Consider the following 54,997-nt stretch of genomic DNA (forward strand, 5'->3'; position numbering starts at 1 on the left):
GGAAAATGGTTCGGGAAAATCAACATTACTGGAAGCCATTGCAGATCGGTGCGATTTTAATACGGCAGGTGGTGGCCGCCAAAATCTGTATGAAGTACATAAGGCAGAATCTTCACTGGGTGAATATATCCGTCTGTCGTGGATGCCGAAAATTTCAAATGGTTTTTTTCTTCGATCCGAAACATTTTATCAATTTGCCAGTCATATTGATTTGATAGAAGATCCAAGGAGATATAATGCTTTTGGTGGAAAATCTCTACATCACCAATCCCACGGGGAGTCTTTTCTTGCTTTATTTATGAATCGCTTTAAAGGTAGAGCCATTTATTTATTGGATGAGCCTGAGGCAGCATTGTCTCCAACAAGGCAGTTAAGCTTGTTAAAAATTATGAAGGACCTTGAGCATGAGGCACAATTTATTATTGCTACACATTCGCCTATTTTACTCGGTTATCCAAATGCAACGATTTATAGCTTTGACAATGGAGAAATTGAAACGATCCGCTATAAGGATTCCATTCATTACATTGTCACCAAGCGGTTTTTAGATGCACCACAAACTATTTTAAGTGAGTTATTTGATGAGGAGAGGGAATCATGAATCAACGAAAAGGCTTAGTCATGCGAGAAATTCGATTGGATGAAATGGCACAATCCATTGATTTATTGAATTATGTCTTTCAAATGTCGATGTCTATTCATAAGGACCGTCGTTTTGTGAATGCAAAAAGTAGACAATTTAATGAGGGACATGCTATCGGATGGTTTGATGGCTCACATTTAGTATCGCAAATATTAAGTTTGCCTTTTGAGGTCAATGTCCATGGGAAGATTTATGAAATGGGGGGGATTACTGCAGTTGGCACCTACCCAGAGTATTCGGGCCATGGCTTGATGGAGAGCTTGATTATTGAAAGCCTACAAAGTATGCGCAACGAGGGACAATGCATATCCTATTTATTCCCATATTCGATTCCTTATTACCGAAAAAAGGGATGGGAAATTATGAGTGATATCGTAGAATTTCAGGTGAAGGATACACAGCTTCCGCATTATTCCGGACTCAATGGAAAAATTCGTCGTGTCGATCCGAAACATCAGGATGTTGTCGATATCTACGCCCGATATGCCGAAAAAACACATGGTGTAATGGTGCGAAATAGTATTGCCTGGAATGAGAAATTCCAGGAGGATTTCTGGGAAGAGAAATTTATTGACAGTGATGTTAACCTTCAGGCTGCCGTCTACTACGATGAAGGAGATGTGGCGCAGGGCTACATGTTTTATCGTATTATGGAGGAAAATTATTATATTGATGAAATCGTCTATTTACAGGAGGAAGCACGTAAAGGGTTATGGAATTTTGTCTCTGCCCATAGTTCCATGATTTATAATGTCTATGGGAAAACGACAGGTAATGAAGCAGTAGCGTTTCTATTAGAGGATAGTGAGATTATTCAAAAGGTCTCTCCTTATTTTATGGCGAGAATTGTTGATGTGAAAGAGTTTTTATTACGCTATCCATTTGTCAGTCAAAACTTTGAGCTTCAGCTAGCCGTAACGGATCGGATTGTCGCTTGGAATAATGGTACATTCATCATCAAAATGGTAGATGGTAAGCTGTCTGTCCATAAGGTGAGCGAGACATTAAATGATAATGCTGTCCATTTAACGGTGCAAACCTTGGCCACTATGCTGCTAGGCTATAAACGCCCAAGGTATTTAGAGAAAATTGAACGGTTACAGGGACGTGCGGAGGAAATTGCCTTACTAGAGGACCTATTACCCGTTGGCATACCGACATTCATTGATTATTTCTAAACAGGTGGAAACGGTTATGGAGCTGAACTAATTTTTACATTAGTTCAGCTTTTAATTATCATCAGGCACTGCACATTTAAACAAGGATGTAACTTTATATACATAGACAAACATGGATATAGAAGGGGGAATAGAAATGGATTTATTTGTCGGAATAGCTATTGTACTCATTGTGTTTTTCTCTTCAAGTATAATGGAAAAAAGATTGAAATCTATTGAAAAACAAAACAATCGTGTCATCGAAATACTGGAAGAAATAAGAGATAAAAAATAAAGGGATTTTTCAAGGAAAGAGTAGAACCTATTGGAATGGAGCTTATATAACATGGATATATATATTGAAAGATTACAAGTGACAGATGCCGAAGGATTGTATAAATTTGAACTTGAAAACAGAGCATTTTTCGAAGAGACGGTGCCTACTCGTGGAGATGAATACTATAACCCTGAGATTTTTAAAAAAAGACACGAAGCTTTACTTGAAGAACAAGCTCAAGGAAGGTCATATTTTTATTTAATTAAAGATCAAGATAGTTCTATTCTAGGAAGAATAAACTTAGTAGATATTGATAGATTTTTTAAGATCGGTCATCTCGGTTATAGGGTGGGTCAAGAACATGCTGGAAAAGGAATTGCTAATAAAGCATTGGAAATATTAATCGAAACAATAACTGATGAAGACATAAAACAGATTAAAGCGGAAACAACAACAAATAACATAGCTTCTCAAAGAGTTTTAGAGAAAAATGGTTTTGAGAAAATAACGACTAGTAGTGAAAAATTCGAAATGAACGGTCAGAAATTAAGTTTCGTTTATTATGCTTTGACTATCTCGCCTTGTTAAACTAACTGTGTGCCTTATTAAAGATGAAAGAGCTGTTTAGACAGCTCTTTTTTATATATTGAACAATGAAGCGGCTTAGCTTAAGAACGATTAGTTATGGAATAAACTTAGGATATGGTAATAAATTACTGTAGATGTGTAATGTTAAAACAAACAATGCTATAATTCAATTAAATTTGTATGGATGATAAAAAACTTGTGATAAATCGATATCCCCCAGATTTATCCGCTAGATGAAAGGAGTCAAAGTTTCATGAATAGTCCAATCTAATATTCCCCGTTTAAGCCAAAATTCGAATGTAATATCGGGGGATATAAAATGAAATTGAATAGAAATTTTTCTTTATTACTATTAGGTCAATCACTCGCTAATATAGGCGATGTATTATATATAGTCAGTGTTATAAGTACGATTTTCTTGTTGACGGATTCTGCAATTGCAGCATCGTTTGTACCATTTACGATTGCTTCCTCTATGTTCATATCCAGTATGCTGACACCTCTTTTAGTGGAGAAGCTAAATCTTAAATGGTTACTTGCTGGGTCACAAATCGCAAAAACCATGTTACTCTTTATTCTAGGATTTCTGGTAATGGGATTATCAGCAGCTAATTATTATTTTATCTTTTTAATCATAGGGTTAATTGCTTTTTTTGATGGATGTGCAAATCCAATAAGACAGACATTGACTCCACACTACGTTAAACCTGAACAGCTACTTCAAGCTAATGGGATTTCCGAAACTATTACGCAGGTCATTCAAGCAGGTATGTGGTTCGTAGGAAGTTCATTATTACTGATTATGAGCTCTCAACAACTGATTTGGTTAGTTGGATGTTTATTTGTATGGGCAAGCCTATTACTTAGCCTTTTAGAAAATGTAAACAGTCATGAATCGACGGAGACAAAAGGGAAACTAGAAAAGATGAAAGAGGGTTGGCAAACTTTATCAAATACGCCAGTTTTAAAAAGGATTGCTTGGATAGAATTTTTAGATACCATTGCTGCAACAGTTTGGATAGCCGCTATTTTATATGTGTTTGTCAACGACGCTTTGAACGTTGATGAAAAGTGGTGGGGATTTATAAATGGAGCCAACTTTTTAGGTCTGATTTTAGGAAGTGCTTATTGTATAAAATTTTCTTCTGTTGTAGAAAAGAAAATAGGCACCTATATTTTTGTCGGCTCCTTTGCAAGTTTCATATTGACAATAGTATTTAGCATAAACAGCATTCCGATGATTTCCTTACTTTTATCATTTTGTGTAGGGCTTTTTGGACAAATTAAACAAATACCTCAACAAACAGTGATACAAACCAGTGTATCAAAAGAACAGTTGTCAACTGTTTATACCTCATTAGGTGCTATCGGAACTGGAATTTTCGGCATTGGCTCTCTTGTAATGGGGATAATAGCAGATTTAGTAGGAGTTAGAATGGTTTTCGTGATTTCGGGGCTCTTACTGGCGATAGTCAGTGTAATCGCACACAAAAATAAGCAATTGTTTGTTAGAAATGTTTTGAAACCATAAAATTCAAGAAGAAAAAGGACCATCAAAATGGATGGTCCTTTTTATTGAACGCAATGTACGAACGAGGTGCTATTTATAAGGACCATGCTTTTTTAAGCAGTTGGACACCTAATTTAATTTCTTCCATTGTTAATTTACTAAAGCCTAGCTGTAGCATCGGTTCTATACTGGCTTGATGGAGAAAAAACGGGCTGGTTGGATAAACTTTTACCCCATGGGACTCGGCTTGTTGGATTAGCTGTTGTTCCGAGAGGGATGACTTTATTTTCACCAAAATATAGAGTCCTGATTGTTCACCTAAAACCGTGATTTGCTCCCCAAATTGTTGTTGTAGCTCCTGCACAAGGCAATGCATTTTTTGTTTATAGGTTAGGCGCATTCTTTTAATATGGCGGGTCCATTCGCCTTGGGCCATAAAGTGGGCCATTGTGCGTTGATGTAGAGTGGATGCATTTTGTTCAAAATGAGCAAATTTTTCTTTATAAGGCTGCATAAGGGCAGTTGGTAACACCATATAGCTTATTCGTATGCCTGGTAAAAAGGATTTCGAAAATGTGCCTAAATAAATGACCCGAGAGGGATCGATAGAGGCAAGGGCAGGGAATGGCTGTTGTGTATAACGAAATTCACCATCATAATCATCCTCAAGGATATAGCCATTCACTTTTTGAGCCCATTGTATAAGTGCTTGCCGCTGTTGAATGTTCATGGAGGCACCGTATGGAAAATGGTGTGATGGGGTGACATACAATAGCCGTGAGCGACAAGTTGTTAAAATATCAAGCTGTGCACCTGCTTCGAAAACAGGTAAGGCCTCAATGTCAAAGTTATGTAATTGAAATGCCTCTCGAGCCCCATCATAGCCTGGGTCCTCCAGCAATACGCTAGGGAAATTTCCCTTCAATAAAAACCCAAGATACAGAAGCATTTGCTGTGTACTACTTCCAATTATGATATTTTCATTATTGGTATATAGCCCTCTTGCCTGTAGTAAATATTGGGCAAGCTGCTCTTTTAGCATAGGTTCTCCAAACAGTTCACCATATTGATAGCAAGTGGAATCCTGTAAAACCTGATTGGCGATTTGACGCCACGTCTTGATGGGAAAGTGTTGTTGATCGACAGCCCCTGCTTTGAAGTTCACAAGGAATGCAGAAGTATCCTTTAGTGGCTTCGATCGAATGGGCTGTGGCTGCTCTTGTAAGAAAACTTGCTCCAACGCATTTACAAAATACCCTTTCCTACCTTCACCACGAATATACCCCTCAGCCACAAGCTGATCATAGGCCGTTAAGGTCGTATTGCGGCTCACCTGTAATGTTTCTGCTAGCTTCCGAATAGAAGGCAGGGAATCATTTTTTTTCAATGTACCCTCCATAATGAGAGTCTTCATTTGCTGATAGATTTGTTTATATTTGGCCTCTTTGTCGGTTAATAAAAAGATGAAATCGTCCATCATGCACCTCTTCGACATGTTGAAATGTTTGGAACTGTCACTTTTGAAATGTCAGATAATCTACTACCATCATACTAGAATGATAAATAAATTGAAATGGGGAGTGGAATATGAATATTTGTACTGTGACACAGGCAACAATTAGGGAAGTGGTCCCGTTATTTAATGCCTATCGTGAGTTTTATGGACAACCGACTGATTTAATACAAGCCGAGCAGTTTATCCAAGAACGTGTGGAAAAGGAGCAATCCATTATTTTTCTCGCATATTTGGATGGGGAAGCAGTAGGTTTTGCGCAGTTATTTCCTATCTTTTCTTCCGTAGCTATGAAAAAGGCATTTATTTTAAATGATTTATTTGTGGCTGGATATGCCAGAAAACAAGGGGTGGCCAAAGCATTAATTGACCAATGCTACGTCTATTGCCAGCAGGAGAACGCTCGTTACATGATGCTCGAAACAGCCAAGGACAATGTCAGTGCACAAAAGCTCTATGAAAAAGTAGGAATGACCATAGATGATCATGTGTATTATTACAGTATTTATTGGTGAAAAACGGCGCTGTCATTTTTGTATGAATTCTATAATTCACTTGTTGAAAGACCCCGCCATTTGAGCTAAATGGCGGGGTCTTACGGTTAGGCGTGACTCATCCAGCCAGCAAAAAGACCTGAACTGAAAAAGCGCGTAATCTGTTTAAATCCAGCCTCCTTCAATAATTCTTGAATGGCCTGATCGGATAGGAAAGAGATATTCATAATGACTTTTCCCATATCTTCGACTTTTGCTTTTTTATATCCAGCCTCTAAAAAGAAGCTTTGCCAGATTTTAATGCGATCTTGCAGTTCGTCACTATTACGATCACCGTAGGCACAAGCTAGGACAAAAGGTTTGCCGGGCTTTAATTGCGCATGAATGTTGTGCAGTAAGTTAAGTTTTTGCTGTCTATCTTCAATAAAATGCAGCACAAGGATACAGCTAGCCGCATCATAGGTGAATGGAGAGGAGGGCAAGGTATCAATGGTTCCTGAGAGAAGCTGAACTCGATTTTCAATAGCTAATTGCTGTGCTTTAAACTGAGCAATTTGCAGCATCTCTTCAGACGGGTCTATACCTGTAAATGTCCAGTTTGGATTAGATGGTCCCCATGCGGATAGCTCATTACCGCCCCCAGCTCCTACAATTAGCAGGGAAGTTTCTTGCTCACCTAAATGAGCTCGGAAATAGGCTTGTGTCATGGTGAACAGGGTGTCATAAGCTGGTACAGAGATACGAGTACTTTGCTCATAAATGCGAGCCTTCTCTAATAAATTTGTATTCATAGTCACGACCTCCAATGTATATTGCGTATATTATAGACCTTAATTGTCTGTAATTGAGTATATATGAAATTTAACCGAAGCACAACAAAGAAATCTTATCCTATTATAATTAAAGTAAAACGATTAATATTTAATATTAAAGAATAATAATTTAATGATTATCATTAAATTATTATTGAATTTAATAGCACTTTCTTCTACACTTAACGTAATGAATAGGGGGAGAAAATATGATTAATGCAATTGTGCAAGTGATGTTATTTTCAGTCATACCGTTTGTTTGGTGGAGTTTTACAGCTAAAAAGGAACAAACTTTTCTCGAATGGTTAGGATTTCATAGGCCAGTTATTATCAATAAGGGGAAATATGCCATATTGTATATGCTTGCTATTGTTGTATTAGTGGTGCCTAATTTCGCTCTCGTCTTTTTTTACATGGATAATTCCATATTAGCGTCCCATCAATTTGCTGGCCTTTGCTTATCGGGGATTATACCGGCTCTTCTGTATGCGATGATTCAGACTGGCTTATCAGAGGAGCTTTTGTTCCGTGGTTTTTTACTGAAAAGGCTGGCAAAGTCAATTGGTTTCCAGGTCGGAAATTTGCTACAAAGCCTCGTTTTTGGCTGTATCCATGGGGCTATGTTATGGACGGTATTACCATTTCCAATCATCTTGTTAGTTGTACTATCTACCGGGCTAGCAGGCTATGTGTTGGGATGGATGAATGAGCGAGTTAGCGGGGGCTCCATCATGACGAGCTGGAGTATTCATAGTTTGACTAATTTAATGACTGCTTGCTTTTCCATGTTTCAAATTCTATCTTTTTGACTTATTTGCATTTCTTTGCCGTCACTTGCATAATAGGGCAGAGAAGATTTTTCGTGAAGGGAAGTGCAAACATGACAGAATGGCCAAAGGGAGTAGCTAAACCTGCAATTCGTGCATTACAAGCAGCAGGCTATACACAATTGAAACAGCTGGAAAACGTTGACCTTTCCACTTTAGCTCATTTACATGGAATGGGACCAAAAGCACTTGCCGCGATTGAGGCGGCATTCAAAGAAAGTAGGGAGCCACGTGAATAAGCTGACATTATTTTTACTGGCAATGGTGGTCTATTATATAGTCGTTGTCTTCCTCATCAGTAAGCTTTTTATCATTCCTATCATGAAAGTAATGGCACTTGTCTTCTTTATAGGAGCGGGTTTCATCTTTTCACGTAAGATGCGCAGGAAATTGCAGTAGGAGGCATTATGAAAATTGTTCAATTAACAGTCATTTATTTAGCCATTATTTTGCTGGCTATGGTGCTATCTTTATCAGGTGTTCGGCTATCCTTTTCACTCGGAATAATCGCTGTGTTCGTGGTAGCTATTATTTATCGTCATGTACATATTTTATATCGAACAAACAATATGGAACTTGTAGATAAATGGGTGAAGCGCCGTCAAAAAGAACCAATATTTGCGGCTCTGTATGCATCCGCTTATGGGACGGTAGATGAACAGATTCGTGCTATCGATGCCATCATCCACCATTATAAACAGCCAGCCATCAAATATAATTATCTATTTACGAAAGCTATTATGGAGAAAAATCTTGGAGCGGCAAAGGCTGCTGCCCAGCAAATTAATAAGGAGCCATTGTCAAGCTATGCCCTATGCTATATTGCAGCGATGGAAGGTCGAACGGCTGCTATGAGAAGTGACAAGCTGACACAGCCCTGGATGCAACCCGCTGTAGAGGCAGTATTTGCTCATAGTCAAAAAAATCAAGAATTATTCCGCCAATGGGCTGATGCTAGCATCGAACAAGCGCGTGGTGTACAAAAATACGGTTTGATACATAATTTTAGACAAATGGAAAGAGAATTGGGTAGTGAATAACTATTTAGTATAGGGGACGAATGCCTAAGCTAGTGATGATCAATGAGCACCGACTAGTGGAAGGTGGAGAGGTCCGTCTTACAGTGATTGATACTATTATCTAAAGTCAATCGTGGTTCGGATAAGGAGATGAAATAAGCTCTTTTGAAGGTGGAACTAGAAGTAATCGTTTTGTAGAACAAAACGGTGAATGGGTTAAATCATGATCAAAGCCTAATACTATTTTTATAGAAAAACAAAACGGAACCCTTTGTCCAAAGATGAAAAATTCATCTTGGAGGAAGAACAATTGAGCAGAAAAACTGAAAATACAGCCTTTCATTGTGAACAGTGTGGGTTAGACGTGACACCATTAAACAATGGCAGTTTCCGCAATCATTGCCACATTGTTTATATTTAAAGCATCTAGATATTGTACCTGGTGATAGAGCCAATCCATGTAAAGGGTTAATGAAACCTATTACTATTGTTTATTCATCTAAAAAAGGGTATCCACTTGTACATCAATGTACAAAATGTGGTCACCTGTCACGCAATAAAGTAGCTATGGATTGCACACAAGAGGATTAACTTATGCTATTTATGCAATCTATATAGTCGTTTCATGTTTGTAAGACGTATTAAAGAGCAACTCTTTAATACGTCTTTTTTAACCCTTTTTATTCAATAAAATGCCTCGTACGATCCCCATACTGAAAATACCAAAGAGCAAGAACAGAAAAAGATATGCATGCCATTGTTGTAAAATGCGATCGCGTCCCAATGCAATCGTAAGGTCGTTGAAAAGGGAGTAAGTAAAGTACAATAAAATACTATTTTTTATGAGACAAAATGTGATGATGCCATTTTGACGCTGGCTATGGGACAGCGGCGGTTTATTTTTTCTCATCATAGGATAGGCGGCTTTTATCTCTAAATAGTGTAAAAGTAAAAATAGCATGAGTGCGATAAATGGTAAATAAAAAATAGCAATTTTTGGCCCAAACTGTGCATGGTCACTTGTAAAGCTTTGTAAAACGGGAATCGTTGCAGGAAGCTTTCGATATTGAATTAGTGTAGCTGTGAAGCCAGCTAAAAAAATGGTGGCCACGATGACCGTCAGCTGGTGACAAAAGCGTGGTGTTGGTGTTTTTTGTTGTGTTTGCATCCTTGCCCCTCATTTCCATCATCATTCAAAATTACAATCTGTTATACTGTATCATAGAATGATTGCTTTTGTGAGAGAGAAAGAAGGATATGATGGAATACTTGTTATTTTTATTCATTGGCATCATTGGGAATGTCATTGGAACGTTAGTGGGTGGCGGTGGACTCATCACCTTGCCAACGATGATGTTAATGGGGGTGCCTGTCCATTCTGCAATTGGGGCTAATAAAGTATCCAATATGGTAAGTGCATTTTCGAGCTTTTATACGATCTATAAACGTAAGGAATTAGCATGGTCAGAAATGAGACCGGTCTTATTGGTATCCCTAATTGGTGGAACATTGGGTGGACTTTTTGCTTCATTTATGAGTAGTCAAGCATTGACGTTTATCGCCATCATTTTACTAGGCTTTGCGTTAATGATGTCCTTTATGGGTGGGGCAGATTTTGGCGATAAGGAACTCTTTATGATGAATCGAAAAAATGGTCCAATCCTCCTTGGGGTTGGTTTTTATGATGGTATGTTTGGGCCTGGCAGTAGTACACTAGCCCTTTATACATATGCGCATGAGAAAATTTCTTATATTAAAGCAGTAGGACTCTCAAGGGTAGGGGTATTTGCCATGTGCTCAGGAGCAGCGATTACCTATATTGCTACGGGGAAAATTGAATGGCCATTGACGTTGATTTTAATGGTAGGTTCTACAATTGGTGCGCAAATTGGTATTGTTTTAGCAAGAAAGGTGAACGCAAATCAAGTCAAACTGCTACTTCGTATTGTAACTATAGTTTTGATCGTACAGCTTGTCTATGATTTTATCCAACAGCTATAGGAGGCGATTGTCGTGTTTGAAATTACACCGTACCCTACGTTTTCATGGTCATTATCACGTCATAAAACGCTAACAAGCTGTGCCCGTAAATATGGCTATGAATATTATTTTTCCCATAACGGGTGGCTAAGCTACAATGTGGAGCCTTATCATCAACTTGTGTATCGTTTAAAAAAACTACAACCCATGCCTATTTTATTTGGGCAAATTGTTCACCGTTTTATTGAACAGGCTATTAATGATTATTTACAAACAGGGAAGCCCCCCACATTAGAGGAGCTGATTCATTGGGCTCGAGGACAGCTAAATGCGGCTTTTATTGATTCTACTCGCCATCTTGAATCATGGAGGCAAAAACCCAATAAATATTATATGATGCAGGAAATTTACTATACTGGCAAACTTCCAACCGACTTAATACAGGACTATAAAGAACGAATTAAGCTTGTTTTTGAGCATTTTTTGATGAGTGAAACATTTCAACAAATTACGTCACAAAGAGGCTCTTTACGAATTGGGGAGCCCGAACAATTTCGCTCAATGAAAATCAATGAAATCCAAGTGTTCGTTGTAATGGATTTTCATTATTTTAATGAGCTAACAGATAAATGGGTAATTGTAGACTGGAAGACGGGGGGCGAGTCAGATGATGATCGCCAGCAATTAGCCCTCTATGCCTATTATGTCCAGCAAAAATATCGGGTACCACTTGAGCAAATCGAGGTCTATAATGAATATTTACTAACCGGAAAACGGAAGAAATATAGCTTCTCTGATTTTGATATGGACAATATTTTACATACATTTCAGTATAGTGTTTTAGAGATGAAAAAGTATCAAGCCGATATTTTTTCTAACGAGCCTGTGGAACTGGAAGATTTCGAACAAACACAAGAAAAATGGCATTGTCGAGGATGTAATTTTAGAGAATTATGTGCGCAAAAGTATGATGAAAAATAGAGCAAGTGACCAAAAAGTGACCAATTAATTTAAATCATCGAAATGGTCGCTTGCTTCATTTTTATCCTTTTTGGTTAAATGACTGTATGTGTTAATTGTCATTTTTATATCCGAGTGACCTAGTTGCTCCTGTATTATCTTAAAATTTACATTCCGACTGACCATAAATGAGGCATATGAATGTCGTAAAGCGTGAAAATTCAACTTTGGTAGGATAGTGCTAAATCGCTAGCTGAATGATCATCATTGATTAGATTGCCATTGTATAAGCTGCGTATCTCATCACCGTTTTTACTACGGAACATCTTCTGCCAAAGTGATTCATTGGATAGTTTGATTTCATCCTTTTCAAACTCAGCCAAGCGAGTCGATGGCGAAATGGCTCAAGCGAATAATCGTAGAACATGGTCCACGTTTGCAACGGCAGTCAAATTCTATCTAGAAGGCGATTATGACGGTATTGGCTTTGTATTTAGTAGGCAAGACAACTATATAGGCATTGATATAGATAAGTGTGTTGTGGAAGGTAAGCCAAACACTTTCGCAACGGAGATCATTGATACATTAGACAGCTACAGAGTTTTCTCCATCTGGTATGATCCTGTAATTCAAAATAATGTTGATTTAACATTAGAAATTTATACAGAATCTGAAAGAGAGTGGATAAAGGTAAATAATTGGAAGTTTATTTTAAATCCATTCGTGTGGGACGATTTGACAAGTGGAAGTTCTTATACTATAAAACCTGAATATCATCTCCCGATAGAAGAAAGTGTGTATCCTAAAGATTTACACAAATATACAGGAAGTAAAGAACCAATAACTAAATCAGATTAAATGGAACCATCTTATTTGAATTATAAGGATTAAATAATTGCTTGAGTTGATACATTTTTTCGAATTGAATATTTAATTTATTTTACTGACCACTCATTAAGAGAGTGGTCTATTTTTGTATGTATAAAATAAAAGAAAGACCGCCTAATTATGGCGGTCAGATGGTAACAAATGTTTTAATCTTCATTTATGAATCTGTCAATACAGCACTATTCAAGATACATTATGGAAGAGGAATTTTATTTTGTATATTTTATTGTGAGTGTAGAAAAATCTCTTCTAGGAATTATACTTAATGTATTAGGGCCATCTGCATACATATGTGCCCATCCCATTCCTTTTCCTGCATAAGCCTGTTCCTTAACTATATCAAAGTTTGCTGCACCTCCAGCAAATTGCATTAAAATTGCTGGTGCTATTGCGATTTTACTTAAAGTTATGAATCCAGTAATAAGAAAAGTCCATCCTAACGTATTTGATTGTTTGTCTACGTATTCCACATAATCTCTTAATTGTTTATTTGTTAGGTAGCCTTGTTCTTTTATGTAATATCCAGTTTGTATAGTCATAGTAGCACGTGGTTGCACGCTAAAACTTTGTAAACCGTTATTATCATGGATATACGTTTCTAACGGCAAGTAAGTTAAATTTTCTTCTTGAGAAAAGTTTTCAGTTGATGGTATCTCATTTGTTAAATCAGTATTATTCTCCGCAGCCTGTGCTGTAAATGTTGAAGCGAGTGGACTTATAGAAAGTACTAGTGCAGAAGATAGAAAAAATGGTTTTTTTAACATATGAATTACTCCTTTTGTTAATATAGTATTATACTGGTTAAGTACAAGTAATATATTACCATAATTATATTTTTTTTCAAATTAGTTTGATTCTAAATCAAAAACAGTTGGAGGTTATTGTGAATTGAAAAAGTTTATTATTCTTAATTTTTTATTTTTATTTTTAATTGGATCTGTAATTAGTTATTATGGGATTTATGTTTCTAGAGACGATTGGAGCTTCCACATTAGCTCAATAGGTGGGGCATTAATGGGATATAGTATATATGTAAGTTTAAAATTATATTTTCACGTTTATAAAAGAATGGCAAAAGAGAGTATTAAAAATTAATAATGAAACATGTGCTTAACAACATAAAAAGACCACTCCGTGATGGGTGGTCTTAATTAATTATTCATAAAAACAAGCGACTTCGAGTGACTAAAAAGTGACCCCAAATGAGTTTTAGTAACAGTTGGTGATTAATAAAGAAATACAATGATTGAAAATCGTTAATAAATAAAGCTTTTGATTTACACTGAAACTTTATGAAAGTTATAGTTAAGTATCAAGCCGATATTTTTTCTAACGAGCCTGTGGAACTGGAAGATTTCGAACAAACACAAGAAAAATGGCATTGTCGAGGATGTAATTTTAGAGAATTATGTGCGCAAAAATAGAAATGGAGCATCGCCTATTTCCATTTCTACAAGAGGAGGGAGAATATGATAAGAAATAAAGTGGCACTTGTTACGTCCATGATTCTTTTAGGAATTTGTATGTGTTTATTTTTCCCATTTCCTAATTATCAAATGGTGAATGCACGAGTTTCCTTTATGTCGTTCCCTATCCTCACTGATGAGGGCTATGTGCTGCTTGGGTTATTTGGTTCAGCTCTCTTTATCCTTGCTTTGATTTTACTTGTCAAGGGTCTGAAAAAATATCACCTCCTATCAATGGGTGTAGTGCTAATCACCTTTGCCTTATTACCGATTCTTCTGATGACCATCTATCAAGAGACTTTCGCTCGTGGCATTATGGCGATTTCCTATACTGAGAATGGCGAATGCCAATTTGATGTAGTAAGCAAAGATATATTACAAGGAGAATGTCATCTTGAATTACAAAATCGAAGTAATGAAGCGGTGTCATTTGAGCTAGAGTTTTTAGATGATCATTTAACGGGTAGTGGACAGCGTATCGAGTCTCTGATGAATGTAGCTGGCCCTTATTATGTGACGATTGAGCCTAATCGTAAAAAGTTCATTCGTATAAAGGAATTACTTGATTTATCTGACATGCCCAATCATATTCAAGGAGGCGGTTCGTCGTTTATACATATTAAAATAATCGACGGGGAGACTGCACGAATTTTATAAAAAGGTATTCAAGGAACTGAGCTTTAAAACAGTTGAAGTGTAGGTAGGAGTAGCTTATGAGTTGCATTCGCAGCTCTTTTTTTATTGAACTTCTGAACCGTTTAGTTGCATAAGATATGAGATGTTCTATGTTAAAATAATGGAAAAAAGAACCTGAAGGGGTGAAGTAATTGTGTTGAGAAAATATTTAAGTATGCTTTCATTGTTATTATTTTCTTTGTTCATTATCTTTGCTTTTATTACCCCCATTGTCGTGAATGGAACCTCTGAAATAGGGGATATTGTGGTCATTTCGTTAATAATAGCATCATTTCTAGCTGCCCTTTTTAGTCAAAAGGGGAAGCTAAAAATATTGGCTTTAATTGTTTCCTTGATTCCTGTGCTTTTACTAGTAGGGTTCATGTTACTTCCGCTATTTTACTTACTAGAGTAATGAACGGGTATATTCCTTTTATTTAGTCGAGATACAGGTTGCTTTTTCTTATTTAAATGAAAGTACTAGGTATAAAGATGTCTCTATTTTTTCCGCTAGTATAAAATCTAGTTATTAAACATATATAAGATAAGCAGCCAGTAGAGTGTACAATACCTTTTAAGAATCATAAAGGGGGATGAAAATGGATAAACAATTAACCATGTTTGAACTTTTGATAACTCCTATGAAAAAAACGCCAGATGATCGTTTGAAAAGTGTTGAAAAGCAAAATGTAGTGGCACCACGTAAGGTGGGGTATATTGTACACAGATAAGGAACTATTCACCCAACATCACATGATAGTTGTATCAGGTAACCCTAAAATGAATGGGAGAGCAGAAAACTGAATTTGCTTTTTTGATTATTTTGTATTAAATTATAATGTATTGATATTTCGAAAGGAGGCAAAAAGTTATGGAAACTGTTTTCAGAATGGCTGCAATTGAAGTAAAAACATTTTTACAATTAGCTGATTTCAATTCAACGGGACCAGTCTGTCGTTTTTTAGAAAAACTTCATATAGAATTCAGCAACCGAAAGCTTTTTGCCTTTGTATTTAATAGATAAAGAAGAACCTTTATGTTTGTTCTTTTTAAATACTGTATGCATGTTATGACGCCGGTTAGCTGGCGTCTTTTTGTGTTGTTAAAGAAGAATAATTGAAAATAAAGCTTTTGAAAGGGTGAGACGATTGCTTAAAAAGTTAAGGCAATTTAGGAATGTTTCAGTGTGCCAAGCGCTTCTAATTTAAAAAAAATTAATTAGAAGCGAGGAATTTTAGCATGCAAAAACAAAGAATTTTTACTTCAGCATTTCTTTTTTTATTTAGTAGTAACTTTTTAACTTTTATAGGGTTTGAAATGTTACTACCTATTTTACCAGCCTATTTAATTAGCATACATGCTTCTACTTTTCAGGTAGGGTTGGTGACTACAGTATTTACAATAGGCGCTATTATCATTAGACCTTTTGTAGGCTATTATTTAGTCGATAACAATAGAAAAGGTTTAGCTATTGGTGCGGGGATTGCGTTATTAATGATTACCATTATGTATCCCTTTTTGAGCACAATCTGGCTCTTCCTACTATTACGGTTTTTCCATGGAGTAACATGGGGAGTGTCAACAACTGCGAATAGTACAATGGCGGTGGATTTAATTCCAAAAACCAGATTAGGTGAAGGGATAGGCTATTTTTCTATTTCAACAACAGTGGGAGCTATCATCGCCCCTAGCTTAGGCATCCTAATCTATCATTCTTTTTCTTTCCAACTATTAATCTATTCTTCCGTCATTCTTTGCCTTTTGGCAGTGATAGCTCTTCAATTTGTGTCTTCTGCTGAACCGGTTAAGCATGAGAAGCAGCCATTTCGATTTATGGAAGCGATTTTCGAACGAGAAGTATGGTTTCAAGCATTACTGACTGTTATGACAACGCTTGGCTTTGGTGCAATTATTACCTTCCTTGTGCTATATGGCGAACAAAGAGGGTTAGATCAAATTTTTTTATTTTTCCTAATCAATGCGATTGTTTCCACTTTACTACGTCCATTTACAGGAAAATGGTTTGATAAAACAGGGCCGTGGTCAATTATCATTGTGTCAGCAGTGGTAGGGTTTTTATCGTTGATTGTGTTATCGTACGCGACAAATAATGGGATGCTTATTATCGCAGCCATCCTTTTCGGCGCGGGCTATGGAACCGTTATGCCTTGTTTACAAACATGGACTGTACAAAAAGTAAGTGAGGCAAAAAGTGGTGCAGCGAATGCCACATTTCTTTCTAGTTTTGATATTGGAGTGGGCATTAGCGCCTTCATCTTAGGGCTGCTAGCTGAATGGATTAGTTTAGAGATGATTTTCCGTGTTGTTAGTATAAGCTTTCTTCTTGTTGCTCTGTTTGTTTATAAAGATGCTAAGAGAACGAGAAAAAATAATCATATGTAGACAATAAAATTTTAAGTCGATGATAGGGATGGCAGGAAAATTTAGGCTGAAAGCAGAAGCTAAAAGAGGATCACTATTATCTTTTCATGTTTGGCAAAGGGGGCGAATGCTATAGAAATATCAAAAGGTGTAAAGGTACTGGAACTGAACTATCAAGGGTTTATTATTCATCCAACGCTTTTGTGGGACCAAGATATGGCTGTGTTAATAGACGCAGGTTTTCCTGGACAAATGGAGGAATTGCGAGAGGCGATGGCACAGGTTGGTGTTTCTTTGGACCAGCTAAGGGCGGTCATTCTCACGCATCAGGATGTGGATCATATTGGGTGCTTGCCGGAATTAATACAGACATGTGGACAGCATATACGAGTATATGCGCATACACTGGAGCAACCGTATATTCAAGGGGAGCTACCATTATTAAAAGATGCGCACTTAGAAAATCCACCAATGGGACGAGTGGATGTGACCTTGAGTGATGGTGAAGAATTACCTTTTTGTGGAGGCATTCAAATCATCCATACACCTGGACATACGCCGGGCCATCTCAGTCTTTATTTGACACAAAGTAAAATATTAATTGCCGGTGACTCCCTATACAGTGTAGAGGGCCATATTGCGGGTATCCATGAACCGTCTGTATTAGATTTAGCGAAAGCTCAGGAGTCTTTACAGAAATACCTAGACCTCGAGATCGAAACGGTTGTTTGCTATCATGGAGGAATAAGTAGAGGAGCTGTCCTTGATCAGCTTCATCAAGTATTATTATAAACAAGAGACCACTCCTAATAGGGGTGGTCGTTTTTATTATTCGGTAATTGTTTCTTCAAACGATTTTCGCCCAGGGCTTACTTTGTTAATATGAATATCGATTTTACTAATGGATTCCTTAGTTAAAGGGATTTTGCCATCCTTCTGTATTTTTTTCCATACCTTTACATTTTCGCGATAGAGATATTCTGACAATCGATAGACGTCCGCATCTATGTTTAAGCCTGCCTCAAAAGTAGCTATAATTTCTTTTTTAACTTCACTCTCTACTTTTTTTCTGACCTGGCTCGCTGTCACTTTTCCTTTAAAGCCATTCAAAATGGTGTTAAATTTTAAATACACTTCAAATTTTACTTGATTGTTTTGAACAATTGGTTTGACATTGACATCTAATTTTTTAATATCAACCGTTAAGTAGTCACGTTCCTCTGTATTGTCCAATTTTACCGTAATTTCTCCTTGCTTCGTTGCATCATTCATCCATTCAATTCCTCGTGCTGTATTGCCTTTAATAAAGCCTTTGAAGGTGTTCTTTGATAGTATACCGACACCCGCAAAAACAGTTTCAGTGCGAGATTCCTTGGCTGTTTCCCAGTCTTGATTGATGGAAATGAATGGGACCTTCATTTCATGATTCGGCTCATTTAAACCAATGACTAGCTGTCTCAAGTTCACCGGCTCTACAAATGATTCTTGTTTCGAAGTATTTTTAGGATTACTCAGCTTGGTCGCAGTCGGTGATTTTTCAAGAATAGGAGATACTAATAAAACTTCCTCGATGGGGTCTTGTGTACAATAGACCCAAATATGATATCTTGTTTCTCGAAAGCGTAGAAACGTGTCGATAATGGGAATAGCATGCTCACTTTCCATTGCTTTTTCTGAGAAAAGGAGAAAGGTCATATGTCCCCAAAAAACTTCTTGATCCATTGAACGATACAATTTATAGATAGCTTCTTCAATTGTTTTTCCTGTAGCTTTTCCGACTTCAGTTGGTGCAGCTTGTGGATTCGATTGTTCTGTTTTTGCTACATTGGCAAAGTTCATAAGTTGGATGTACGCTATATATTCATTATCCTTATAATCAACCCCAACACCTTGCACATAATACATCCGTTGGGGTTCTGTTACATCCCAACAGCCTGACATGAGAAGTGTAGTCGTAAGCATTAAAATTACAAGCATGATATTTTTTTGGCTCATATATCTCCCTACTTTTTAAAGTTCCTATTATTTATTTTGTACAACTAATAGGTGTATTATAAGTAGATATTATAAGTATGTAAGGAAAACCATTTAAGAAAGTGCTGCTCGCCATGTTTTCGCGACAGCACTTCATGCTTAATGGAAATATTTTTCGACACGTTGAACGACGTCATTAGCTGAAAGCCCATTCGCATCAATGACAGGACCTTCGATAACTGGATCACTAATCCCCATGACGTCTCGGTCTTGGCCCGTAATGATGCAGGCATCACATTTTTTGGCATCCTCTTCATTGCGAAGCTGGATGACTTCATAGCCTTTCGCTTTTAAAGCCTCTTCAATATTAGATAATGATTCTTCAACACCAATAATTCTCGACATATTTGTCCACCTCCTACAAGTAATGTGCCATTTCATGTTGCGCATTATTCATATTATTTTTTTGAAGGTGGGTAATGATTGTACAAGTAGAATGGTTGCTAATAATTCGTCTGTTAACAATTCGACAACTTTAAGCTTTGGCTGGAAATGCAAATTCTGCTTTTATTAAAGGTGCAAACTCACTTTTTACAAAAATAGGATACATTGAACTTTCTACTGTTGCATGATTTCCCTATACATAGTCTACAGACAAAGGTGGTGAAGAGGTGGGCATTGCAGAAGTATTGACTGTTGTTTTGGTTCTATTAAAGCTAATGGATGTTATTACTTGGTCATGGTGGCTTGTTTTATTACCGGCCATAGTATCATTTAGCTTGTATATAATCATAATTGTGGTGAAGCTCATCATGGTATTGGTAGCTGTACTTGTGGTAAAAAAACGAGATGCGACGAAATAAAAAGAAGCGGTGGTAAGATCAGTCGAGTAGGACTAAGACTAATCTTACCAACTGATCATTTGCTTAGCTCGTAGGTTTTTATAGCTGGAGGAACAAAGCTTTGACATTGATCTAAAAGCGCTGCCGCATTTCCATCAACGATTAACGCTTCTCGGTATTGTGCTTTTAAAAATTGTTCCTGTTGCATATGATCAAAAAATGAAATTAATAAATCAAAATACTGTTCAATATTGAAAATGGCACAAGGTTTTTGGATGAGGCCGATTTGATTCCAAGTAAACACTTCGAAAAATTCCTCTAATGTACCAGGACCACCAGGTAGGGCAATAAAGCCATCTGCTAGTTCCATCATTTTACTTTTGCGTTCATGCATCGTGTTGACAACGATCAATTCTGTTAACTGCTGATGCGCAATTTCACGCTCCTCTAATAAGGTTGGAATCACGCCAATAACTTTTCCACCTTCTTGTAGCACAGTATCGGCTACTGTTGCCATAATGCCAACGCTTGCCCCACCATAAATAAGGGTAATTTGACGTTTGGCTAGCTCTTTCCCAAGTTGAATTGCGCCTTCACGATAGGCGTCTGAAGCGCCGATGCTAGATCCGCAAAATACTGCGATACTGTTCATTGTTGATTCCTCCATATCTGATGAGATTCTTTTATAGTATAATTTAATTTGAATAGGAAAGAAATGGAGGAAGGGCAAAAATGGAATTAAATGAGTTCCAACATTGGGTGAAGGACTACTATGAAAGCCGTGGGTGGTCAGAGCTTAACATATTTACACGAATTGGCTTTTTAGCAGAAGAAACAGGCGAAGTTGCTAGAGCTATACGAGCATTAGAAATTGGCCGAGATCGACCTGATGAAATTACACAATCATATGAGGAAAATAAGCAAGAGCTGATGGAAGAGTTAGGTGATGTTATAGGGAATATTATTGTCATTGCCAATCAATATGATATACCACTTGAGGAAATTTTCGTGGCGCATCAAGACAAACTTTTGAAGCGTTATCAGGATTAGGAGGAGCCCCATATCGATACGCATATTTCAATTTTATATGAGCAGCATGATGATTTTGCGAATTTTTTAAGTGAAAAAATTCGTAGCTTTAATAATGAGCATTCTCTTCACCATCGGGAAAGTAGGCAGAAAGGAGCCGTTCGTCCTCTCCATTTGATCGTTACTGATCAACACCAGCAATGGGTTGGGGGTTTGACCGCAGAAGTGTATTGGGGATGGGTGGAAATACATAAGTTTTGGTTTCATGAAGAGTATCGAGGAAAAGGCTTGGGCAGTAAGTTGCTGGCACAGGCTGAAATAGCTGCACAGGAAATGGGTGCTAACAAGGCTTTGCTTACCACCTATTCGTTCCAAGCTCGTACGTTTTATGAGGAAAGAGGCTATCAAGTGGTGGGAGAAATAAAAGATTATCCGCCTGGCAGTAGCTATTATACAATGGTAAAACCATTTGATGCTGAAGAAGGCTGTCTATAAAAATAGGCAGCCTTTGCTAATTGATGTCACCTAAATAAATAGTTGTTTCTAGCCCTTGCACATATCGCTGAAGTTGTGGAATTAATGCTTTCGGATAAAGTTGGAACTCATGGAGCTTTGTCACTGAGACCCATTCAGTCCCAATTTGGTGACTATCTGGGTTAGAGGGTTGGTGCAATTGTTCATGGAGCTGGCATAGAAAATAATACTCTACTTGATGAACATCTGCATCAAAGGCAGCATGCTCATGATTTTTTCCAATATATTCGCGGATAAAAAGAAGTTCTCCAATATGGACAGAGGCACCAATTTCCTCGAGGCATTCTCGTTGAAGTGTCGCATGAAATGTTTCACCATGCTCCTGTCCGCCTCCTGGACAAATATAAAAATATTCCTCTGTAACTTTATTTTTAATCAGCAATATTTCACCATCCACGAGGATGATGGCTTTGACAGAGTTTCTTATCATAGGAGCCTCCCTAGGTTTGTTAATTTTTTATGATTATGACTAAAACGCTTCATGAATGTCTACCTTAATAAAAAGGGGAGATGAAGCGTGTATTCAATGTCCAATTTTAAAATACTTGTTGAAAAACAGACTGAGATTGATACAATTTATCAAAATTGTGATGATTTAATCCAATCAACGGTCACGCCGAAACTAGATGCTGAGGTCGATCAGTTTCTACAGCTCGTTGAACAACATTTGACAGAGCAAGGCTTTAACATTACGCAAACTTCAACAGGCCTAATCGCCCATTTTCATAAGGCGGTCATTAATATCGATAAACATTCTAAGCATTTGGAACAATGCTTTTTTATCAATTTAAATAGCTATGCAGAGGATCAGGTGTCAATTGTGTTAGACATCTCACCTATTATGCTGCCTAAAATTTCAAATCAGCTAGATGGCTATACGGATATTATTGAGCAAATGACGGATAAGCTAAAGCAAGCTAAAAGTCTGGAGAAAGCCTGTACGAATCCTAAATTCCTTTATAAAACACAAAGTAATAAAGTGTTTCAATCCGCACAGGAAGTGGTGGAACACTATTTTCAATAAAAGGAGAAGCCACCCTCAGCAAACAGGGTGGCATTTTTGTTTAATTAGATAAGATGCCCGCTAGCATCCATTATCGAATATATTTTTTTGTACTAATCCACATCATGATCGTTAACACCAAGAAATAAAGAGGCATCGTCAGCAAGGATTCATTGTGAAGCAAACTCATACCAGATGTGATCACACTGACAAGCAAGTAATAGCCGAGACTAAAGATGGCTCCTGCTGTCCCAATGACGTCCTGAAAGTCTACCAATGCTAGACTTAAACAATTAGGAAGGGCAATGCCCGAGCCTAGCAGCAAGATAAAAACGGTAACCATGATGCTCATGGCTAGCATACTAATAGGCAATGGTAAAGTACAGACAATCATTAAAAGGAAAGCGCCCATCAACATCACGGAACAACCTATATAAATAATTTGTTGAGGTGGATGCGTGGTGATAAGTCGCTTAGAGATCATCGCTCCTAAAATCGAGGCCAATGCTACGATGATGCCAAGAAACCCATAGAGACCAGGCGTCATCTGAAAGTGACCAATGAAAATAAAAGGTGCCTCCGCATAATAGCTAAATAGCACACCGTTAATGCCCCCAATGAGCAAACCATAGACAAGAACGGTTGGCGAAGCAAAAATGCGTTTGACGACTGGCCAAATCGCTATTCTTTGCCTAGCTGCTGGTTGCGTTGTTTCAGGTAGTCTGGCATAGGCATAGATGAACAACCCTATACTCATGACCACAAGGACAAAAAATACTGCCCGAAAGCCGAGTGCTTGATCCACCCAGCCCCCAATTAAAGGTCCAACCGCAGGAGTAAACGCAATGACTGCGGAAATTTGTGCGAACATACCATGTCGTCTATTACCGCTTACACTTTCGCGTAAAATGGTCTGCGTAATAATAGAGCCAGTAGCAGCACCGAATGCTTGAATAAAACGACTGCTTATTAGAATGGAGATAGTGTCCGCGTAAAAACATAATGCGCTCCCTATTCCATAAAAAACTAAACCGCCTAACATGGCAGGTCTACGGCCAATAATATCAGAAATCCATCCCCAGCAAAAAACACCTAATGCAAATCCAATAAAATAGATGCTTAAGGTTAATTGGACAGAGCTATTGGATACACCAAGTGTATCTGCAATGTCCGGTAGAGATGGTGTATAAATGGTTTCACTAATTTGTGGGAACGCCACAAGAACAATCATTAACAATAAAGATGGTACTGCCTGTTTTTTCAACATATTGCCCTCCTACAAGCAAATTCTACTTTGTTCGTTACAAGTAGAAAGCGTAGCTAGGGAACCGGCGGGACCATTATTAGAATACGTTCATAAGATAGCATGTTGAAATCACCTTTATATGCTTTAAGTAGGAGTGCATAGTCAGCTTTCTATTATAAACTATTTTATAATTTTTATATAGTAATAATTGCTATTTCTATTAAAATTTAAGAGAAATAACTTGTACAGAAAATGGAAATTTCATAAGATGGAATAAATATGTTTTCTCCAATAGGTAGATGAAATGGGAAAGCACATCATGACCAGTGAGCAAGACGCCATTATGCTTGATGGTTAAGGATAAGAAATGGTGAAGGGGGAAGACAGATGTTTCCAATGTTAGAAACGGATCGACTTAGGTTAAGAGAACTGACGCAGGCTGATGTAGCTGCCATTTTTCATTGCCTTTCAAATGAGGAGGTCACACGCTATTATGGGCAGGAGCCTTTTATAGAAAAACAACAGGCTGAACAGTTAATCCAACTTTTTGACAAAAACTACGAGGAAAAAAGAGGTATACGGTGGGGTATTGAGCTTAAAGAAACAGGGGAAGTCATGGGTACGATTGGTTATCATTTATGGTCTGCCCCCCATAAACGAGCGGAAATCGGCTATGAAATCCATCCAGATTACTGGCGTAAGGGGTACACAAAAGAAGCCATTCAGCAAGTAATCAACTATGGCTTTGAACACATGAATTTACAGCGTATTGGAGCTGTCGTGTATTTAGAAAATGAAGCATCCAATCAGCTGCTGCTGAAGCTAGGGTTTCAGCAAGAGGGAATTCTAAGAGACTATATGGTGCAAAAGGAAAAAGCATATGATACGTTTATCTATTCTTTATTAAAAAAAGAACAGCCACAATAACTTCAATTAAATTAGAATCAGTGAGAAATCGAAAGAACAGTTTGTTCATCTATTGGATGTTTCATGGAATACAAATGAATACTTCAAATAGGGATTGATATGTAACGATTTCTGGAGGTGATGCTAAACATGTTTGATACAATTGTAGTCATTATGTTAGCAATACCATTATATGGGGTATTAATTTGGAGTTATTTCTACCCTCAAGAAAGCTTATTATGGGAAAAGCGATGGATGTACAAAGAAGAACCAGAAATAGCAGATGGTGCAATTCGTTATATAAAAGTTGCATCTTTCATCAGTATGATCGGATTGACGCTAGTTTTCATTATTTTAATACTAACTCAATTTAGAAGGTGATTCTTCGTTGGGATTGTTATGTGGATGAATAGCTTTGTAGAGGTAGCATATTGATAATAAAGAATCTATAAAGAATGTCAAAAGGCTTAAATTGATAGCAACTCTCAACAATCGGGTGCTTTCCTGAATAAGGAAAGTGTTTTTTATAAAGGGCCAAATTGTTTAGTAAGAAATTTTGCAATCTAGAAGAAATTATTGATTCTTGTGTGTGCTATACTTGACTTTGCACATAACATTAATGAAAACTGCAAAGTAAAATGTGACACCCTCATGAACAAAGGAGAACTGAAAATGAGAAAACTTGTTCTATTTCTGCACGCATCTCTTGACGGTTTTGTAGAAGGGCCAAACGGTGAAATGGACATTGGCTGGGTTTCCTACGATTCTGATTTGGAGAAACACGCGAAAGAGATTCTGAATACTGCCGACACTGTCATTTGGGGACGTGGGACTTATCAGATGATGCACAGTTACTGGCCATCTGTGCCTTCAAACCCATCAGCTTCGGAGTATGAACTGAATCATGCCGAGTGGATCGAAAAGACAGCCAAAATCGTTTTTTCCACGACGCTGGAGAAAGTCGAATGGAACAATTCCAGACTGGTGAAAGAAGATGTCGAGGAAGAGATCAAGAACCTCAAACAGGAGCCAGGCAAGGATATGGTCATTCTAGGAAGTCCTAGATTCGCACACTACCTTATGCAGCTTGATTTAATTGATGAGTATAAAATTACGGTTTCTCCCGTCCTGGTCGGCAGCGGGTTGCCGTTATTCCAAGGTCTCAAGGAGAAGGTCAATCTTAAACTTATCGAAAACAAGACATTTGATTCTGGAGCCATAGGTCTCGTTTACCAGACGGGTAGATGACCTTGTACTTAAAATAGATTAAGCTAACTTTTTAAACCAACCTCAATTCCTTTTTAAGTAACAGGGGAACAATGGAAATTGTAATTGTATTATCTTGAAATCCAGTCTTCCATATAAGGGCGCGATTCTGTAACAAGAATCAGCGCTCGTTTTTATTAAAGGGCCTTATTGTGGAGCAATACCACCCAAAAAATATTCTTATGCACCGACCTAGATAATTGTGTTTAAAGGACAGTCTAGCTTACATACTAAGCTAACTAACGTTTGATAAAATACATTACCAAGTAACTTCATAGAAGAAACTTAGGTAATGCATTTCGTGAGTATGTCTATTTAGTAAACAATCGTATATGGTTGTTAATATCTTTTTCTGAAAAGGACTGTTGTAAAATAGTATTTACCTCACTTCAAACCGTGGTTAGCTTTTTTTAACTGTAACAAGAAATCGTCTTTCGTGTTAGTACTTTGTACATCTTTCATATAAAACAAAATGGAGCTGCTATCGGCAGGTTCCCGCATGTCTTCGACGACCACATAGGTAATGGGAGCGCCACTTTGTTTTATTAAATTTTGCAATTCAAAGAAACGGTCCAATTCATTTTTTTCAAAGGTAGCCATTTCAATTGGAGTAGCAGTATATAAATAAAGAGCATGCTTTTTCGTTTCATCCGAAAAACGTATGCTGATCTCCTTATTAGTATAGTCTGGACCTTGAAACCCGAGGTCTTCAATAGCTGTAATCACTTTATCCAATTTGTGCAATGCTTTATCCGCTTCCAAGGCACTTGCATAATTATCTGTTATCGTATCTGAATAAGGATCTAGTATAATTTTGAATTCTAAATGTTGATGATTTTTTGGAAAGACAACGTATTCATAATCAGAACCAATCCCTGTTCTATATAATTGTTTAATCTCTACATCATAGCCATATGTATCTTCTGCATACTTTTTAATTTTGCGTTTTTCAGAATAGTCACTAAAATATAACGCGATACTTGCGATCAATAATACAAAAACCCCAAGTATAGTTAAAAGAACTTTTATAAAGGTTTTCATTCTTTCACTCCGTGCTTTAAGCATATTTATTGTAGTTTAACAATATATTTTTGATTTTATCAAAATATCTTGGTAGTAAGAATGAGTCTTTAAGCCTAATGAATTATTTGTTTGGGTTGATTCATTTTGTGGTTCCATGTTATATCAAGAGAGGTGAATGGTTTGGGTTGATTAAAAGAAAAAAAAGGATTTTATATTAATCTTGATGTGAATTTGTGAACAGTGTACCTAAGTTAACTAGGCAGGTTGGTTCAATAAAAAATTTCAGAGAAATAGATGAATTAATACTAAAATACGGTAAAATAACTAGTTGAATAGTTTGTTTTTTACATAGGAGGATTTTATTTGAAAAAATATCAAAAAACGATTATCATATTTCTTCTAATAATTACGTTGCTAACACTTACTTCTTGTACACAAGCTGAAGAATCGAAAGCAAAGCATGATATTGAAAGTATCGTTTTATCATTCGAACACCCACAAACAGGTCAAAAATTTAAAATAGTCAATGCCTATAAACTTTATCAAAACTTTGCAGATAAAGTTGAAATTAATCCAGAACAATCACAATTGGAAATTTATAATGAAGAGGTAATTAAACCAATATATAGTGTTTGTTTTGAGAATGGTGAATATCCTAATATGGCAGATGAAGTTCTAAATGTAGCTCCCGACCTTTTAACAGAAAATCAACTAATAAGTGAAAAAATTGATAGGGAAGAAACTGAAAATATTATTAAAGAAGCTCTTTTAAAATCTTCTGACCTTCTTCCATCTGGAAAGGAAACAACTGCATGTGTTTTTCCTGCTACAAATACAAATATACTTATGACTACAGTGGGGGCAGGAAAAATAATAGTACTTTACAACAAATATTATAACGAAGATGTTTTAAGGTCTAGCATGGCTCACGAATATCATCATAGTGTTTGGACAGAGAAGTACTTGCGTAATGCTCCACCTTTTACTGTTTTGGATAGCCTAATATTTGAAGGAAAGGCGTTTATGTTTGAAAAGTCAGTTTATCCTGATATTTATATTTATCCAATTTATTCAACATTCAACAAATATTATTGGTCAAAAATTGTATTAGATCTCGAAAAGCATGATCTTAATCGATCTTCCGAAATTATTCTGGGAGGTAATGGCCTTCCTAATCGTTATGGTTACAGTGAGGGCTATAAAATGGTAAAATCCTATCTTGATTTGCACCCAAATGTAACCCCAGAGGAATGGACTGCGCTAAGTGCAAAAGAAATTTTTGAAAAAGGAAACTATCTTGAAAACTATAAATAACAAATCAATTCATGAATTGACATATATTCTAGGGGTAAATATATGTTATTGATTAGTTAAGAATCATTTTGAGTTGCGTATGCAGCTCTTTTTTTCTTATAGAACTAACAGGGTACAGGGTGCTTTAGTTCAATAACGATCTTCAACAATTCGGGTGCATTTATTTAGGAACGCGTTTTTTCCTTTTAAAGGGTCATATTGTTGAAGAAGACTCTTTAATGAAGAAGATGAAAATTTCCTCGAGCAGATCATTGACAATAAAGAAGGATGGTTTTTTTACTGACTTGGTTGAAAGGCTATCTGGAATACAGAGTTCACGGAATACCGAGGAGGACTTGTAAAATGAAAAACAAACCCGGGATGAGATTCCCGGGTTTGCTTTTACTTATTGGCAACTATGACCAATTTACCTGTATCCAGTTCCTTTTCGAATTGAGCAGCTTCTGATTCACTTAATCCGACAGAAGCTAATTTATTGCGGAGTTCATCTCCACGGGAATTCACCAGGTTCTTCATAGAAGTCAGGAACCCTTGCTCGCTAATACCAGCTTCTTCTGTCCCGAGTGCTTCGTTAATATCCTCTTCACGCTCTTCATAGTGCGCAAAGATGTAAATGTTATCTCGAAGGTATCCTTGCGCTTCTAATTTCTCCACTTCTTGTTTCGCCTGTACTACGTTTTCTACTGTCAATTTGACTGTCATTATTTATCCCTCCAATATATATTCACATTCAATCTATTCCACTAAATTGAATGAATAAAACATCTTTTTAGTTTTTAATTATGTAGAGAGGCATTAAAAACTAATGGAATAACAATGAACAACTCGGAAACATTGTAAGTTGTTATTCTATAATTGGGTACTATTCTATTGAGGGATTGTACCTTATTCAAGAATAGGGAGCTTTTCTGCAACAAGAATTGTGCATTTATTTATAAAGGTTCCATATTCTTAAAAAAACGATGAGGCTGGATATGAATGAAACCGTGAACAAACCTTAGCTAACAGCAGCGGAAAAGATTTGAGCATCAATTATAGCTTCCATCCATTTTCCATTATATGTATAATCGAGGTATATTAATTTTTAAAATGATGTGAGGAGGGATACAAATGGGAATTTATCCTGATTGCCCTGTTATTGTTAAATCAATAGAGATTGGCGGACTAACAAAATGGCAGCTTCTTCAAAAGTTACAAGAACATTCAATCTCGATGAATCCGTATGGTGAGCAATTATTATCTGATGATCAATTTATTACTTCTGAAACAAAGTACAGTCTAAATACTGTTGAACTGGCTGTTAGGAATCTTGGTTTTTCTGATGGAGCTACTATGCCTCAGCTTATAAAACAAGCGAATAAACTTGGTTTGGAATTATGTCCACTTGAGGTTGGACCTTACTTAAGACTGGAATATTTAGACCAAGCTGAAGGCGATTCAGGGAATTCTCTACAACAATATCAAGCTCCTTCTGGGTCTATCACAATAGCATCAGAGAGAGTACGTGATGATGATGATTTTCCTAAAGGATTTTATCTTAGAAAAATAGCTGGCGTACTATGGCTACGTGGTTATATTGCTGACGACTTGCATATTTGGAATCCTGATGATCAATTTATCTTTAGGAAAACAGAGAAAATGTAAAGAAGGGGAAATACGAATGATTGAATTACGAAAAATAACCGGGGAAAACATAGAAGAAATCATAGCACTTGAGGTTGAAGAAAGGCAGAAGGACTTTATAGAAACTACGAATCTCAAAAGTTTTGCAGATGCTCATATGTTGAACACAGACGGGATACCAGCGACTCCCGTTGCCATTTATGTCGATGAAGTTGTGGTTGGGTTTATGATGTATATTTATGATACGTTAGATCATGAATCATTTGAAAATGAAGATTTTTACGGAAAGAAGAGCTATTTTATATGGCATATGATGATTGACAAAAGGTATCAGGGGAAAGGATATGGCAAACTTACCTTTGAAAAAATGTTGATGGATATTGAAAAGATGCCATATGGGGAAGCAAAGTATGTAACGCTCTTTTATCATACAAGCAATGCCAAAGCAAAAACATTATATGCTTCCTTTGGCTTTGAAGATACAGGCATCATTCAGGATCATTCAATGTTGGCGATCAAGCATTTAGATAAGCAAATAATCTTAGCTCACTGAAAGTAATGAAGCTTCTCGACCCCTCACCAAATTTAATAGTTATACCCCAATCGGATGCTTTGAAATAAAAAAGCATCTTTCTTTATGCTAGATTGTGCTTTATAAAAGGTTCGCTGACCCATTAACCAATATTTATAACTATTTCAGTCTAATTACCGATAGCATTTTAAGTGATTTTCCTTTATTGTTAATAGGTCGTAAAAGACACTATCAGGAATATCCTGCAAATATTGAAATGATAGGTGGAAAACAATGAATTATCAAGTTTTATTATATTACCATTACACAAAGATTGAAGATCCAGCTGTGTTTTCAGCAACGCACTTAGAAATGTGTAAAGAGATCGGTTTAAAAGGTCGTATTTTAGTAGCCAATGAAGGCATTAACGGTACTGTTTCAGGTACGATTGAGCAAACAGAGCAATACATGGCAAACATGCAAGCTGACCCATTATTTGAAGGCATTGTCTTCAAAATTGATGCGGCAGATGATCATGCCTTCAAAAAAATGCACGTACGCCCTCGACCTGAGTTAGTAAACTTAGGCTTAGAAGAAGACGTAAACCCGCATGAATTAACAGGTCGCTATCTGTCACCAGAACAATTCCTTGCAGAAATGCAGGATGAAAATACAGTAGTATTAGATGTGCGTAACACGTATGAATTCGATGTCGGCCATTTTCGTGGTGCGATTCGACCAGATGTAAAAAACTTCCGGGATACACCGGAATGGGTACGTGCGAACCGCGAGCTATTCGAAGGGAAAAATGTGTTAACATATTGTACGGGTGGCATTCGTTGTGAGAAGTTTTCAGGTTGGATGAAACGTGAAGGCTTTGGTGATGTAGGCCAATTACATGGCGGTGTTGCAACATACGGAAAAGACCCTGTTGCGAAAGGCCAATTATGGGACGGACAAATGTATGTATTTGATGAGCGCTTAACGGTGCCAATCAATCAAGTAGAGCATGTAATTATTGGTCGTGATCATTATGACGGTGAACCTTGTGAACGTTACATTAACTGTGCAAACCCTGAATGCAACAAACAAATTATCGCAACTGAAGAAAATGAAGCCAAGCATCTAGGTGGCTGTACAATTGAATGTACAAAGCATGAGCGCAACCGCTACATCGTGCGTCATAATTTAACAGAAGAACAAGTAGCCCAAACGATTGAGGCGTTATAAGCATAAGTATGAACAGCTAGTTAAACATACAAAACAATATTAAATATCTCATAACCTCTACTATCTATATAGAGGGACTTAAAACACTCTGTGTAAGTGTTCGAACTATCCATTTCAAAATGGGACTAGTTGGCTCGCTTACATGGGGTGTTTTTTCTTTTGTAGGAAAATAGTAAATGACTGTAGCTGTTTAGAGTAAATGATCACAGGGTATTCAAAAAATATAACCGCATTTAATTAGTGCAAGCTCATAAAGTGTTTTTAAATAATAAATATAGGAGATGAATGATAATGGCAAACCCACATCTAACTGACTCACGTAAGAAATATCATACGGAAAAATTCCCAAATCAGGAACAGAACACTCCAGCGCTACAGAATGAAATGAGCCCCAAACCTGACTGTGGAGAAGAATCATATAAAGGATACAATCGTCTGGAAGGGCGCAATGCCTTGATTACCGGAGGCGATTCTGGGATTGGCCGTGCAGCAGCTATTGCCTACGCACGCGAAGGAGCGAATGTGGCCATTCAATTCTTCCCGGGTGAAGAGGAAGATGCCAACGAAGTCAAAGCATTAATTGAAAAAGAAGGTAGAAAAGCACTGCTGCTACCGTATGATTTGCGGGAAGATGGTACTGCGACAGAGATTGTTACAAAAACAGTCGAAGCCTTTGGTGGATTGGACCTGCTAGTATTAAATGCTGCGCAACAAATCGCACAGCCATCTCTAAGGGACTTAACAATCAATCAAGTGCAAGACACTTTCAAAGTAAACATCATCAGCATGTTCGAGACCGTCAAAGCTGCAGAAGAACATCTGGAGCCAGGAAGTGCAATTATTACCACCACATCAGTTCAATCTTTCGATCCATCCTCATCTCTCATGGATTATGCCGCTACAAAAGGTGCGATAAGCAACTTTATGGTATCCCTGTCCTCGTACTTTGCTTCTAAAGGTGTACGTGTCAATGGTGTCGCACCTGGCCCAATTTGGACGCCGCTTCAACTGGATAACGGGAAATTAGAAGGAGAAATACCTGAGTTTGGTCAAAATACTCCTCTCGGCCGTGCGGGACAGCCGGTAGAGCTTGCACCCGTGTATGTTCTTCTGGCCTCGGATGAAGGAAGCTATATCACTGGTCAGATATATGGGGTGACCGGCGGCAAGCCGATAGATTTGTAGGCTTAAGTAGGTGATAAACAGACTCCTTCGAAATCAGTGATGTTAACTACTACTTTAATCGGGCAAGGGATGCAAAATGAACTTTCTAAAGCTAATTAGAGTAGTACCATGAATTTAAACTTCGTCTCTTCCATAAGGCGAAGTTTTTATTTTTTTGAATACTATAATCAATATGAATTTTTGGAAGGCCAAATAGCAAACTATCATCATTTTTTTCAAGAATATAAAACCCATGAACAAACGAGAAAACTGTTATTACAACTGTTGTCAAATAACCACTATCCATTTAAACGACAGAATCTATACACAAAAATAAATTTGAAATCAACTTGAAAATTTTTGTTATAGTTAGCCCATTCCAGTGAGCAATTATGGAATAAACATTAGTTTTTAAACGATTTTATTGTTTTATTCGTTATTGAAGGAAGGGTAGCGGATGAGGTTTGTGAAGTAGTATGGGCATTAGTGAAGCCTGAATAATAAGGAGTAAAACCAGTGATTTGATAAAATTTGGATTATGTTTTCTGATGCAAGATCCACCGATATATGATAAACACCCTCATAGTTGTAACTATGAGGGTGTGGCTAATTATTTGACCAATGTTAGTAAAAACTGGTCTCGATCCGTTTCTTCCTGCATTTTACTATCGACTAACATTGCGCCTGATTGAACTTTTGTCCTGTCATTGTCCACAAGGAATTGCATATTGACCTTTGCAACTTTATTATCAATGGAGCAATCTCCTTCGAACTCGACTACATCTTGTCTTTTTTGTGTTTCAAAATAAACCCAATAGGGATTTTCGCAGGCAGCAGCAAAGCCATTTTCTAAAGTTTTTGTACTATTTTCATAAGAATAGTTTTTTACATATGTAATATATTCATTGTCAGTAATATCCTTTTGTGGACCATAGAAGTACCAAAACACCCCTAAAATACCGATGGGTACAATCCACAATATATTCCTTTTACTTAATTTCCCCATACCTTGCTTCCCCCTTTATGAGAATATTTTAACATCTTACTCCGCATTTTTGCTAGCTTACGATAATATTTTCTAAAGAGAGAGTTGTTTCTGTTGATTTCACATATTTTGAATTCATTCGTTAGATATGATAACGTTAGCTGGTAGAATGATATGCTACTACTAATGGTTGGATTGAGGAGGTTTTTTCATGCATAAAAGAAGACGTGGCTTTCTCGTATTTCTTGTGCTGATTTTATTGGGTTTGCTCTTTTTTATCGGTATGAAGATGAGACCAGCCACACAAACGACTAGAAATTCGGAGACACCCCCAGTCCAAGAGCATAGTGATACTGCTACTGGAGGCGGCGATACCGAAAATCTTGACGTAGTCATTCAGGAAATTGTCAACCTAGCGGGAGAAGGGAAAGTACCTGATGTGCCATTTACCGCAGGGGAATCAGATAGCCGTACGGTTCATCAGCAATGGGGGGATCCTCAGCAAGTAATGGAGACCACTAATGCACAATACGAAGATTTTCTTCAACAAGAGATAACGATTGGCTTTCAACGTACAAAAGCTTTCGATATCCGTTCGTTTAAAGCAAATATAAGGAATATTCATTTAGCAGATATTAAAAATAAGTTGGGCGAGCCTGATGAGGTCCGCTATTATCAGGATACAAAGACCGATCAAATTATTTTGGTGTATCAAGTGAACGCCAACTATCAACTAAAGTGGATTTTGCCAAAGCCGACTGACAATGATGTCAATCCTACTGTTCATCACATCTCGGTCTATACAGAAATAACGGATGAGATAGCAGAGACGATCAACCAGATGACATTGGATGAAAAGCTTGGTCAAATGATGTTTGCGGGTGTTTCAGGCACATCCCTTCAGCAGGAAACTAAAAGTTTGATTCGTGATTACAAGGTTGGAGGATTGATTCTTTATGCCAATAATCTTGAAACACCACAGCAAACGGTCTCACTGATGAATGATTTGATGACAGCGAATGGGACTAATCGACTGCCACTATTCTTGGGAACTGACCAAGAAGGGGGAAAAGTAGTCAGATTACCAGGACCTTTAAAAAATTTCCCGACGAACCAAAAGATTGGGCAAATCAATCAACCACAATTCTCCTATGAGATTGGTCAATTGTTAGGGGAACAATTAAAGGCATTTGGCTTCAACCTAGACTTTGCCCCTGTCATGGATGTGAACAGCAATCCGAATAATCCAATTATTGGGGATCGTTCGTTTTCTAATAGGCCTGATATCGTTAGTCAATTAGGAATTCAGACCATGCAAGGTTTAGAAAGTCAGCAGGTGATTCCGGTCATCAAGCATTTCCCTGGTCATGGTGATACATCAGTAGATTCTCACTTAGAGCTTCCTAAAGTGTCGAAAAGTCTAGACGATTTAAATAAGCTGGAGCTTATTCCATTTAAAGCGGCCATTGATAAGGGTGTTGATGTGGTGATGGTCGGCCATATTTTATTACCTAAAATCGATCAACAATACCCTTCATCGATGTCGAAGGAAATTATTACTGGGCTATTAAGAAATCAGCTTGGCTTTGATCGGGTTGTCATGACCGATGATATGACGATGAAAGCCATTACGAATCATGTTAGTATCGGGCAAGCTGCTGTAGATTCTGTGAAGGCGGGAAATGATATTATTTTAATTGCCCATGAATTCGCCAATGTCACAACGGCCATAGATGCATTGAAGGTAGCTGTAAAGAACGGAGAAATCTCAGAGCAGCAAATTAATGACAGTGTCCGTCGAATCATTCAGCTGAAAGAAAAATATCGGCTTGTCAATCAGCCGGTATCAGCAGTGGATCTGAACAAGCTCAATGCTCGTATGGATCAAGTATTAAATACGTATATGAAATAAGAGAGAAAGGGACATACATATCGATATGTATGTTCTTTTTTGTGAATAATAGAGAAGGGTGAAGGCATGGATAAGGAATTCAAATTAGCTAGCCAATTACTAACTTTACTAGATGCTGAGCAAAGATGGTTTACCTTAGCAGAGGTTGAACAAAGTCTACATATTTCTGATAAAACGATACGCAAGTTAGTGGAGGAGATTAGTACGCAATTGCCATCAGCGATGACCATTGAAGTGTCTAGAGGCAAGGGCATTTTTCTACAACGTGATGGGCGCAGTACTACAGTTAGTGAAGCGATTGCCAGCATGTTCAGGCAAACGACCTTTTATCGACTCATGGATGTATTGTTTACAAATGAAGAGCAGTGCTCAATGGAGGAACTTGCAGAAGCCATGTTTATGAGCACCTCATCTTTGAAGAAATTGATTATGCAATTAAATAATGATGATTTGAAGCCATATCAATTACGAATTTCATACTCGACGCCAGCAGTAAAGGGAAATGAATTGAATATCCGCTATTTTTATTGGAAATTTTATGGGGATGCTTACGAGTTTACGGGGTGGCCATTTACGAATAGTGACTTTGAGGATATTCAACAATTAATCACAACTATAGAGAATGAAAAAAATATTGTTTATTTCATCAATTCCAAAAGGAAATTATCCTTTTTAGTAGCAATTGTTTTGGAACGACTAAAAAAAGAGAACTACGTAAAAATGAATGACGGTCATTACCTGTGGGAGAAAGGTATTTTCTATGGGCCCGTAAAAAAACTTGCGAAGACACTAGAAGAAAGATTTTCAATGGAATTGCCAAATAATGAATTGTTTTTCCTGCAAGCGCTATTTAGTCTAAGCCAATATCATTATTATGAAGGGTCAGAGATGACACCACAGAAAGAAATCGAATTATACAAGAATAGAGAAGAAGACCAAATGGGCCAGCGGCTATTAGCTTTATTGGCAGAGGCTTACCCGAATTTAGAAAAGAATGAGCGGTTTATTATAGAAGTATATGAGTTCCTTGACAAGCTTTTAATTGATAATGCCATTCCTGAATGGATGATGATTTCAAAAAGTAATTTAACCGCGTATGTTCAAGATGAGTGTCAGCAAATTTATCAAGATATGGAGACGTGTCTGCACAAATGGCAATTAACCTATCCTTCTGTTCGATATAATGATTATCATCTAACAAAATTAACATTACTTGTTCGTTCTGGCCTTAATTATAAAAGTAAAAGTGCTTTTTTGGTCATTGGTGAAGAGTTTTCAATCCGCCATTATATAGCGAATCTAATAAAAAATGAAATAGGGGATCAACTGATTATTAATACGTCCATTTTGAAAGGACTTACTGACGAGATGGTCCAGCAGCAACGTATTGATTTTGTTATTAGTAATTTCCCTGTTGACCTAAAGACTGTGCCAGTTGTCATTATTTCAACGATTCCTTCCAAAAGAGATTTAGATAATATACGGAAAGAATTACTTCAGTAGTTTGGTCAAATATTTTCCGTACACAACGTAATAATCTGGTCTAGTTGGTCATCGTAAAAAAATCTTATACTCATAGTAGTTTCTGGACGGAATCCTTTTAAGAGGAGTCGGTTTGGAAATGGCTATGGGTATTTTTTTGGTGGTAAATGAAAACGGTTACCTAATGGATTGTAGATAAATTTTATGACTTGGAGGAATAGAGATGAGTAGGCATTTAAGTGCAAAAAAAGGAGACATAGCTGAAAGGGTATTACTTCCTGGCGATCCTTTACGTGCAAGGTTTGTAGCGGAACATTTTTTAGAAAATGCATTTTGCTATAACGAAGTAAGAGGGATGTACGGCTACACGGGGATGTACAAAGGTGTACCGATTTCTGTTCAAGGGACAGGGATGGGCAATCCATCGATGAGTATTTATGGTACTGAACTGGTAAACGATTATGGCGTGAAGCAAATGATTCGTATCGGCACATGTGGTGCGATGCAAAAGGAAATTAATATCCGTGATATCATCCTCGCCCAAGCAGTATCCTCAGACAGTAATTTGACGGAGAAAATTTTCTTAGGCAATAATTATGCGCCTACAGCAGATTTTTCTTTATTAATGAAGGCATATCAGCAGGCACAAGGTAAAAAAGGAAATGTCTTTGTAGGCAATATATATAACTCGGATGAATTTTATCGTGAAACATTAGACAGGCTTCACAAGTTTATGGAATTCGGTGTGTTAGGGGTAGAAATGGAAAGCACAGCGCTCTATACGCTAGCGGCTAAATATGGGGTAAAGGCATTATCCATTTTGACGGTAGGTAGTCAATTACTAACAAATGAATGCTTAACACATGAGGAAAGTGAAAAGTCCTTTTATGAAATGGTGGACGTTGCTTTGACTACCATTATCGATGAATAGTGTCGTGTAAATGGGTAGAAGAACAGCAATAAAAGTGATGAATGCCATTTTGTCTGGATAGCAGTGGAGCGTATTGATGATGGTAGCTCCATTGCTATGGCAGATTTAGCTAATTTAACGCCCGAAAAACGTCTAGGCCAGTGGACAAGCTAGGGTTCGTTAAATGTTGATGGTACACATGGAAAGTTCGGAGGGGAATAGATGCATTATTTAATTTCTATAGTAGGTTTACTGTTAGTTCTATTTTTAGCATGGGTTGCGAGTAATAATAAGAAAAAAATTAAGTATCGTCCAATCATTGTGATGATTGTCATCCAGCTTATTCTAGGATTTCTTCTGCTTAAAACAAGTATCGGAGAATTATTAATTAAAGGATTTGCTGATAGTTTTGCAAAATTACTAGAGTATGCAAACGAAGGGACCAATTTTGTATTTGGTGGGATAGCTAATGAAGGAGCGCATACTTTTTTCCTGTATGTGTTAATGCCAATTGTTTTTATGTCCGCAATAATCGGAATTTTGCAACATTATAAAATCCTTCCGTTTATTATCAAGTATATTGGTCTAGTACTAAGTAAAATAAATGGAATGGGGAAACTAGAATCTTATAATGCGGTGGCTGCAGCGATAGTAGGACAAAATGAAGTATTCATTTCGGTGAAAAACCAAATTGGATTTTTACCGAAGCACCGTCTCTATACATTATGTGCTTCTGCGATGTCAACTGTATCGATGTCAATTGTTGGCTCCTATATGACGATGCTAGAGCCCAAGTATGTAGTTGCTGCCTTACTATTAAACTTATTCGGTGGTTTTATTGTGGCTTCTATCATAAACCCGTATGAAGTGAAGGAGGAGGAAGATATAATCGAAGTGCAAGAAGGCGACAAGCAAACATTTTTTGAAATGCTAGGCGAATACATTATGGATGGTTTTAAAGTAGCCATTATAGTTGGCGTTATGTTAGTAGGCTTCGTTGGGTTAATTGCTCTTATTAATGGTCTGTTTAATGGCATATTTGGCATCTCGTTCCAGGGTATCTTAGGGTATGTTTTTGCGCCAATTGCCTTTCTTATGGGTGTCCCTTGGCATGAAGCGGTTAATGCGGGTAGTATTATGGCGACAAAGCTTGTGGCCAATGAATTTGTTGCTATGCTGGACTTCGTTAAAATCCAAGATAGCTTTAGTGAACGTACGGCAGCCATTGTATCTGTATTCCTTATATCCTTTGCAAATTTTGGCTCCATTGGGACTATCGTAGGTGCCGTAAAAGGGCTACATGAAAAGCAAGGCAATGTGGTTGCGCGCTTTGGATTAAAATTACTCTATGGCGCTTCACTAGTCAGTGTTTTATCGGCAATCATTATCGGTATTGTATTTTGATCGCCAAACTATAAAAATAATGAAGGCTTTAAGACGAGACACACCTTGATAGTTTACCTATTAAGGTGTTTTTATGTTGGCCGTGTACGATTGAACATAGAAGTGTTTAATACTTAATGAATATGTAAGGAATGAGTAAGAAAAAAGTGATGATTGACAGCTACAATGAAAATAGATTGAAAGATTGGTAAGAAGATAAGGAGGCTAGAGGAAATGGGCATGATGATAGGGATTATGACAGGTGCAATAATAGGGGTTGTTTTATTATTGATCAGCTTCATATTATTTTGGATAGGGAAGAGAAAGCAAGAAGAAAACCGATATGCAATATGGGTGATGGTTGCAGGTTTATTAGCGTTAATTACTTCTGGGAGCAATGCTTTAAACTATTTTTCATGAGGAAGTGGGACAAAAAGGGCGGTATCGATGTATCGCCCTTTGATTTACCACCTAAAATGCTCTAATTATTGAGGGAATTTAAAATGTACCTTATGTTCTTTTTCATCCCAAATAAGATGCGCATTGAAGGTTTTTTGTCCCTTTTTAAACCCTTTGATCATGTCTGTTTCACCAGCGGCAAGTAGCTTTCTTACATTTGTCTGTGAAATGGTTTTACTGAGAATTTTCTTTGAAACTGAAAATTTACAGTTCGCAGTTTTATAGTTTGAACAGCCGTAAAAAGTACCATGATCTATGATAGAGCCATCGCAAAGAATACACTTTCCAACAACGGTTTTTTCTTTTTTATATTTCTTTTGATAAGGGTTATTGGCACTGATTTTGTCGACTTCCTTTTGATCGAATGCCCATACTTTTTCACGTTCATGCGCATCTGTAATCAATTTATAGGTGAGCTTTTTTACTTGCTCCATAAATGCTTGAGGAGAAGCATGTCCTTCACCAATTTCAGATAGTCGCTGCTCCCATTTTGCGGTCATCGAGGGTGATGTCAGTAGGCTGTTTTCACCTAGTGCTTCAATTAATAACATACCTTTAGATGTAGCAAATACTTGGTTTTTCTTTATTTCAATATAGTTTCTATCTTTGAGTGTACCAATAATGCCGGCTCGTGTTGCTTCAGTTCCTAATCCTTCCGTTTTAGATAAAACCTTTTCTAACTCAGCATCATCTAGATGTTTACCGGCTGTTTTCATTACTGTAATTAAATGACCTTCTGTATATCTATTAGGTGGCTGTGTTGCCCCTTTTTTAACGGTAGCTTGAGCCACAGTCCCGAGCTCATTTTCATGAAGAAGCGGAAGCATTTCTTCTTCTTCTTCTTCTTCTTGAGATGCATTTTCTTTAGATAGATAAATGACTTTACGCCAACCCTCCTCGATTTGCTCCTTCCCCTTCGAAATGAACTCAGCTCGTTTATCGACAAGCGAATGAATCGTTGTGTACGCAAAAATGGCGTGGTTATAATGTGCTGCAATGACTTGTCTAGCTACTAAATCGTAAATCTTCTCTTCTTCCATGCTTAGCTTAGCAAGGTTAGGTATTTGATCTGTCACAATGATCGCATGGTGGTCCGTTACCTTCTTCTCATTGACGTATCTTTTGTTATTCATAATTGAATTTGTTGGGGGAGGAAGAAGGTTTTTATATTTATCTATTTTGCTCAAATTGTTTAATATAGTTGGTAGTGTTTTGGCTTCTTCACTTGTTAAAAACTGCGAATCTGATCTTGGGTATGAAACTAAACCTTTTACATAAAGCTTTTGTAAAATATCAAGAGTTTTTTGTGGCGAAAACTTATAAGATTTATTTGCTGTAGCCTGTAATGCCGACAAATTAAATAACAGAGGTGGTGCGTATTCCTTCGTCTCTTTATTTATTTTCGTTATTTCTACATTTTTATGTAGACAGAAATTAGCAATGGCTATCGCTTGCTTTTCCTCCGATACTCTTGACATATTATTTTTATGCCATTTTGCTTTTAGCATTCTACCCGCGAAATGAAAGACTGCTTCGACTTCCCAAAAAGGTTCTGATTTAAAATTCGCGATTTCATGTTCCCTATGAACAATTAACGCAAGGGTTGGGGTCTGTACTCTGCCAATGGAAAAGACATCTTTGACACCGTTTTTCTTAAGTAGGACCGTATATAACCTCGACGTATTCATGCCGATTAACCAATCTGCACAGGAACGACTTAATGCTTCGTAATAAATATCCTTCGTTTTCGCTTCGGGTAGTAAATTGGAGAAGCCATTTTTGACCGAGTTTTCAGTTAAGGACGATATCCATAATCGTTTCATCGGTTTGTTTACACCACATACCCTTAAAATAGTACGAATGATTAATTCTCCTTCACGCCCTGCGTCTCCACCGATTATAATTTCTTGAATATCTGTTCTTTTAACTAGATTTTTTATGATAGTAAATTGTTTATACTTAGATTTAGAAACTTTATATTCAAATCGATCGGGAATAATGGGTAATGTTTCTAACTTCCACTTTTTCCATGTTGGATCATATTCTTCTGGTGTTTTTAATTCACATAAATGCCCAATTGCCCAAGTAATAATGGCTCCATTGGGAAAATATGAGTTGGCTTTGACTTCAAAATATCCTGTCCTTTTAGTAAAAGAAAAGGGAGCAGCTAACTTGGCAGCCTGATCTGGTTTTTCTGCAATTACTATTTTCATCTATCATTCTCCTGTAACTAATCATTCCAACTCTTGTAAGTTCATTATAAATTAATATTCAGTATAACGGTTATACCAAACATTTTGTCGATCTATTTGATATTTATGATGAAGTCCATCTTGAAATAGGGGTCTGTTATGAAAATATAAGGAGAGGGGATTTATTTTCCTTTCTTTTTTCGTTTTGGACTGTCACCCATAATCCATGCCAGTAAAAAAATGGCCTATTGCACGAATTTTAAAAGATGAATCGTATTATGAAAAGAAGGAGGCTCGATAGGAACTATGAAAAAGTTTGCTGGCTTATGTGTTCAAGAGATTGTTCAAACATATAGTGACACCTTAATTCGTATTGCTGTGCATCAGACAAAAAATATGTCTGAGGCGGAGGATATTGTCCAAGAGGTTTATATGACTCTTATGAAACAGAGAAAGCCCTTCGATCATGAAGATCATTTAAAGGCTTGGCTCATCAAAGTAACTTTTAATAAATGTAAGGATTACTTTAAGTCTGCTCGTATGAAGAAGACGGTACCAATTACCGAAGAAATGTCCTTTATCGCCAAAGAGGAGCAAATGGTGCTTACGGAAATTTTTGAGCTGAATCCAAAAGAGAGAGTCATTGTTTATTTACATTATTATGAAGGCTACACAACTGCAGAAATCGCTAATCTATTAGGAATGAACGTCAACACGATCGGCTCAAAGCTAAGACGGGCACGAATGAAATTGAAAATCATATTAGAAGAAGGGAGTACGGTCTGATGAATGCTTATAAAAACGTGATGAAGCAGATTCATGCTTCCGAAGAATTTAAGATAAAGATGGAAAACGAGATGATGGAATTTCAACAAAAAGAAAAGAGGGTCTTTATGAAAAAAGTACGAATAAGTGTGGGAAGTTTAGTTGCCTGTGCAGTAATAGCGGTGGTCGCTTCTTTAGTCAATGTAAACAATGACACAACAATCGATTTAACAGATAGAATTGTGGTGGATCAATCAGCTCCTGCGGCAAGTGCAGTAGTCAATATCGAAGGAGTGATCACAGAAGTTGGAGAAGATGGACTGAGCTTTACGTTGGATAACGGCATGGAAGTAGTCGTTACCGATGAGACCAAATTGGGGATAGATGGTCCAACCGCCCCCCCTAAGGAAGAACAATTTTTTGAGCCGACATTTAGAGTAGGCAATCTAATAGGCGGTTTCACGGAAGATAAGACTACAGAGCCAGTAACGGCGGCTGTCATTTATACGAACTGGAATTTTGAGAAACCTATCCACTGAGGTACAGCAAAATAACCCCTTTAGATATCGATCTAGAGGGGTTTTAAACATTCAAGGTGCAACGAATATTAGGCTAGGCCACCATTAACGAAAAGTACTTGGCCGTTGATCCACCGTGCTGGACCAGCTAAAAATGCAACGACTTCTGAAATATCATTAGGCTCACCTAGTCTTTCTAATGGCACCGCATTTGCTAAATGCTGAATTTGATGTTCATCTTTTCCATTTAAGAATAGAGGGGTTGCTGTGGGGCCAGGAGCTACTGTATTAACAGTAATATCCTTACCTCTTAATTCACGAGCTAAAATCATTGAAATGGATTCAATTGCTGCCTTACTGGCAACATAAGCGCCATAGTTTGGGAACTGGCTACGAGTAACAGTGGTTGAAAAATTAATAATGGCGCCTCCTTTGTTAACTCGTTGTGCTGCTAATTGAGAGACAACAAAGGTACCTCGAATATTTGTCCTATGGATCCTATCTAAATCATTTAAATCTAATTCGGCTATTGGGCTAAGCAACATGATTCCAGCTGTATTAATGACAACATCTATACTTCCAAAGGCTTTTTCCACCTGATCAAAGGCCATACTCATTTCAATTTCATTTGCTACATCGCCACCGACAGATATTGCCTGACCTCCACGCGCCACAATGGATGCCTCTAATTGTTTTGCATTTGTTTTACTTGAAGAATAGTGAATACCAATGGCATAGCCTTCCTCTGCTAATTTTTCTACGATTGAACGGCCGATCCCGCCAGATCCACCTAATACTAAAGCAACGCGTTGATCCATCTCTTTTCCCATAACACAAATCCTCCTAAGCCTATGATTGAGTTACAAAAATTAAATTTTGTAACTTTGTTGTTTTATAGTACACATGCTATAGTTACATTGTCAACAAAATGTAACCTTGAAAATGAATTGGGGAGATGGATATGGCTATTCTTTCGGAAGATAAGATTTTTTCAACAGCAGAGGCAATTATTCTAAGTAAAGGTATAAATAAAACGACATTATTAGATATTGCGAAGAGGCTTGGCGTAACTCACGCGGCACTATATAAACACTTTAAGAATAAAGAAGACTTATTACAGAAGTTGGCTCTTAAATGGTTGGAAAATACTTCGCGACCATTATTGGAATGGAGTCCTAAAGAACATGAGGATGCTGAAACTGCTCTACATGATTGGCTATGGCTCCTTAATCTTACAAAGAGAGATCTTTATATCAATCATCAGAAAATGTTTTTATTGTATACAAACTACATCGAAACCAATAGTAGCCTTGTTAGTAATCATTTAAATCATCTAGCTAAAAAGGTGGAGGAAATTAGCGGGTGGGAAAATCAAGGAATGGCAGTTATGACGGCATTTACGTATTTCCACAACCCGTATTTTGCTGAAAGATGGAGCAACAGTGACCATCAAGCATTATTTGAACAGGTATGGTCCGTTGTTTGTAAATCTCCACCCAATCTATAAGACATGTACAGGCAAAATAAAACGTAGTGAACCAATAAAGCTGGCATATAGAAATGCCAGCTTTTAAGATTGCTGAAAGGGGTTTTCCAAATAGGGTCCTTTAATGGTAATACGCATTAACTGAGTCGCCATAAATTTTGGCGTATAGGGCATATCATTTTCTAACCACCAGACGATCACCTCAAGAAAGGCAGCGGCATAAAAACGGATAGCCATCTCACGCGGTACGGTTAATTTTTGATCATCAGGCTCCATCAATTGAATGCCACTTGATACAAAATCGATAATTATCTTTTTTAAGCCTGCAGAAAAATAGGGGATATCTTTTTCTGTGAGGTAGACTTTGTAAAGCTTACTATTCAGTGCGATTTGCTCAAACAAATGCATAAATGTTTCATGTGGCTGATCATAATAAGGCAATAAATCAAAATCTCTCTTCTCTTCAAACGTTGGGTGAATACTTCCTACTAATTCATGTAAGATTTCCTCAGAGCTCTGGTACAGTAAATCTAATTTGTCGCGGTAATGTAAATAGAAAGTGGCACGGTTCAAGGTTGCTCGTTGAGTAATATCTTGCACAGTAATCTTCTCATAGCCTTGCTCATCAATTAACTCCACTAATGCATCTCTTAATAGTTGGCGTGTTCTTATGACGCGAGGGTCCATCTTTTTCGACATTTTTAAGCTCCTTGTATTAAATTTATCGTTTACACAACATAATAGCCTTACATGTTGTCAATGCATCAATTCATGCTCTTATGTTGTTTGCCCTTTTTGAACAGACAGTTATAATTATATTAACGACACGGTGTCGATAATACAACTAGTTGTTAACGTGTTCACGAATTATTCATTTATCTAATTCTGCTATTTAATATCAAACATACGGATAAGTCCCTTTTCTATGGGGAGGATGTATGCTTGTGATGCTCTTTTTAGAGGGTGTTCAAACATCTACTGAATCAAAATGAAGCCTCTAGCATTTATCAGGGAGTAAAAATATTTGCTGGCATTTGCACAGAGGGAATGGATGAATAAAAGAAAGGGAGTTTTATAGATGGGACGTTTAAATGGGAAAGTAGCAATTATTACGGGAGCAGCGATGGGCATGGGAGCTTCTGAGGCAAAACTATTTGCACAAGAAGGGGCAAAGGTGATTGCAACAGATGTGCAAATCGAGCCATTGAATAACTTAGTGAAAGAAATTAAAGAAAATGGTGGAGATATTATTGGTATTTCACATAATGTAACGTCTGAGGACGAGTGGAAAGCCGTTATTGCAGAGGCAGTGAAGGCATATGGGAAAGTCGATATACTAGTCAACAATGCAGGAATTTCATCACCAAAAACGATCGCCAATATGGAAATGGAAGAATGGAATAAAGTGATGGACATTAACTTAAATGGCTGTATCATTGGTATGAAATATGTGATTCCAGAAATGCAAAAGGCTGGTGGCGGTTCTATTGTCAATATTTCTTCAATTGGTGGAATCGTGGGAATGGCAGGGACAAGTCCTTATACAGCAGCAAAAGGAGCACTTCGTGTGTTGTCTAAGTCGGCTGCTGTCGAGTATGGGAAAGATCATATTCGTGTAAATTCTGTTCACCCAGGCATTATTGTTACGCCTATGACAGCGCCAACGATGGAAGAAGGGGGCGCTTTACCTTTTTACAAAACCTATACACAGCTACCATACTTTGGTGCACCAGAGGACGTAGCTTATGGAGTAGTCTTCCTTGCCTCTGACGAATCACGCTTTATGACAGGCGCAGAATTAGTCATTGACGGTGGCTGGACGGCAATTTAAACGAAAATAGCTTGGAAAAACTAGGTTTCACTAATTACATGTGATCCTAGTTTTTTTGCATGTATGGGAGAGATGGATAAAATCATCCTCGGTTCAAGCATACTCGTAATGAAGTTTTACATACTGGCAAAAAGTGATGCAGCTATTTTCTAGAAAAAAACCTGTCCAACAGCCTTCGTCCTCCTACTCAAAACCCTCCTTTCGCCTGCAAATTAGCACAAACACCGAGGATGTTTGTGCATATCATAGTGGGGAGTAAGCGTTTTCCTCTTTATATAGAAGAAAGTCAAAACGGAAAATTTCACGAATCTGTGAATATCACGAAAAAAAATTCATAAAAACCTTAACTATTTCATACGAAATCCGTATAATAAATCAAACAGTACGAAAATTGTCCATATTTCTCAGTAAATTGCGCGAATTTTTTAAATTGTATTGACGTAGGAATCGATAATTTGTACACTGTGTACAGTCAATTGTTTTTTGGAGGAATACAATTAATTTGAAAAAGTTAGGATTTGATAGATATGATCGTGTGTAAATTTGGTGGAACATCTGTAGCAAACGCAGAACAAATTCAAAAAGTAGCAAATATTGTGAAATCTAATCCGGCACGTAAAATCGTTGCCGTTTCAGCACCAGGCAAACGATCTGGTGACGATATAAAAGTAACCGATCTATTAATACAATTAGCAACTGCCGCGTTACAACATGAAGATACCGAAGACAAATTGCATATTGTAGTCGATCGTTTTCGAGCAATTGCAGATGGTTTAGGGTTAGATAATGCCATTTGTGACGTGATTGCGGAAGATTTACGGGAACGTGTACAAGGTGACAAAACAAACGTGGAATTATTCATTGATAGCATTAAAGCAGCAGGTGAGGATAATAACGCCAAGCTTATTGCCGCTTATTTTAATGCAATTGGAATGCCCGCACGCTATGTAAGTCCTAAGGATGGATTAGTGGTCAATGATTTGCCTGAACGAACATTTGCTTTACCCGAAGCGTATGCTAATTTAGCCCCTTTAAAACATACAAAAGAAATTATTGTGTTCCCAGGGTTCTTCGGTTACACTAAAGCGGGCGTATTGCGGACATTTGACCGCGGAGGCTCTGATATTACTGGCTCCATTTTAGCAGCAGCTGTTGAAGCGGAGTTATATGAAAACTTTACGGATGTGGATTGTGTGTTCTCCGCGAATCCGAAGGTTGTCAATGATCCAGTGGAAATTAAAGAAATTACGTATCGCGAAATGCGCGAATTATCATATGCAGGCTTTTCAGTGTTCCATGATGAAGCATTAATGCCTGTCTACAAGATTGGGGTGCCCGTTAACATAAAAAATACAAATAATCCATCAGCCCCAGGTACTCGTATCGTACCAAGTCGTCCTGCAACAGGTCGTCCCGTTACAGGTATCTCGGCAGACAGTGGTTTTTCAACTTTATATGTCTCTAAATATTTGATGAATCGTGAAGTGGGCTTTGGACGAAAGCTACTACAAATTTTAGAAGATGAAAATATTTCTTATGAACACACACCTTCTGGCTTAGACGATATTTCAGTCATTATGCGTTCGAATCAGATATCCCCTGATAATGAAGAGCGTATTATTAGTCGAGTGAAAGAAGAGCTACATGCTGAGTATGTAGAAATGCGTCATGGTTTTTCAATGATCGTGATTGTTGGCGAAGGTATGCGTCATAACACAGGTTTAGCTGCGCGTGCTGCTACAGCGATTTCAAGAACTGGCGCAAACATTGAAATGATCAATCAAGGCTCTTCTGAAGTAAGTCTTGTTTTTGGAGTACTTCAGGAATTTGAAAACCGCATTTTACAGGCGTTATATGAAGAATTTTTTGCCCATGCGAAAGCTTAATGACACAATTATCACTAATCCAAGGGTTCCATACTTGGATTAGTGTTTTCTTTTTGCTAAGAATACGGTAAAATCGAGGGCGTACATAGTTGGGAGGGTTTTTCGTGAAGAATTTAACGATTGGTATGCTTTTTTCGGTTGTTGGGATACTTTTTGTCTGTTTAACGATTATGGATATTTTACCGTCATCGACAAAAACAATGAAAGTAGTTTACATAGCTATTGGTTGGGTCTTTATCATCATTGGCTCCGTGATCCGCTTTAAAAACCTTAAACAAAAGCAGTAACAACACGTCGAAATGGAATTGTGGCAATAGGCAAACTTATGATACAATTTCAAAGAAAATAAATAATTTGAGTATTATGAAGTTGTTATTCTGTACAAGTGTTCAGAAGGTTCAAATTTTAATAAAGAATCGACAGTACAAATTCTTCTTTGTAAGAATTTGTTTTTTTATGTTCATAATCTATTTATCGTCAGGAGGCGATTGAATGCCCATACTTACAAAGGATCATATTCAAATTTCTGACCAATATGTAGCACTTCAAGCGGTTTCACCTATGAAGATTGTCTCCTCTGCCATGCATAATCCAGGCTTTGGTTATTTTACTCATCTGATGAATCGGACTGTGCCTATTACGTATGATGATCGACAGCCACATCGTGATTTACATCATTTTTTGCAGGCGCATGATTTTCCAGTCGATCACACAGTGGCGATGATGACGGCTGTCCAAGCCAAATTTGCGACCATTCGTGATTTTACATATGAAGGTATTCAACTAGTCATTATGATTACTGCGGGTCTAGGCAATGCCGTAGATATTACACGTGCTTTTCATCGTATGGAGCAATATCATGCAGGAACAATTAATACATGGGTGCTTATTAACGGGAGATTGTCTGATGAAGCGTTATTTCAGGCTATGATTTCGACAACGGAGGCGAAGGTGAAGGCGTTAGCGGATGAAGGTATAACTGATCCTACAACAGGCACGCAAGCAACCGGAACATCCACTGATAGCTTACTCATTGCTGCTACAGAAGAAGGGGACTACCATCAATATGCCGGTCCTATCACAATGCTAGGCAAGGTCATTGGCTACGGTGTCTATGAAACGATGCGTGAGGCTATTCGTAAATACAAAAAGGATAAAGAGGAGAAGGCGTTATGATTGCCATAGTGATTGCCTGTATCATAGGAATTATATTCGATATTTTAGTAGGAGACCCTCCGAAGCTTCCGCATCCCGTGCGATGGATTGGTAAGCTGATTCAATCACAAACAGCTTTATGGAATCAAGGGAAATGGCGGAAACTGCGTGGTATGGTGATGGCGCTTGCTGTTGTAGGGACAACGATGTTTGTGGTCACACTTATTTTACTACTCAGCTATCAGGTAAGCTTGATTTTTGGTGTTTTAGTTGAAGGGCTTCTAATAGGTATTGGGCTTGCACAACGTAGCTTAAAGGAGGCGGCACTGGCAGTTTATGAGCCCCTTGTAAAAGGTGATTTTGCGGAAGCACGCATCAAGTTATCATGGATTGTTGGGCGTGATACCGAAAAGCTGGGGGAAGATGAGATTGTGCGGGGTGTAGTAGAGACCGTTTCAGAAAATACAAGTGATGGAGTGACCGCCCCACTATTTTATGCCTTTTTATTTGGTGCTATCGGTTTATGGGGCTACAAGGCTGTCAATACATTAGATTCCATGGTCGGCTATAAAAATGAAACATACAAAGATTTTGGCATGTTTTCTGCCAAACTTGATGATGTCCTGAATTTTATTCCAAGTCGTATTACGGGCTTTCTTATCGTGCTAGGTACAAAAAATGAAACGAGTTACTCTTTTGGACAACGATTAAAGCGTTGGGCGCAAGACGCTAAAAAGCATCCAAGTCCCAATAGTGGTTATTTAGAGGCGGCAACAGCAGTGCAGCTTGGCGTCCAACTAGGTGGGAAAAATACTTATCAAGGCATTGTTTCGCATCGGGCGATTATGGGAGAAAAATTAGTTCCGTTAACAAAGGAACATATAATGGCATCTATTATTCATATGCGTATTGCCATGGTGCTCTTTACGCTTGTCATGTTAGCAGTGGAGGTGTTCATTTATGCTATTACCTAATCATGGAGCAAATCCGCAAAATGTTTATCAGCAATTAGGTTTAACGATGCCTGAAGAGGTTTATGATTTTAGTGAAAATGTCAATGCGGCAGGACCACCATCCTTTGTCGAGGCACGTTGGCGTACATTTTACCCGCTCATTCAACGCTATCCAGATCCAGATGGAGAGCCTTTTCTATCAAAGGTTGCTGCTTTTCATCAAGTGGCGAAGGATATGGTTTTACTAGGCAACGGGGCATCAGAGCTCTTTAGTGTTATTGCGAGACGTTATGCGCAAAAGCGCGTCATTGTCGTCCATCCTACTTTTTCAGAATATGAGCGAACATTGCGAGCCGCAGGTGCTATTATTATTCCGGTTCTGGTGACGGACTTTATCCAATATACATTGCCAATGGAACGACTTAAACAAGAAATGATGGAAGCGGATGCACTCTATATTTGTACACCGAATAATCCAACAGGTGTATTGCCAGAAAAGGAAGATTTACTAGCGTTATTGGAGCATGGGCGAGCGATCAAATGTGAGCTTGTCATCGATGAAGCCTTTATGGATTGGGTCGATGAGACGAATTCCCTCATGCATGAAAGTATGGAGAATTCACATGTCCTCGTTGTGCGTTCGATGACTAAAATGTACGCAATACCTGGCTTACGTCTTGGCTATTTAGTTGCTCATGCCACTATTGTAAGTGAGCTAAAGGACATGTTACCCCATTGGAATTTAAATGCCTTTGCACTGGTCATTGGTGCAGGCTGTTTGGATGAGCAGCACTATAGTCAGCAGGCAATTGCCTATGCGACAACGCAAAGAGAGCAGTTGCATCGTTATTTACAAGAAAACGGCTGTGTTGTCACTAATAGTGTGACGAATTATGTGTGCTTTTCATTGCCAAAGGAACAGCAGGCGGATGCCTTTTTTACGTATTGTTTAGCACAGGGAGTTGTCCTGCGTCATACGAAAAACTTTAAAGGATTACAGGGCGAATGGTTTCGTATTGGGATTAAAGAAATTGCGGCCATGACGTATTTATATAATTGTCTGCAGGCGTGGTTTAACGCAAATAAGGGGAGAGAAAAGTGACAACTTTTTATCTAGTAAGACATGGGGAAACACAATGGAATCAGGAGCAACGACTACAAGGATGGTTGGACTCTCCGTTAACGGACAATGGTAGGGAAGCGGCCGCAAGATTACAGCAGCAACTACAGTCAATCCCATTTGCGGCAGCTTATTGTAGTTCAAGTGGTCGTGCGAAGGAGACGATGGATATTCTGACGGCTCATCGCCAATTACCGGTTTACTATGAGGATAATTTACGGGAAATCTTTTTAGGGAATTGGCAGGGAAAGCGAATTGAGGACATTTTGATGACAAATGGGCTTGATTATGAATTGTATACGAAATACCCTGCGCAATTTATCGCAACCCATACAGAAAGTTTTGGTGCTGTCACAGAAAGAGCGATGTATACGTTGAAAAAAATAGCAGAGCAGCATGGTGATGAGCCTATTTTGATCGTTTCCCATGCGGTGACGATTAAATGCATGATTAATGCCATTTTACAACGCAATATTAGTGAGCTTTGGGCAGCTCCTTATATTCATGGGACAAGTGTTACTGTAATTGAACGACAGGAACAGCAGTGGGTAATCCAAGAGATCGGTACACTACATCATTTACAATAGGAGGTATTACAAATGCCCCTCATTTTTATTACTGGTGGTGTGCGTAGTGGCAAATCTCATTTTGCAGAGCAAGCTGCTATACAGTACTTCCAAGCGCAGCCTAGTACAGAAAAACGTTTAAAATATATAGCTTCTGGTATTGCTTTGGATGATGAGATGGAGAAGCGAATCGATCGTCATCAAGCTGATCGACTAACTCAGCCAATAAAATGGTTAACAGTGGAGGCCCCTTATAATATCGCACCCGTATTTGAGTCACTCAAGGATGGGGATGTGGTGCTATGGGATTGCGTCACTACTTGGCTGACGAATGCTTTTTATGAAGGCTATGATCGTGGAGCACCCTGTGTAACGAAGCCTGGTTGTTTAGCATCCAAGGTTCGAACTGTTAAACAGGCCATCCAATCCCTGCAAACGAAGAACGTGACATTATTAGTGGTGTCGAATGAGCTGTTTGATGAGCCACCTTATCAGAACGAAGAGGTGGAGCTGTATCGAAGAACTTTAGGACAGCTTCACCAATGGTTCGTTGCGTCGGCTCAAGAGGCGTATGAAATGAATTATGGTATCGTAAAGAGATGGAAATAATCGAGAAGGAAGGCAAGACAATGAAAAATTTTTGGCATAGCCTGCTGTTGGCATTTCAATTTTTTACGGTTTTGCCCGTACATAAGGAATTACCTTTAACAAGGTCAACGATTACAGGGATGTTTGCTTGCTTACCATGGATAGGGGCCTTGATGGGTACAACGGTAGTCGGAGTCCTTTACAGCCTTACACAATGGACGGCTAGTAGCGAGGTCATGCTTGTCTTTATCATCATCGGGCTATTTGCTTTATGGACAGGCGGTTTACATTTGGATGGCTTTATTGATATGGGGGATGCGTATTTTTCTTATCGAGATCGGGATAAACGTCTTGAGATTTTAGATGATCCTCGGGTTGGTGCTTTCGGAGTACTATCGATACTATTTTTGTTATTTGGGAAATTTGTCGTTTTACATGAGCTTTTTGTGCAAAACAAATTTGCATTATGGATGGTTGTATTCATTCCTTTTTTAACAAGAGTCGGCATGAGCTTTTATTTTATGTCACTTAACTGTTCAAAGGAAAAAGGACTTGCCTATTTCTTTCAATCGCATATCAACGCGAAACTATTAAAAATAATTATGCTACTGTCTCTTTTGTTGGCCATGCCGATGGTGCTGATCATCACAAAGTTCTCAATGTTACCAATACTATTAGTGATCGTTTTAGCATTTGCGCTCGTTATTTTTCGACAATTTACATTGCGTAATTTTGGCGGTGTCTCGGGTGATTTACTAGGTGCATCGATTGAAGGGATGGAGGTTGTACTATGGGTGACATTGTTACTGTGTGCTTAATGCGGCATGCGCCCACAAAGGCCAATTTAGAAAAGCGTTATTTGGGATGGACGGACGCACCATTAGCTGATATCTCCAAGCTCTCTGTAGTGGATGCAGGTGTCGAAAAGGTATATGGCAGTGATTTACAACGCTGTCGAGTCACAGCCGCCCATTATTTTCCGAATGCTAGCTATGAAGCGGATGAACGGTTTCGTGAATCCAATTTTGGTGAATTTGAGGGGAAAACCTATGAGGATTTAAAGACGGATGCTCGTTACCGTGCATGGTTGGACGACCCTATTCATTCGCCACCGCCACAAGGAGAGGCTTTTGATGATTTTGTGGCAAGAGTGGTAGAAGGCTTCAACCAGTTACCGAAGAATGAGGATCGCTATTTTTTAGTCGTTCATGGCGGGGTGATTCGTGCCTTACTCGTAGCCTATGCGCCAACAGAGCAGCCGTTTTGGTCATACCAAGTGCCACATGATCATCAATTTAATTTAACATTTACTAGAAAGGCCTGGGAGGAGGGAGCTAGATGCATGTTTTTATCGGAGGCGCCTATAGCGGAAAAACCGATTATGTAATGCGTTTATATGAACAACACGAGGTGGTACTTATCGATGGCGACCTACCTGATATTGCACCAGCCTGTGAAATCCTAGTCATTCAACATATGGAGAAATGGCTTATGACACAAAATCTTGAGGAAGATGAGTTGGTCGTACAATCCGTCCTCACTAAATTATCAGCCCTTGCCCAACATTGTTCGCTGGCACTTATTGTGACAGATATGGGACGCGGTGTTGTACCGATGGAAAAACAAGCACGTTTATTACGTGATACGTGTGGCCGCCTATACCAAGCATTATTTGCTGAAGCGGAGCAAGTTGTGCGTATTTGGTACGGGATTGGCGAGCAACTCAAGTGAGGTCAACATACTAACGGAAAAGAGGAAATGCAATGGATCGACAAAAATTAATGAAATGGATACTAACGGCTATGGTAGCGGCCATTTGTGCTGTAGGAGCCGCCATTAAAGTACCCGCTTTTATTTCAACGGCAGCTCTTGATTCAGCACCTGCCTTTTTAGGTGTGGTCTTTTTATCGCCATTATTTGCTGGGGTAGCTGGTCTCATTGGTCATTTTA

69 protein-coding genes and 1 pseudogene (2 of these 70 cut by a window edge) are annotated in these 54,997 nt (G+C 37.9%); 54 read left to right on the top strand and 16 right to left on the bottom strand.

The window, feature by feature from the left end; translation table 11 throughout:
• The 5 genes from KVT27_RS06115 to KVT27_RS06135 form a co-directional block, all read left to right on the top strand.
• On the top strand, positions 1–601 hold the 3' portion of the coding sequence (locus KVT27_RS06115; RefSeq protein WP_036146223.1) for an AAA family ATPase. It extends 128 nt beyond the left edge of the window; 601 of the gene's 729 nt are visible here — the last part of the coding sequence; the start codon falls outside the window, past its left edge; it ends in the stop codon at positions 599–601.
• Positions 598–1,821: a GNAT family N-acetyltransferase gene (locus tag KVT27_RS06120; RefSeq protein WP_036146221.1), complete on the top strand. Its 1,224-nt coding sequence runs from the start codon at positions 598–600 to the stop codon at positions 1,819–1,821. Before KVT27_RS06115 ends, KVT27_RS06120 begins: the two co-directional genes overlap by 4 nt.
• A 136-nt stretch (positions 1,822–1,957) precedes the next feature.
• Positions 1,958–2,095 carry a hypothetical protein gene (locus tag KVT27_RS06125; RefSeq protein ID WP_191967742.1) on the top strand — a complete coding sequence of 46 codons (138 nt, stop codon included), beginning with the start codon at positions 1,958–1,960 and terminating at the stop codon, positions 2,093–2,095.
• 51 nt (positions 2,096–2,146) lie between these two features.
• Entirely contained in the window at positions 2,147–2,665 is a 519-nt protein-coding gene (locus KVT27_RS06130; protein WP_036125257.1) for a GNAT family N-acetyltransferase, read from the top strand.
• Between the two features lie 319 nt (positions 2,666–2,984).
• Positions 2,985–4,196, top strand: coding sequence for an MFS transporter (locus tag KVT27_RS06135; RefSeq protein WP_036125260.1), 1,212 nt, complete (start codon positions 2,985–2,987; stop codon positions 4,194–4,196).
• Between the two features lie 73 nt (positions 4,197–4,269).
• Here the strand turns inward: KVT27_RS06135 and pdxR are convergent, their stop codons facing one another.
• On the bottom strand, positions 4,270–5,652 hold the full coding sequence (gene pdxR, locus KVT27_RS06140; RefSeq protein ID WP_150907840.1) for a MocR-like pyridoxine biosynthesis transcription factor PdxR: 1,383 nt from the start codon (positions 5,650–5,652) through the stop codon (positions 4,270–4,272).
• A 110-nt stretch (positions 5,653–5,762) separates the two neighbouring features.
• On the opposite strand from pdxR, the gene KVT27_RS06145 reads away from it, so the two are divergent.
• Complete coding sequence (locus tag KVT27_RS06145; protein ID WP_036125262.1) at positions 5,763–6,203, top strand: GNAT family N-acetyltransferase; 441 nt, start codon at positions 5,763–5,765, stop codon at positions 6,201–6,203.
• A gap of 86 nt (positions 6,204–6,289) precedes the next feature.
• Here KVT27_RS06145 and KVT27_RS06150 read toward each other — a convergent pair whose 3' ends face one another.
• A complete protein-coding gene (locus KVT27_RS06150) occupies positions 6,290–6,973 on the bottom strand; it encodes a class I SAM-dependent methyltransferase (RefSeq protein WP_217580940.1) in 684 nt (227 codons plus the stop codon).
• A 230-nt stretch (positions 6,974–7,203) separates the two neighbouring features.
• On the opposite strand from KVT27_RS06150, the gene KVT27_RS06155 reads away from it, so the two are divergent.
• The 5 genes from KVT27_RS06155 (at position 7,204) to KVT27_RS26595 (ending at position 9,431) form a co-directional block, all read left to right on the top strand.
• A complete protein-coding gene (locus KVT27_RS06155; RefSeq protein WP_217580941.1) occupies positions 7,204–7,803 on the top strand; it encodes a CPBP family intramembrane glutamic endopeptidase in 600 nt (199 codons plus the stop codon).
• Between the two features lie 71 nt (positions 7,804–7,874).
• Positions 7,875–8,060: a helix-hairpin-helix domain-containing protein gene (locus tag KVT27_RS06160; RefSeq protein WP_036125271.1), complete on the top strand. Its 186-nt coding sequence runs from the start codon at positions 7,875–7,877 to the stop codon at positions 8,058–8,060.
• On the top strand, positions 8,053–8,220 hold the full coding sequence (locus KVT27_RS06165; protein WP_008175876.1) for a hypothetical protein: 168 nt from the start codon (positions 8,053–8,055) through the stop codon (positions 8,218–8,220). Before KVT27_RS06160 ends, KVT27_RS06165 begins: the two co-directional genes overlap by 8 nt.
• An 8-nt stretch (positions 8,221–8,228) precedes the next feature.
• Positions 8,229–8,861, top strand: a complete 633-nt coding sequence (locus tag KVT27_RS06170; protein WP_036146206.1) for a hypothetical protein — start codon at positions 8,229–8,231, stop codon at positions 8,859–8,861.
• Positions 8,862–9,191: 330 nt separating this feature from the next.
• Positions 9,192–9,431, top strand: coding sequence for an RNHCP domain-containing protein (locus tag KVT27_RS26595; RefSeq protein WP_225316218.1), 240 nt, complete (start codon positions 9,192–9,194; stop codon positions 9,429–9,431).
• Positions 9,432–9,510: 79 nt separating this feature from the next.
• Here the strand turns inward: KVT27_RS26595 and KVT27_RS06180 are convergent, their stop codons facing one another.
• Positions 9,511–10,008 (bottom strand): DUF1648 domain-containing protein, encoded by a 498-nt coding sequence (locus KVT27_RS06180; protein WP_217580942.1) that lies wholly within the window; start codon positions 10,006–10,008, stop codon positions 9,511–9,513.
• Positions 10,009–10,100: 92 nt separating this feature from the next.
• Between KVT27_RS06180 and KVT27_RS06185 the strand changes: the two genes are divergently transcribed.
• Entirely contained in the window at positions 10,101–10,841 is a 741-nt protein-coding gene (locus tag KVT27_RS06185; protein WP_217581360.1) for a sulfite exporter TauE/SafE family protein, read from the top strand.
• Between the two features lie 12 nt (positions 10,842–10,853).
• The gene (locus tag KVT27_RS06190) at positions 10,854–11,801 is read left to right on the top strand and encodes a PD-(D/E)XK nuclease family protein (protein ID WP_217580943.1); all 948 of its coding nucleotides are present in this window, start codon (positions 10,854–10,856) and stop codon (positions 11,799–11,801) included.
• A 24-nt stretch (positions 11,802–11,825) separates the two neighbouring features.
• Here the strand turns inward: KVT27_RS06190 and KVT27_RS06195 are convergent, their stop codons facing one another.
• Positions 11,826–12,005, bottom strand: coding sequence for a tyrosine-type recombinase/integrase (locus tag KVT27_RS06195; RefSeq protein WP_256448877.1), 180 nt, complete (start codon positions 12,003–12,005; stop codon positions 11,826–11,828).
• A gap of 159 nt (positions 12,006–12,164) precedes the next feature.
• Here KVT27_RS06195 and KVT27_RS27485 point away from each other — a divergent pair.
• Positions 12,165–12,389 (top strand): annotated as a pseudogene (locus KVT27_RS27485) (hypothetical protein); the annotation flags it as partial.
• 488 nt (positions 12,390–12,877) lie between these two features.
• Here KVT27_RS27485 and KVT27_RS06205 read toward each other — a convergent pair.
• Positions 12,878–13,432 carry a hypothetical protein gene (locus KVT27_RS06205; RefSeq protein ID WP_036146197.1) on the bottom strand — a complete coding sequence of 185 codons (555 nt, stop codon included), beginning with the start codon at positions 13,430–13,432 and terminating at the stop codon, positions 12,878–12,880.
• A 124-nt stretch (positions 13,433–13,556) separates the two neighbouring features.
• Here KVT27_RS06205 and KVT27_RS06210 point away from each other — a divergent pair, with 124 nt between their 5' ends.
• The 7 genes from KVT27_RS06210 (at position 13,557) to KVT27_RS06235 (ending at position 17,983) form a co-directional block, all read left to right on the top strand.
• Positions 13,557–13,763: a hypothetical protein gene (locus KVT27_RS06210; RefSeq protein WP_036146195.1), complete on the top strand. Its 207-nt coding sequence runs from the start codon at positions 13,557–13,559 to the stop codon at positions 13,761–13,763.
• A 374-nt stretch (positions 13,764–14,137) separates the two neighbouring features.
• A complete protein-coding gene (locus tag KVT27_RS06215; protein ID WP_150907744.1) occupies positions 14,138–14,791 on the top strand; it encodes a hypothetical protein in 654 nt (217 codons plus the stop codon).
• A 172-nt stretch (positions 14,792–14,963) separates the two neighbouring features.
• Positions 14,964–15,224 carry a hypothetical protein gene (locus tag KVT27_RS06220; RefSeq protein ID WP_052059773.1) on the top strand — a complete coding sequence of 87 codons (261 nt, stop codon included), beginning with the start codon at positions 14,964–14,966 and terminating at the stop codon, positions 15,222–15,224.
• A 184-nt stretch (positions 15,225–15,408) separates the two neighbouring features.
• Positions 15,409–15,540: a hypothetical protein gene (locus KVT27_RS27010; protein WP_255350109.1), complete on the top strand. Its 132-nt coding sequence runs from the start codon at positions 15,409–15,411 to the stop codon at positions 15,538–15,540.
• Between the two features lie 140 nt (positions 15,541–15,680).
• Positions 15,681–15,833 (top strand): hypothetical protein, encoded by a 153-nt coding sequence (locus KVT27_RS06225; protein WP_200878313.1) that lies wholly within the window; start codon positions 15,681–15,683, stop codon positions 15,831–15,833.
• Between the two features lie 215 nt (positions 15,834–16,048).
• A complete protein-coding gene (locus tag KVT27_RS06230) occupies positions 16,049–17,212 on the top strand; it encodes an MFS transporter (protein ID WP_217580945.1) in 1,164 nt (387 codons plus the stop codon).
• Between the two features lie 111 nt (positions 17,213–17,323).
• Positions 17,324–17,983, top strand: a complete 660-nt coding sequence (locus KVT27_RS06235; protein WP_217581362.1) for an MBL fold metallo-hydrolase — start codon at positions 17,324–17,326, stop codon at positions 17,981–17,983.
• 36 nt (positions 17,984–18,019) lie between these two features.
• Here the strand turns inward: KVT27_RS06235 and KVT27_RS06240 are convergent, their stop codons facing one another.
• Both KVT27_RS06240 and KVT27_RS06245 read right to left on the bottom strand, forming a co-directional pair.
• Entirely contained in the window at positions 18,020–19,186 is a 1,167-nt protein-coding gene (locus tag KVT27_RS06240) for a Ger(x)C family spore germination protein (protein WP_217580946.1), read from the bottom strand.
• Between the two features lie 138 nt (positions 19,187–19,324).
• Complete coding sequence (locus tag KVT27_RS06245; RefSeq protein WP_008175890.1) at positions 19,325–19,570, bottom strand: YkuS family protein; 246 nt, start codon at positions 19,568–19,570, stop codon at positions 19,325–19,327.
• A gap of 266 nt (positions 19,571–19,836) precedes the next feature.
• Here KVT27_RS06245 and KVT27_RS06250 point away from each other — a divergent pair, with 266 nt between their 5' ends.
• Complete coding sequence (locus KVT27_RS06250) at positions 19,837–20,028, top strand: transmembrane Fragile-X-F protein (RefSeq protein ID WP_217580947.1); 192 nt, start codon at positions 19,837–19,839, stop codon at positions 20,026–20,028.
• Positions 20,029–20,083: 55 nt separating this feature from the next.
• Here KVT27_RS06250 and KVT27_RS06255 read toward each other — a convergent pair whose 3' ends face one another.
• Positions 20,084–20,659 carry an LOG family protein gene (locus tag KVT27_RS06255; RefSeq protein ID WP_036125280.1) on the bottom strand — a complete coding sequence of 192 codons (576 nt, stop codon included), beginning with the start codon at positions 20,657–20,659 and terminating at the stop codon, positions 20,084–20,086.
• Positions 20,660–20,739: 80 nt separating this feature from the next.
• Here KVT27_RS06255 and KVT27_RS06260 point away from each other — a divergent pair, with 80 nt between their 5' ends.
• Positions 20,740–21,057: a MazG nucleotide pyrophosphohydrolase domain-containing protein gene (locus tag KVT27_RS06260; protein ID WP_008175899.1), complete on the top strand. Its 318-nt coding sequence runs from the start codon at positions 20,740–20,742 to the stop codon at positions 21,055–21,057.
• Positions 21,058–21,135: 78 nt separating this feature from the next.
• Complete coding sequence (locus tag KVT27_RS06265; RefSeq protein WP_233301151.1) at positions 21,136–21,531, top strand: GNAT family N-acetyltransferase; 396 nt, start codon at positions 21,136–21,138, stop codon at positions 21,529–21,531.
• A gap of 16 nt (positions 21,532–21,547) precedes the next feature.
• On the opposite strand, the gene KVT27_RS06270 is transcribed toward KVT27_RS06265, so the two are convergent.
• Positions 21,548–22,000, bottom strand: coding sequence for an NUDIX domain-containing protein (locus tag KVT27_RS06270; RefSeq protein ID WP_036125283.1), 453 nt, complete (start codon positions 21,998–22,000; stop codon positions 21,548–21,550).
• A gap of 96 nt (positions 22,001–22,096) precedes the next feature.
• Between KVT27_RS06270 and KVT27_RS06275 the strand changes: the two genes are divergently transcribed.
• Positions 22,097–22,594 (top strand): hypothetical protein, encoded by a 498-nt coding sequence (locus KVT27_RS06275; protein ID WP_191967740.1) that lies wholly within the window; start codon positions 22,097–22,099, stop codon positions 22,592–22,594.
• Positions 22,595–22,664: 70 nt separating this feature from the next.
• Here the strand turns inward: KVT27_RS06275 and KVT27_RS06280 are convergent, their stop codons facing one another.
• Positions 22,665–23,837, bottom strand: a complete 1,173-nt coding sequence (locus KVT27_RS06280; protein ID WP_217580948.1) for a multidrug effflux MFS transporter — start codon at positions 23,835–23,837, stop codon at positions 22,665–22,667.
• A gap of 369 nt (positions 23,838–24,206) precedes the next feature.
• On the opposite strand from KVT27_RS06280, the gene KVT27_RS06285 reads away from it, so the two are divergent.
• The 3 genes from KVT27_RS06285 to KVT27_RS06295 all read left to right on the top strand — a co-directional run bounded on the left by KVT27_RS06285 (position 24,207) and on the right by KVT27_RS06295 (position 25,973).
• Complete coding sequence (locus KVT27_RS06285; RefSeq protein ID WP_217580949.1) at positions 24,207–24,746, top strand: GNAT family N-acetyltransferase; 540 nt, start codon at positions 24,207–24,209, stop codon at positions 24,744–24,746.
• 129 nt (positions 24,747–24,875) lie between these two features.
• Positions 24,876–25,106 (top strand): hypothetical protein, encoded by a 231-nt coding sequence (locus KVT27_RS06290; protein WP_254636057.1) that lies wholly within the window; start codon positions 24,876–24,878, stop codon positions 25,104–25,106.
• Between the two features lie 291 nt (positions 25,107–25,397).
• Complete coding sequence (locus KVT27_RS06295; RefSeq protein WP_208704378.1) at positions 25,398–25,973, top strand: dihydrofolate reductase family protein; 576 nt, start codon at positions 25,398–25,400, stop codon at positions 25,971–25,973.
• Positions 25,974–26,375: 402 nt separating this feature from the next.
• Here KVT27_RS06295 and KVT27_RS06300 read toward each other — a convergent pair whose 3' ends face one another.
• Positions 26,376–27,032 (bottom strand): hypothetical protein, encoded by a 657-nt coding sequence (locus KVT27_RS06300; RefSeq protein WP_036125296.1) that lies wholly within the window; start codon positions 27,030–27,032, stop codon positions 26,376–26,378.
• Positions 27,033–27,377: 345 nt separating this feature from the next.
• Between KVT27_RS06300 and KVT27_RS06305 the strand changes: the two genes are divergently transcribed.
• Complete coding sequence (locus KVT27_RS06305; protein ID WP_036125298.1) at positions 27,378–28,328, top strand: DUF2268 domain-containing putative Zn-dependent protease; 951 nt, start codon at positions 27,378–27,380, stop codon at positions 28,326–28,328.
• Between the two features lie 381 nt (positions 28,329–28,709).
• Here the strand turns inward: KVT27_RS06305 and KVT27_RS06310 are convergent, their stop codons facing one another.
• Positions 28,710–29,030 (bottom strand): YflT domain-containing protein, encoded by a 321-nt coding sequence (locus KVT27_RS06310; protein WP_036125300.1) that lies wholly within the window; start codon positions 29,028–29,030, stop codon positions 28,710–28,712.
• A gap of 408 nt (positions 29,031–29,438) precedes the next feature.
• Here KVT27_RS06310 and KVT27_RS06315 point away from each other — a divergent pair, with 408 nt between their 5' ends.
• From KVT27_RS06315 to KVT27_RS27315, 5 genes are all read left to right on the top strand, one after another.
• Entirely contained in the window at positions 29,439–29,972 is a 534-nt protein-coding gene (locus tag KVT27_RS06315) for a hypothetical protein (RefSeq protein ID WP_036125302.1), read from the top strand.
• 16 nt (positions 29,973–29,988) lie between these two features.
• A complete protein-coding gene (locus KVT27_RS06320) occupies positions 29,989–30,504 on the top strand; it encodes a GNAT family N-acetyltransferase (RefSeq protein ID WP_042737466.1) in 516 nt (171 codons plus the stop codon).
• 252 nt (positions 30,505–30,756) lie between these two features.
• Positions 30,757–31,692, top strand: a complete 936-nt coding sequence (gene trhO / locus KVT27_RS06325; RefSeq protein WP_217580950.1) for an oxygen-dependent tRNA uridine(34) hydroxylase TrhO — start codon at positions 30,757–30,759, stop codon at positions 31,690–31,692.
• Between the two features lie 291 nt (positions 31,693–31,983).
• Entirely contained in the window at positions 31,984–32,877 is an 894-nt protein-coding gene (locus KVT27_RS06330) for an SDR family oxidoreductase (RefSeq protein WP_217580951.1), read from the top strand.
• Positions 32,878–32,985: 108 nt separating this feature from the next.
• Positions 32,986–33,210 carry a YxiJ family protein gene (locus tag KVT27_RS27315; protein ID WP_217580952.1) on the top strand — a complete coding sequence of 75 codons (225 nt, stop codon included), beginning with the start codon at positions 32,986–32,988 and terminating at the stop codon, positions 33,208–33,210.
• Positions 33,211–33,466: 256 nt separating this feature from the next.
• Here KVT27_RS27315 and KVT27_RS06340 read toward each other — a convergent pair whose 3' ends face one another.
• A complete protein-coding gene (locus KVT27_RS06340; protein WP_036125308.1) occupies positions 33,467–33,862 on the bottom strand; it encodes a hypothetical protein in 396 nt (131 codons plus the stop codon).
• Between the two features lie 190 nt (positions 33,863–34,052).
• On the opposite strand from KVT27_RS06340, the gene nagZ reads away from it, so the two are divergent.
• The 5 genes from nagZ (at position 34,053) to KVT27_RS06365 (ending at position 39,948) form a co-directional block, all read left to right on the top strand.
• Complete coding sequence (gene nagZ, locus KVT27_RS06345; protein ID WP_217580953.1) at positions 34,053–35,753, top strand: beta-N-acetylhexosaminidase; 1,701 nt, start codon at positions 34,053–34,055, stop codon at positions 35,751–35,753.
• Between the two features lie 66 nt (positions 35,754–35,819).
• Entirely contained in the window at positions 35,820–37,256 is a 1,437-nt protein-coding gene (locus KVT27_RS06350) for an AcpB/EbpR/MafR family transcriptional regulator (RefSeq protein WP_254636058.1), read from the top strand.
• A gap of 202 nt (positions 37,257–37,458) precedes the next feature.
• Complete coding sequence (gene deoD, locus KVT27_RS06355) at positions 37,459–38,166, top strand: purine-nucleoside phosphorylase (protein WP_217580954.1); 708 nt, start codon at positions 37,459–37,461, stop codon at positions 38,164–38,166.
• Between the two features lie 201 nt (positions 38,167–38,367).
• Positions 38,368–39,549 carry a NupC/NupG family nucleoside CNT transporter gene (locus KVT27_RS06360; RefSeq protein ID WP_036125312.1) on the top strand — a complete coding sequence of 394 codons (1,182 nt, stop codon included), beginning with the start codon at positions 38,368–38,370 and terminating at the stop codon, positions 39,547–39,549.
• Positions 39,550–39,762: 213 nt separating this feature from the next.
• Positions 39,763–39,948: a hypothetical protein gene (locus KVT27_RS06365; protein WP_036125314.1), complete on the top strand. Its 186-nt coding sequence runs from the start codon at positions 39,763–39,765 to the stop codon at positions 39,946–39,948.
• A 65-nt stretch (positions 39,949–40,013) separates the two neighbouring features.
• Here the strand turns inward: KVT27_RS06365 and KVT27_RS06370 are convergent, their stop codons facing one another.
• Positions 40,014–42,200: a DNA topoisomerase III gene (locus KVT27_RS06370; protein WP_217580955.1), complete on the bottom strand. Its 2,187-nt coding sequence runs from the start codon at positions 42,198–42,200 to the stop codon at positions 40,014–40,016.
• 285 nt (positions 42,201–42,485) lie between these two features.
• On the opposite strand from KVT27_RS06370, the gene KVT27_RS06375 reads away from it, so the two are divergent.
• Together KVT27_RS06375 and KVT27_RS06380 are read left to right on the top strand one after the other, a co-directional pair.
• Entirely contained in the window at positions 42,486–42,965 is a 480-nt protein-coding gene (locus tag KVT27_RS06375; RefSeq protein WP_036125318.1) for an RNA polymerase sigma factor, read from the top strand.
• Positions 42,965–43,483, top strand: coding sequence for a hypothetical protein (locus KVT27_RS06380; RefSeq protein WP_200886583.1), 519 nt, complete (start codon positions 42,965–42,967; stop codon positions 43,481–43,483). Before KVT27_RS06375 ends, KVT27_RS06380 begins: the two co-directional genes overlap by 1 nt.
• A 68-nt stretch (positions 43,484–43,551) precedes the next feature.
• Here the strand turns inward: KVT27_RS06380 and KVT27_RS06385 are convergent, their stop codons facing one another.
• Positions 43,552–44,292 carry an SDR family oxidoreductase gene (locus tag KVT27_RS06385; protein WP_254636059.1) on the bottom strand — a complete coding sequence of 247 codons (741 nt, stop codon included), beginning with the start codon at positions 44,290–44,292 and terminating at the stop codon, positions 43,552–43,554.
• Between the two features lie 131 nt (positions 44,293–44,423).
• Between KVT27_RS06385 and KVT27_RS06390 the strand changes: the two genes are divergently transcribed.
• A complete protein-coding gene (locus tag KVT27_RS06390) occupies positions 44,424–44,969 on the top strand; it encodes a TetR/AcrR family transcriptional regulator (RefSeq protein ID WP_217580956.1) in 546 nt (181 codons plus the stop codon).
• Between the two features lie 63 nt (positions 44,970–45,032).
• Here the strand turns inward: KVT27_RS06390 and KVT27_RS06395 are convergent, their stop codons facing one another.
• A complete protein-coding gene (locus tag KVT27_RS06395; RefSeq protein WP_036146162.1) occupies positions 45,033–45,647 on the bottom strand; it encodes a TetR/AcrR family transcriptional regulator in 615 nt (204 codons plus the stop codon).
• Between the two features lie 379 nt (positions 45,648–46,026).
• On the opposite strand from KVT27_RS06395, the gene KVT27_RS06400 reads away from it, so the two are divergent.
• From KVT27_RS06400 to KVT27_RS06455, 12 genes are all read left to right on the top strand, one after another.
• Positions 46,027–46,779 (top strand): SDR family NAD(P)-dependent oxidoreductase, encoded by a 753-nt coding sequence (locus tag KVT27_RS06400; protein WP_217580957.1) that lies wholly within the window; start codon positions 46,027–46,029, stop codon positions 46,777–46,779.
• Between the two features lie 527 nt (positions 46,780–47,306).
• Positions 47,307–48,665 carry an aspartate kinase gene (locus KVT27_RS06405; protein WP_036125329.1) on the top strand — a complete coding sequence of 453 codons (1,359 nt, stop codon included), beginning with the start codon at positions 47,307–47,309 and terminating at the stop codon, positions 48,663–48,665.
• A gap of 104 nt (positions 48,666–48,769) precedes the next feature.
• The gene (locus tag KVT27_RS06410; protein ID WP_025115645.1) at positions 48,770–48,952 is read left to right on the top strand and encodes a hypothetical protein; all 183 of its coding nucleotides are present in this window, start codon (positions 48,770–48,772) and stop codon (positions 48,950–48,952) included.
• A 205-nt stretch (positions 48,953–49,157) separates the two neighbouring features.
• A complete protein-coding gene (locus KVT27_RS06415; protein WP_217580958.1) occupies positions 49,158–49,841 on the top strand; it encodes an adenosylcobinamide amidohydrolase in 684 nt (227 codons plus the stop codon).
• Positions 49,838–50,794 (top strand): adenosylcobinamide-phosphate synthase CbiB, encoded by a 957-nt coding sequence (gene cbiB, locus KVT27_RS06420; protein WP_036125333.1) that lies wholly within the window; start codon positions 49,838–49,840, stop codon positions 50,792–50,794. Before KVT27_RS06415 ends, cbiB begins: the two co-directional genes overlap by 4 nt.
• The gene (locus tag KVT27_RS06425; RefSeq protein WP_217580959.1) at positions 50,781–51,875 is read left to right on the top strand and encodes a pyridoxal phosphate-dependent aminotransferase; all 1,095 of its coding nucleotides are present in this window, start codon (positions 50,781–50,783) and stop codon (positions 51,873–51,875) included. Before cbiB ends, KVT27_RS06425 begins: the two co-directional genes overlap by 14 nt.
• Positions 51,872–52,480: a histidine phosphatase family protein gene (locus KVT27_RS06430; protein ID WP_036125335.1), complete on the top strand. Its 609-nt coding sequence runs from the start codon at positions 51,872–51,874 to the stop codon at positions 52,478–52,480. Before KVT27_RS06425 ends, KVT27_RS06430 begins: the two co-directional genes overlap by 4 nt.
• 12 nt (positions 52,481–52,492) lie before the next feature.
• Entirely contained in the window at positions 52,493–53,068 is a 576-nt protein-coding gene (locus tag KVT27_RS06435) for a bifunctional adenosylcobinamide kinase/adenosylcobinamide-phosphate guanylyltransferase (RefSeq protein ID WP_217580960.1), read from the top strand.
• Between the two features lie 20 nt (positions 53,069–53,088).
• On the top strand, positions 53,089–53,865 hold the full coding sequence (gene cobS, locus KVT27_RS06440) for an adenosylcobinamide-GDP ribazoletransferase (protein ID WP_217580961.1): 777 nt from the start codon (positions 53,089–53,091) through the stop codon (positions 53,863–53,865).
• Positions 53,838–54,434: a histidine phosphatase family protein gene (locus KVT27_RS06445; RefSeq protein WP_036146153.1), complete on the top strand. Its 597-nt coding sequence runs from the start codon at positions 53,838–53,840 to the stop codon at positions 54,432–54,434. The genes cobS and KVT27_RS06445 overlap by 28 nt, the downstream gene beginning before the upstream one ends.
• Positions 54,386–54,778, top strand: coding sequence for a bifunctional adenosylcobinamide kinase/adenosylcobinamide-phosphate guanylyltransferase (locus tag KVT27_RS06450; RefSeq protein WP_036146151.1), 393 nt, complete (start codon positions 54,386–54,388; stop codon positions 54,776–54,778). The genes KVT27_RS06445 and KVT27_RS06450 overlap by 49 nt, the downstream gene beginning before the upstream one ends.
• Before the next feature lie 32 nt (positions 54,779–54,810).
• Positions 54,811–54,997, top strand: the 5' portion of a protein-coding gene (locus KVT27_RS06455) for an ECF transporter S component (RefSeq protein WP_217580962.1). It continues 305 nt past the right edge of the window; only the first 187 of its 492 coding nucleotides appear in the window; its start codon is at positions 54,811–54,813; its stop codon lies off the right edge, out of view.

The organism is Lysinibacillus sp. GbtcB16, assembly GCF_019091145.1.
In the GTDB taxonomy this organism is placed as follows: Bacteria; Bacillota; Bacilli; order Bacillales_A; family Planococcaceae; genus Lysinibacillus; species Lysinibacillus fusiformis.

What these genes read in the sequence shown, in the direction of transcription:
- KVT27_RS06120 (WP_036146221.1), top strand. Translation starts at nt 598, where the DNA reads ATGAATCAACGAAAAGGCTTAGTCATGCGAGAAATTCGATTGGATGAA.
- KVT27_RS06125 (WP_191967742.1), top strand. Translation starts at nt 1,958, where the DNA reads ATGGATTTATTTGTCGGAATAGCTATTGTACTCATTGTGTTTTTCTCT.
- KVT27_RS06130 (WP_036125257.1), top strand. Translation starts at nt 2,147, where the DNA reads ATGGATATATATATTGAAAGATTACAAGTGACAGATGCCGAAGGATTG.
- KVT27_RS06135 (WP_036125260.1), top strand. Translation starts at nt 2,985, where the DNA reads ATGAAATTGAATAGAAATTTTTCTTTATTACTATTAGGTCAATCACTC.
- pdxR (WP_150907840.1), bottom strand. Translation starts at nt 5,652, where the DNA reads ATGGACGATTTCATCTTTTTATTAACCGACAAAGAGGCCAAATATAAA.
- KVT27_RS06145 (WP_036125262.1), top strand. Translation starts at nt 5,763, where the DNA reads ATGAATATTTGTACTGTGACACAGGCAACAATTAGGGAAGTGGTCCCG.
- KVT27_RS06150 (WP_217580940.1), bottom strand. Translation starts at nt 6,973, where the DNA reads ATGAATACAAATTTATTAGAGAAGGCTCGCATTTATGAGCAAAGTACT.
- KVT27_RS06155 (WP_217580941.1), top strand. Translation starts at nt 7,204, where the DNA reads ATGATTAATGCAATTGTGCAAGTGATGTTATTTTCAGTCATACCGTTT.
- KVT27_RS06160 (WP_036125271.1), top strand. Translation starts at nt 7,875, where the DNA reads ATGACAGAATGGCCAAAGGGAGTAGCTAAACCTGCAATTCGTGCATTA.
- KVT27_RS06170 (WP_036146206.1), top strand. Translation starts at nt 8,229, where the DNA reads ATGAAAATTGTTCAATTAACAGTCATTTATTTAGCCATTATTTTGCTG.
- KVT27_RS06180 (WP_217580942.1), bottom strand. Translation starts at nt 10,008, where the DNA reads ATGCAAACACAACAAAAAACACCAACACCACGCTTTTGTCACCAGCTG.
- KVT27_RS06185 (WP_217581360.1), top strand. Translation starts at nt 10,101, where the DNA reads ATGGAATACTTGTTATTTTTATTCATTGGCATCATTGGGAATGTCATT.
- KVT27_RS06205 (WP_036146197.1), bottom strand. Translation starts at nt 13,432, where the DNA reads ATGTTAAAAAAACCATTTTTTCTATCTTCTGCACTAGTACTTTCTATA.
- KVT27_RS06215 (WP_150907744.1), top strand. Translation starts at nt 14,138, where the DNA reads ATGATAAGAAATAAAGTGGCACTTGTTACGTCCATGATTCTTTTAGGA.
- KVT27_RS27010 (WP_255350109.1), top strand. Translation starts at nt 15,409, where the DNA reads ATGGATAAACAATTAACCATGTTTGAACTTTTGATAACTCCTATGAAA.
- KVT27_RS06225 (WP_200878313.1), top strand. Translation starts at nt 15,681, where the DNA reads ATGGAAACTGTTTTCAGAATGGCTGCAATTGAAGTAAAAACATTTTTA.
- KVT27_RS06230 (WP_217580945.1), top strand. Translation starts at nt 16,049, where the DNA reads ATGCAAAAACAAAGAATTTTTACTTCAGCATTTCTTTTTTTATTTAGT.
- KVT27_RS06240 (WP_217580946.1), bottom strand. Translation starts at nt 19,186, where the DNA reads ATGAGCCAAAAAAATATCATGCTTGTAATTTTAATGCTTACGACTACA.
- KVT27_RS06245 (WP_008175890.1), bottom strand. Translation starts at nt 19,570, where the DNA reads ATGTCGAGAATTATTGGTGTTGAAGAATCATTATCTAATATTGAAGAG.
- KVT27_RS06255 (WP_036125280.1), bottom strand. Translation starts at nt 20,659, where the DNA reads ATGAACAGTATCGCAGTATTTTGCGGATCTAGCATCGGCGCTTCAGAC.
- KVT27_RS06260 (WP_008175899.1), top strand. Translation starts at nt 20,740, where the DNA reads ATGGAATTAAATGAGTTCCAACATTGGGTGAAGGACTACTATGAAAGC.
- KVT27_RS06270 (WP_036125283.1), bottom strand. Translation starts at nt 22,000, where the DNA reads ATGATAAGAAACTCTGTCAAAGCCATCATCCTCGTGGATGGTGAAATA.
- KVT27_RS06275 (WP_191967740.1), top strand. Translation starts at nt 22,097, where the DNA reads ATGTCCAATTTTAAAATACTTGTTGAAAAACAGACTGAGATTGATACA.
- KVT27_RS06285 (WP_217580949.1), top strand. Translation starts at nt 24,207, where the DNA reads ATGTTTCCAATGTTAGAAACGGATCGACTTAGGTTAAGAGAACTGACG.
- KVT27_RS06290 (WP_254636057.1), top strand. Translation starts at nt 24,876, where the DNA reads ATGTTTGATACAATTGTAGTCATTATGTTAGCAATACCATTATATGGG.
- KVT27_RS06295 (WP_208704378.1), top strand. Translation starts at nt 25,398, where the DNA reads ATGAGAAAACTTGTTCTATTTCTGCACGCATCTCTTGACGGTTTTGTA.
- KVT27_RS06300 (WP_036125296.1), bottom strand. Translation starts at nt 27,032, where the DNA reads ATGAAAACCTTTATAAAAGTTCTTTTAACTATACTTGGGGTTTTTGTA.
- KVT27_RS06310 (WP_036125300.1), bottom strand. Translation starts at nt 29,030, where the DNA reads ATGACAGTCAAATTGACAGTAGAAAACGTAGTACAGGCGAAACAAGAA.
- KVT27_RS06315 (WP_036125302.1), top strand. Translation starts at nt 29,439, where the DNA reads ATGGGAATTTATCCTGATTGCCCTGTTATTGTTAAATCAATAGAGATT.
- KVT27_RS06320 (WP_042737466.1), top strand. Translation starts at nt 29,989, where the DNA reads ATGATTGAATTACGAAAAATAACCGGGGAAAACATAGAAGAAATCATA.
- trhO (WP_217580950.1), top strand. Translation starts at nt 30,757, where the DNA reads ATGAATTATCAAGTTTTATTATATTACCATTACACAAAGATTGAAGAT.
- KVT27_RS06330 (WP_217580951.1), top strand. Translation starts at nt 31,984, where the DNA reads ATGGCAAACCCACATCTAACTGACTCACGTAAGAAATATCATACGGAA.
- KVT27_RS27315 (WP_217580952.1), top strand. Translation starts at nt 32,986, where the DNA reads ATGAATTTAAACTTCGTCTCTTCCATAAGGCGAAGTTTTTATTTTTTT.
- KVT27_RS06340 (WP_036125308.1), bottom strand. Translation starts at nt 33,862, where the DNA reads ATGGGGAAATTAAGTAAAAGGAATATATTGTGGATTGTACCCATCGGT.
- nagZ (WP_217580953.1), top strand. Translation starts at nt 34,053, where the DNA reads ATGCATAAAAGAAGACGTGGCTTTCTCGTATTTCTTGTGCTGATTTTA.
- KVT27_RS06350 (WP_254636058.1), top strand. Translation starts at nt 35,820, where the DNA reads ATGGATAAGGAATTCAAATTAGCTAGCCAATTACTAACTTTACTAGAT.
- deoD (WP_217580954.1), top strand. Translation starts at nt 37,459, where the DNA reads ATGAGTAGGCATTTAAGTGCAAAAAAAGGAGACATAGCTGAAAGGGTA.
- KVT27_RS06360 (WP_036125312.1), top strand. Translation starts at nt 38,368, where the DNA reads ATGCATTATTTAATTTCTATAGTAGGTTTACTGTTAGTTCTATTTTTA.
- KVT27_RS06365 (WP_036125314.1), top strand. Translation starts at nt 39,763, where the DNA reads ATGGGCATGATGATAGGGATTATGACAGGTGCAATAATAGGGGTTGTT.
- KVT27_RS06370 (WP_217580955.1), bottom strand. Translation starts at nt 42,200, where the DNA reads ATGAAAATAGTAATTGCAGAAAAACCAGATCAGGCTGCCAAGTTAGCT.
- KVT27_RS06375 (WP_036125318.1), top strand. Translation starts at nt 42,486, where the DNA reads ATGAAAAAGTTTGCTGGCTTATGTGTTCAAGAGATTGTTCAAACATAT.
- KVT27_RS06380 (WP_200886583.1), top strand. Translation starts at nt 42,965, where the DNA reads ATGAATGCTTATAAAAACGTGATGAAGCAGATTCATGCTTCCGAAGAA.
- KVT27_RS06385 (WP_254636059.1), bottom strand. Translation starts at nt 44,292, where the DNA reads ATGGGAAAAGAGATGGATCAACGCGTTGCTTTAGTATTAGGTGGATCT.
- KVT27_RS06390 (WP_217580956.1), top strand. Translation starts at nt 44,424, where the DNA reads ATGGCTATTCTTTCGGAAGATAAGATTTTTTCAACAGCAGAGGCAATT.
- KVT27_RS06395 (WP_036146162.1), bottom strand. Translation starts at nt 45,647, where the DNA reads ATGTCGAAAAAGATGGACCCTCGCGTCATAAGAACACGCCAACTATTA.
- KVT27_RS06400 (WP_217580957.1), top strand. Translation starts at nt 46,027, where the DNA reads ATGGGACGTTTAAATGGGAAAGTAGCAATTATTACGGGAGCAGCGATG.
- KVT27_RS06405 (WP_036125329.1), top strand. Translation starts at nt 47,307, where the DNA reads ATGATCGTGTGTAAATTTGGTGGAACATCTGTAGCAAACGCAGAACAA.
- KVT27_RS06415 (WP_217580958.1), top strand. Translation starts at nt 49,158, where the DNA reads ATGCCCATACTTACAAAGGATCATATTCAAATTTCTGACCAATATGTA.
- cbiB (WP_036125333.1), top strand. Translation starts at nt 49,838, where the DNA reads ATGATTGCCATAGTGATTGCCTGTATCATAGGAATTATATTCGATATT.
- KVT27_RS06425 (WP_217580959.1), top strand. Translation starts at nt 50,781, where the DNA reads ATGCTATTACCTAATCATGGAGCAAATCCGCAAAATGTTTATCAGCAA.
- KVT27_RS06435 (WP_217580960.1), top strand. Translation starts at nt 52,493, where the DNA reads ATGCCCCTCATTTTTATTACTGGTGGTGTGCGTAGTGGCAAATCTCAT.
- cobS (WP_217580961.1), top strand. Translation starts at nt 53,089, where the DNA reads ATGAAAAATTTTTGGCATAGCCTGCTGTTGGCATTTCAATTTTTTACG.
- KVT27_RS06445 (WP_036146153.1), top strand. Translation starts at nt 53,838, where the DNA reads ATGGGTGACATTGTTACTGTGTGCTTAATGCGGCATGCGCCCACAAAG.
- KVT27_RS06450 (WP_036146151.1), top strand. Translation starts at nt 54,386, where the DNA reads ATGCATGTTTTTATCGGAGGCGCCTATAGCGGAAAAACCGATTATGTA.